Raw genomic sequence first — 53653 nt, 5'->3', positions numbered from 1 at the left:
CGCGAACCAGAAGATCGGCGCGATGACCCCGTCGGACAGGTTCTCGGCCGCGCTTTCGATGGCCGAGCGGGCGACGGCGGGCGCCTCCATCGCGGCGGTGTCGCGGCTGACGATCATCGCCACCGCGCGCCGCCCGTCGCCCACTGACAGCCGTAGCGCATCGGCCACGCGGGCGACGTGATCGACCAGTGACCGTTGGGCGAGAAGGATTGCCGCCGCGATGACCTCGAGAACATGGAAGGGCAGGGCGGCGATGAGCCAGCCCAGCAGGCCCGCGCCCAGTGCAAGGCCCACCATCACCGCCACGCCCTTGGCCCGCCGCCCCTCGCCCGCATTGAACCGCGCATCGGCCCAGCCAACCGCACGGCCCATCAGAACGGCCGGATGCGGCAGACGGTCCCACAGCCAGCGCGGTTCGCCAACGATGGCGTCAAGCAGCATTGCAAAGACCAACGTCACAGCGCGGCCCTCAACTGATCCCAGCGGTCGGGGTGTGGCAGGCCAAGGCGCAGCCAAGTGTGCGAATATGGAAAGATGCGGCTCCAGACATGGCCGCGCGCCAGCCGCGCCTGCCATGCCGCGGCATTGTCGACCGCATAAAGGCGGAACAGAGCAGTGCCCCCAACCAGCGCCGCACCCTTGGCCGTCATCATCTGGTCAAGTCGTGCCGCGTCGTCCGTCAGCCGCGCCCGCGTGGCCGCCGCCCATTCAATATCGGCCAGCGCCGCCGCCCCGATGGCCAGCGCCGGCCCCGAGACGGGCCAAGGCCCCAGCATTTCGGCCAGACTGCCCGTTGGCCCGGTCAACGTGGCAGGCGTGGCAATGGCAAAGCCCAGCCGCAAACCTGCCAGCCCCCAGAACTTGCCGAAGCTTTTCAACACCACGGTGCTGTCCTGCGCCGTGCGCGAAATCAGGCTGGCGCCCGGCATTGTGTCGCAAAAGCTTTCGTCGATGACATGCAGTCGCGCCGCGCTTGTCGTCTCGGGGGCAAGCCGCCCGTCGGGGTTGTTGGGGTGAACATCAACCCGCACCGGCGCGGGGCCGTCCTGCACCACGTTGCCGGCGGCGCGAAAGGCCGCGGCATGTTCGTTATAGGTCGGCCCGGCAATCTGCACCGGAAGGCCCGGCACCAGTGACGGCAAGCGTGCGATCAGGGCCGAGGCCCCGGGCGCCGGCACAATGACCGCCTGTTCAGGCACCTGCCAGAAGGCGCGAGCGGCGGCGATCAACCAGTCGGTCGCGCCCGCGTCCGGCAGGGCCGTCCATGCGTCGGCGGGCAGGGCCGTTAGGGGATATGGGACCGGGTTGATGCCCGTCGACAGGTCCAGCCAGTTGTTGCGTGAGCCGCCATACTGCGCCACGGCCGCATCCAGTCCGCCGCCATGGTCGCGCGGGCCGCTCATTCCGGCAGCGGCACGTGGCGGCTGACGAAGTGGCCTTTCACACCCTGCGGCCACTGCCGGAACGGAACCTGACCGGTCTCGCTGGCGGCATGGGCGGTAGCATAGGCGACGATCGCCTCGGCGGCCTCATCGCTGGGTTCGAACCGTCCCAGTGAATAACCGATCTTGCCCTGCGCCTGCACGATCACGTTGCAGGCCCGCTCGCACCCCATGGTGCAAGAGACCCGGCGCGTGGCCACTGGCGGCGCGGCGCGGGCCTCGATCAGGTCCGCCAGCGCCTCGCCATCGGTGCGGGCCATGTCGCCCATTTCCCAGCCGGGGCGCTTGCAAGTGTCACAGATGGTGATCCAGGTGGTCATTTTGGGCCCTCTTCCGCCCGGTGTTCAAGCCGATTTGCGCCGACAGCACAAGCGATGCCGACGAAGTTCCGCCGCTCACGCCTTGGTGAATGCGCGGTTAAGAACCTGTTAACCCTGCTCGCCCACAAGAAATGGCATACTGCGGTTCATCAGGAGGTGACAGGTCGTGGGCAGTGCAACGCGCGTCTTGGTCGTCGAAAGCAAGGCGGACCTGGCCGAGGGGTGGGTACGTCATCTGCAGAGCTTGGGTGTGTCAGTCCGGTGGGAGGCAGAGGCGGACCTTGCCATTCGCGCGCTCGAACAGGAGAGGTTCCACGTTATCCTGATCGACCTGATGCTTTCGGAAGGCGGGGCGCTGGCCGTCGCCGACTACGCCCGTTTTCGTCATACCGGCACCAACGTGATCTTCGTAACCGATACCACCGTCTTTTCAGACGGGTCGATTTTCGGCCTGATGCCTAACGTACGCGCCTTTCTTGAAAGTCATACGCCGCCAGATGACCTGGCGGCGATGGTGCAGCATTACGCCCGGCCGATCTGACGCAGTTGCGCGCCCACCGCGTCGCGCCCGTGCGGCGCGTCAAGGTCAAGAACGGGGCCGGTCGGGATGATCCGATGCGGATTGATGGTGTCGTGGCTGTAATGGTAGTGCCGCGTGATATGGTCGAGCCGTGTTGTCGCCGCCACGCCCGGCCATTGGTAGAGTTCCCGCGTATAGGCCCAGAGGTTCGGGTAATCGACGATCCGGGCGCGGTTGCACTTGAAATGCCCGTGATAGACCGTGTCGAACCGGATAAGCGTTGTGAAGAGCCGCCAATCGGCTTCGGTGATCTGAGCGCCGGCAAGGTAGCGTTGTTGCGACAGCAGGCCCTCCAGCCAATCCAGCGTGTCGAACAGCGGCCCGACCGCGGCATCATAGGCCTCTTGGGTCGTGGCAAAGCCGGCCTTGTAGACGCCGTTGTTGAAGGTGTCGTAGACGCGCGCGTTGATCGTTTCGATCTCGGGGCGCAGTGCCTCGGGCCAGTAATCGTCGGTGTTGCCGGTGATGGCGTCGAAGGCAGAGTTGAACATCCGGATGATCTCGGCCGATTCGTTCGAAACGATCGTGTTACGCGTCTTGTCCCACAGGACCGGGACCGTCACCCGCCCGGTCATCTGCGGCTGCGCCTTCAGGTAGATATCGCGCAGGAAAGGCAGCCCGAACTGGGTGTCGCCAGTCGCCCCGTCAAAATTCGTGGCGAAAGTCCAGCCATCGTCCAGCATATCGGGATGTACGACTGACAGGCCGATGTGATCTTCGAGGCCTTTCAGCGCGCGAAAGATCAGCGTCCGGTGCGCCCAAGGGCAGGCATAAGAGACGTAGAGGTGATATCGCCCGCTTTCGGCCGCAAATCCCTCTTCGCCGCTGGGCCCGGCGCTGCCGTCGGGGGTAACCCAGTTGCGGAACTTCGCTGCGCTGCGCACGAAGGCGCCGCGGCTGGCCTTGGTATCGTACCACGCTGTGGTCCAGTTGCCGTCAACCAGTTGTCCCATGTCTTTGTCTCCTTCGGTTGGACCCGAGGTATGCCCCCGCCGCCCTTGCGCCAACCCGCCCCGCTCCACAGCGCCCCCCGCATCAGCGCACAAGTCGCAATCCGGGGGCGGCGCGCCGTTTATCCGTTTGCGTGCCGCGCCCCGGCGCGCTAGCACCAATGCTGACGAAGCCATGACTGGCCAGAGCGGTTGGTGGCGCGAATGGGGTCGACCCGCTGGACGGGGACCGCCCGCGCCACGTCGTCGGTGCCCGCGCGACGCGCGGTCTTCCGGTCATGCCAGATGCGAAGGGGAAGGCCATGAAGACCGGCGTGATGATTTGCGGCCACGGCTCGCGCAGCCAATCCGCAGTGGATGAATTCAAGGTGCTGGCCGAAAAGCTGCCCGCGTACCTGCCCGACGACTGGATGGTCGATTACGGCTATCTGGAATTCGCCAACCCGGTGATCCGCGACGGGCTGGACCGCCTGCGCGAGGCCGGGTGCGAGCGTATCCTTGCCGTGCCGGGCATGCTGTTCGCCGCGATGCACGCCAAGAACGACATTCCCACGGTGCTGAACACCTATGCCGCCAAGCACGGGATCGAGGTGCGCTATGGTCGTGAACTGGGTGTCGATCCCAAGATGATCGCCGCCGCCGCCGCCCGCGTGGGCGAGGCGGTGGACGAGGCCAACACGACCCTTGGCGAGGTGCCGCTGCATGAAACCTGTCTTGTCGTCATCGGTCGCGGCGCGTCCGACCCGGACGCCAACGGCAACGTGTCGAAGATCGCGCGGATGCTGCAAGAGGGCATGGGCTTTGGCTGGTGCGAGGTCGGCTATTCCGGCGTCACCTTCCCGCTGGTCGAACCCTGCCTGCAACATGTCGCGCGTCTGCCTTATCGCCGGGTCATCGTGTTTCCCTATTTCCTGTTCTCCGGCATCCTGATCGACCGGATCTACGGCTTTACCGACCAGGTCGCCGCGGAACATCCCGAGATCCAGTTCGTCAAGGCGCCCTACCTCGGCGATCACCCCAAGGTGCTGGAAACCTTTGCCGAGCGGGTGACCGAGCAGGTGGGCGAGGTGCCGCCGCCCAACTGCGCGATGTGCAAGTATCGCACCGCCGTGCTGGGCTTCGAGGCCGAGGTGGGTGCGGTGCAGGAAAGCCACCATCACCACGTCGAGGGGCAGGGGGCCAGCGCGCCGGGATCCAATGTCGAGGATTGCACGCTTTGCGACACGTTCTGCACCGGGCTTTGCCGGTTGCAGGCGCAGGACCAGCCGCACGGCCATGTCAGCCATGTGTCCAAGGGCGACTGGCACGATCACGGCGACGGCCACGTGCATTTCCACGCTCATTCCCACGATCACGATCACGGCCACGACCATGGGCACGACCACGTCCACCCGACCTATCCCCACGCCGACCACCCGCTTGGCCCGCTCAGCGCGCTGAAGACGAAGAAGCCCTGATGCCGCTTTTCGACCTCCACGTGATGGTCGACTGGTCCGCCGCCGGAACGCCCCGGCAGGGGCCGGACAGCATCTGGATTGCCGTGCTGGACGCGGACGGCCTTGCGCTGAACAACCCCGCTACCCGCGCCGGGGCCGAGGCCGCGCTGGACGATCTGCTGGCGCAGGCCACCGCCGCCGGGCGGCGCGCGCTGATCGGGTTCGATTTTCCCTTCGGCTACCCGCGCGGCCTGTCGCAGGCGATCCGCCCCGGCGGCGACTGGCGCGATGTCTGGGTGCTGATCGGGCGCAACGTGGCCGAGGGCGCGGCCAACTCCAACAACCGCTTTCATGCCGCGGCCCGGCTGAACGCGCTGTTTCCCGGGCAGGGGCCGTTCTGGGGCAACGGGCTGAAGGCCGAAATCCCGGGCTTGCCGCGCAAGAAGCCAGATGGCTGGGGCGCGCACCTGCCCGCCAACCGCAGGCTGGCCGAGGATCAGGCCAAGGGCGCGCAGGAGGTGTGGAAGCTGTCCGGCGTTGGTTCGGTCGGCGGACAGGCGTTGACCGGCATCGCCACGCTTGCCCGGCTGAAGGCCCGCCACGCGCTGGCCATCTGGCCGTTCGAGGCCGTGGCGCAGGGCCATGTCGCCGCTGAAATCTACCCCTCGCTCCTGCCGGTCCGTCCCGCGCCGGGGCAGGTCAAGGACGCGGCGCAGGTCGAGGCGGTCGCGCGCGCCTATGCCGCCGCCGACGCGCAGGGACTGCTGGGCCGGATGCTGGCCGCGCCGCTGGCCCCCGCGCAAAGGACCGACGAGGCGACGATCCTTGGCCTGTCGCATGTCGATGCGATGAGGGCCGCGTGATGCGCCCCTACGAAAAAGACCCCGCCGCGATCTACGCCGCCAGCTTTGCCACCGTGCAGGCAGAGGCGCGGCTGGGACGGTTCCCGGCCGAGATGCAGCCGCTGGTCACCCGCCTGATCCATTCCTGCGGCATGGTCGAGATTGCCGACCGCCTTGCCTTCTCGCCCGGTGCCGTGGCCGCGGGCCGCGCCGCGCTGGCCGCCGGCGCGCCGGTTTTCTGCGATTGCCAGATGGTCGCCGCCGGGATCATCCGCCGCCACCTGCCGCGGACCGAGATCGTCGTGACCCTGAACGACCCCGCCACCCCCGCGCTTGCCCGCGACATCGGCAACACCCGCTCGGCCGCGGCGGTGGAGCTGTGGCGCGACAGGCTGGACGGTGCGGTGGTGGCGATCGGCAATGCGCCCACGGCCCTCTTTCACCTGCTGGAACTGATCGACGAGGGGTTTCCGCGCCCGGCGCTGATCCTCGGCTTCCCCGTGGGTTTCGTGGGCGCGGCGGAATCGAAGGCCGAACTGGCCGCCAACCCGCGCGGGGCCGATTTCATCGCGCTGCGCGGGCGCAGGGGCGGTTCGGCCATGGCGGCGGCGGCGGTCAACGCGCTGGCCACCGGCCTCTGGACCGACGCGCCATGACGCCCTGGCTGCACATCGTCGGCATCGGGGCCGAAGGGCTGGCCAGCCTTTCGCCCGCCGCGCGCTCGGCGCTGGAGACCGCCGAGGTGATCATCGGCGGCGCGCGCCACCACGACCTGACCGCCGCGCTATCAGCAGAGCGGATCGCCTGGCCCTCGCCCTTCGATGCGCTCATCGACACCCTGCGCGGGCTGTCGGGCCGCCGCGTGGCCGTCCTCGTCACCGGCGATCCGTTGTGGTTTTCCGCCGGGGCAAAGATTGTCCGCGCGTTTGACCCCGCCCAGATCACCTTTCACCCGCAGTTGTCGGCCTTCCAGCTGGCCGCCGCGCGGCTGGGCTGGAGCCTTGCCGATGTCGAAACCCTGACCGTCCATGGTCGCCCGGTGGAGCAGGTGATCCCCGCCATCGCGCCCGCCCGGCGGCTGCTGATCCTGACCGCGGGCGCGGCAACCCCGCGCGAGGTGGCGCAGCTGCTCGTCGAGCGCGGCTATGGGCCGTCGCGGATGACGGTTCTGTCCGACATGGGCGCCGCGGCCGAGGCGCGTCTTGATGGCACCGCGGACGGCTGGACGCAGGATGCGCCCGCCTTTCACACGCTGGCGGTAGAATGTCTTGCCGGGCCCGGTGCCGTGATCGCTTCGCGCGCGCCGGGGCTGGTGGATGCGCATTTCGCCTCCGACGGCACGATGACGAAACAGGAGGTGCGGGCGGTCACGCTGGCCCGCCTGATGCCGCTGCCGGGGCAAATGCTGTGGGACGTCGGCTGCGGCTGTGGTTCTGTCGCGGTGGAATGGATGCGCGCGGTGCCGGCTGCGCAGGCGGTGGGGATCGAGCCGCGCGCGGACCGCAGGGCGCTGGCCGCGACGAATGCCGCGCGCCTTGGCACGCCCGGCCTGCGGCTGGTCGCGGGCAGCGCGCCCGAAGGGCTGGCGGACCTGCCCGCGCCTGATGCCGTCTTCATCGGCGGCGGGCTGACGCCTGAGACTTTCGCCATTGCCCGCGCCGCGTTGCGCCCGCGCGGCCGGATCGTGGCCAATGCCGTGACGCTGGAGACCGAGGCTCTGCTGATCGACCTGCACCGTCGCCATGGCGGCGAGTTGACCCGCATCGCCGTGTCCCGCGCCGAACCCGTCGGCCGGTTGACCGGCTGGCGCCCGCTGATGCCCGTCACGCAATGGAGCTTTGCGACATGACATTCGGAACGTTGCATGGCGTGGGCCTTGGCCCCGGCGCGCCCGACCTGATCACTCTGCGCGCCGCGCGGCTGATCAAGGGCGCGCGCGTCATTGCCTATCCGGCGCTGGCGGGGGGCGACAGCCTTGCGCGGTCGATCGCCGCGGACCTGATCCCGCAAGAGGCCGGGGAGATCGTCCTCGACGTGCCGATGTCGACCGCGCGCGCACCCGCGCAGGCGGCCTACGATACCGGCGCCGCGCGCATCGCCGCGCACCTGCAGGCGGGCCGGGACGTGGTTTATCTCTGCGAGGGCGACCCGTTCTTCTACGGCTCCTTCATGTATGTCTTTGCACGCCTCGCGCCGCGTTTTGCGGTTGCGGTGGTGCCCGGGGTGACCTCTGTCACCGCCTGCGCCGCGCTGGCCCGCCGCCCGCTGGTCGCGCGCAACGAACGGCTGGAGGTGCTGCCCGGCCCGCTGCCCGACGACCAGCTGGCCGCGCGCATTGCCGGGGCCGACAGCGTGGCGATCATGAAGGTGGGCCGCCACATGGCGCGCATCCGCGCGGTGGTGGCGAACCTCGGCCTGACCGAGCGCGCCGTCTATGTCGAACGCGCGACGCTGGCGGGCGAGGTGGTGCTGCCGCTGGCCGACGCGCCGGACGTCGCGCCGTATTTCTCGATGATCCTGATTACCAAGGGGGCCGATCCATGGCTGTGACACCCGTTGTCGTCGCGCTGACCCGCGCGGGCGAAGAGGTGGCCCATCGCGCCGCCGCCGCGCTGGGGGCCGCCGTGCATGGCCGAGAAGGCCGCGTGAGCCGCGCCGATGCGTTCTTTGCCAACGCGCTGGACCACGTGCGCGACCTTTTCGCGGCGGGCGTGCCTGTGGTGGGCGTCTGTGCCAGCGGCATCCTGATCCGCGCCGTGGCCCCCCTTTTGGCCGACAAGCGGGCCGAACCGCCGGTGGTTTCGGTCAGCGAGGATGGGGCGGTCGTGGTGCCGCTGCTGGGCGGGCATCGCGGCGCGAACCGGCTTGCCGCCGAACTGGCCCGCGCGTTGGGCGCGCAGGCGGCGGTCACGACGGCGGGCGAGGTGGCGCTGGGCCTTGCGCTGGACGAACCCCCGCCGGGCTGGCGGCTGGTGAACCCCGAGGATGCCAAGGGCGCGATGGCGGCACTACTGGCGGGCGGCGGTGCCCGTGTGCTGGGCGAGGTCGCGCCGTGGCTGGCGGGCCTGCCAGAGGGGGACGCGGTGACCATCACCTGCGGGCCGGCGCCCGTGGTGGGCCTTGGCCCCGGCCACCTGCATTTCGCGCCGCAGCGCTTCGTCCTTGGTGTGGGCAGCGCGCGCGCCTGTCCGCCCGGGGAACTGGCCGCGCTGGTGGGCCACGTGCTGTCCGAAGCCGGGATCGCGCCCGAGGCGGTGCAAGCGGTCGCCACGCTGGACCTCAAGGCCGACGAGCCCGCGATGACCGCGCTGGCGCGCGACCTTGACGTGCCGCTGCGCCTGTTCCCCGCGGCAGAGCTCGAGGCGGAAACGCCGCGCCTGTCGGACCCGTCCGAGGTCGTCTTTGCCGAGGTCGGCACGCATGGCGTGGCCGAGGCGGCAGCCCTGGCGCAGGCCGGGCCGGACGCCGCGCTGCGCGTGCGCAAGCGCAAGAGCGCCATGGCCACCGCCGCGCTGGCCGAGGCCCCCGCGCCGATCACCGCCTTGCGCGGCCGGGCGCGCGGGCGGCTGTCGGTCGTGGGCATCGGGCCGGGACACGCGGCCTGGCGGACACCGGAAGTATCCCGCCTTGTCACAGAGGCTGAAGAACTGGTGGGATATGGATTGTATCTTGATCTTCTCGGACCGCTCGCCGCGGGAAAGCCGCGCGCCGATTTCCCGCTGGGCGGTGAGGAAGACCGCTGCCGCTACGCGCTGGAACGCGCGGGCGAGGGGCGCAACGTGGCGCTGGTCTGCTCGGGCGACGCAGGCATCTACGCGATGGGCGCGCTGGTGTTCGAACTCCTGGACCGGGGGCCGGAGGCAAAAGGCGTCAGCGCCGCCGCGGGCCGCATCGAGGTTGTCTGCTCGCCCGGCGTCTCGGCGCTGCAGGGCGCGGCCGCGCGGGCCGGTGCGCCACTGGGGCATGATTTCTGCACCATCTCGCTGTCGGACCTGCTGACGCCGCGCGCCGACATCCTGCGCCGGTTGCAGGCGGCGGCGGCGGGCGATTTCGTCATCGCCTTCTACAACCCCGTCTCGCGCACCCGCCGCACCCTGCTGGCCGAGGCACGCGATATCCTGCTGGCCCATCGCCCGGCCGATACGCCGGTGCTGCTGGCCTCGAACCTTGGTCGCCCCGAGGAAAGCCTGCGCTACCGCCGCCTGGCCGACCTTCAGGTGGACGAGGTGGACATGCTGACGGTCGTGCTGGTGGGCTCTTCCAACACCCGGCTGGCGCAACTGGGCGAAGGGCCGCGAATGTTCACGCCACGCGGCTATGCCCGCAAGATCGACGGGGACCTGGCGCAGGCAGGGGGGCCAGCCCCCCTGACCCCCCGGAGTATTTCCGGCCAGAAGAAGGAGGGCGCGCAATGACCGTCTATTTCATCGGGGCGGGGCCGGGCGACCCGGAACTGCTGACGCTGAAGGCCGCGCGGCTGATCGGGGAATGCCCGGTTTGCCTTTATGCCGGATCGTTGGTGCCGCCGGAGGTGGTGGCCTGTGCGCCGGCGGGCGCGCGTGTTCTCGACACCGCGCCGATGACGCTGGACGAGACCCATGCCGAGATCGTTGCGGCCCATTCAAAGGGGCAGGACGTGGCGCGCGTTCATTCGGGCGACCCGTCGCTTTACGGCGCGATCGCCGAACAGATCCGGCGGCTGAAGGCCGATGGCATTGCCTACCAGGTGATCCCCGGCGTGCCCGCCTATGCAGCAGCTGCCGCCGCGCTTGGCCAGGAACTGACGATTCCGCAGGTGGCGCAGTCGATCATCCTGACGCGCATGTCGATGAAATCGACGGCGATGCCGGCTGGCGAAACGCTGGAGAATTTCGCACGCACCGGGGCGACGCTGGCCATCCACCTTGGCATCCGGGCGCTGCGCGAGATCGAGCGGCAGCTGATCCCGGCCTATGGCGCGGATTGCCCCGTGGCCGTGGCCTATCGCGTGGGTTGGCCCGACCAGCAGCTGATCCGTGGCACGCTGTCGGACATCCGCGAGAAGGTACGGCAGGCCAAGATCACCCGCACCGCGCTGATTCTCGTGGGGCCGGGCCTGTCCGAGGCGCATGGTTTCCCCGATTCGGCCCTTTACGATGCCGCGCGGCCCCATGTCCTGCGCCCGCGGGCCGCCACGGGGGCGGGCGTGCGATAAGAGCGGGGGTGCGATAAGATTCGCACAGACCGGCACGAAGTTGACGTTTTCGTGATGTGTTAACTTGATTTCCAGTCCATCTGCCGCAGTTTTGGCTGCGTGAAATGGAGGGACACGATGTCCGAGTTTCTGCCGGAGGCAGTCCGCAAGGGTCTGGAAGAGGCGCGAAAGGCGGCGCAGCGCCGTTCGTCGCGTCTGTGCGTGCATGACGGCGACAAGGTGCATCGCATCCTGCGGCTTTGGGATGGCGGATTTGCCATGGATGCCAAGGACGCGCCCAAACTGCGCGGTTTCGTCGAGATCTATGATGGCGCGCGCCACCTCTACCAATGCCTTGTGGTCACGTCGCAAGAGGAAGCGGGCGAGCGGATCTACGATTTCAAGTGGCACGCCCCCGTCGCCGACCGGCCCGCGCTGGATTTCGAGCGCGAGCAGGCGGCACCGGTTGCATTGATCACTGGAGGTCGCTGAACGCCTGCTGCAAGCGGCTGACCGCCTCGGTCACGCGGCTGCGCGGCGTGGCGAAATTGAACCGCAGGAACGTGTCGCCACCCTTGCCAAAGGTTTCGCCATGGTTGACGGCGATCTTCGCGGTCTGCTGCACCCGTCCGGTGAATTCCTCGGCACTCATCCCCGTGCCTGCGAAATCGACCCAGGCAAGGTAGGTAGCCTCTAATGGCATCGCGCTGATGCCCGGAATCGCACTGACCCCGTCCTCGAAAATACGGCGGTTGCCGTCAAGGTAGCCGCGCAAGGCATCGACCCATGCCGCGCCGGCCGGCGAATAGGCTGCCGTCGCCATCGCAAGGCCGAAAGAATTGGGCGACAGGCCCAGCGCCGCCATCCGTCCGGCAAAGGCTGCGCGCAGGTCCGGATCAGCGATGATGACGTTACCGGTGTGGCTTCCGGCGATGTTGAAGGTCTTGGTGGTCGACGTCATCATGACCAGCCGGTCTTCGATACCCTCGACCAGCGCCATCGGCGTATGCACCTGGCCGGGCATCGTCAGGTCATGGTGGATCTCGTCCGAGACGATGACAAGATCATGCCGCTTGGCAAAGGCCGCGACAGCCTGCAACTCGGCCCGCGTCCAGACCCGCCCGCCGGGATTGTGCGGCGAACACAGGATCAGCAGCCGTTCCTTCCCGGTCATCTGTGCGTCATAGGCATCGAAATCGAATTCGTAATGCCCGTTGACGTTGGCCAGCGGACATTCAACCACCTCGCGCCCGGCCGCACGGATCACCCGGAAGAAGGCGTGATAGACCGGCGTGAACAGGATCACGCCGTCGCCGGGCCGGGTGAAGGCATCGACGCACAGCGCCGCACCGTTGACCAGCCCGTGGGTGGTCAGAATGCTGGTTGGGTTCACCTCCCAGCCGTGGCGGTTGCGCATCCACCAGCCGATCGCGTCGAGATAGGCACCTTCCTCGCCGAAATAGCCGTAAATCCCAAGATCGCGCATCCCTTGAACGGCGTCCTGAACGCAGTCGGGCGCGGCAAAGTCCATGTCGGCGACCCACATGGCAATGCCGTCCTCCGGGGAGACGCCGTAATATTTCTCCATCATGTCCCATTTCGCGCAATGGGTCCCGCGCCGGTCGATCAGGGTATCAAAGTTCATCCGGGTTCTCCTTTTTCGGCGCGCAGGCTATCTGTCGGCGCGGCCAACGCAAGGCCATGTTGCGCGCCCGCGTCGCATCGCCTAAATGCCTGCGCATGTCACTGCGCCAGATCCTGATCCATCCCGATCCCCGCCTGAAGACCCCGGCCAAGCCGGTGGCCTCGGTCACCGACGAATTGCGCCGGCTGGCGGATGACATGCTGGAAACCATGTATGATGCCCCCGGCATTGGCCTTGCAGCGCCGCAGGTGGGTGTGCTGACCCGCATCCTCGTGATGGATTGCGTCAAGGATCCCGAACTGCCGCCCCGCCCGATGGTGTTGATCAACCCCGAGGTGACTTGGTCATCCGAGGAACTGACGACCTACGAGGAAGGCTGCCTGTCGATCCCCGACCAATATGCCGAGGTGGAACGTCCGGCCGAGGTGAAGGTGCGCTGGATGGACCTGAACGGTGCTTGGCAGGAAGAGCATTTTACCAAGCTCTGGGCGACCTGTGTCCAGCACGAGATCGACCATCTCGATGGCAAGCTCTTCATCGACTACCTCAAGCCGCTCAAGCGCCAGATGATCACCCGCAAGATGGTGAAACTGAAACGCGAACTGGCGCGGGGCTAGGGCCCGGTGCCGCGCCCCTTCGTGATGTGGCCCGACCGGCGGCTGCGCATGGCCGCGGCAGACGTGGCCGCCATCACCGACGAGGTCCGCGCGATCTGGGACGAGATGATCGCGGCGATGGAGGCAATGCCGGGCGTGGGTCTTGCTGCGGTGCAACTGGGTATCCCGCTGCGGCTGGCCGTCGTCGATGCCAGCACCGCGCGCGGGCTGGCCGTGCGGATGGCCAACCCCGAGGTGCTGCACGCCTCGGCCCAGTTCCGCGAACATGACGAGGCCTCGCCCAACCTGCCCGGCGTCAGTGCCATAATCCGCCGCCCACGCGCCGTGACCGTGAGCTTCCTCAACGTCGAGGGTGCGCAGGAAGAGCGCGATTTCGTCGGTCTCTGGGCCACCTCCGTCCAGCACCAGATCGACCACCTCGCCGGGCGCATGTATTTCGACCACCTCTCCAAGACACGGCGCGACATGCTGCTCCGCCGCGCGCAGAAACTGGGACGGTCCTGATGCGGATCGTGTTCATGGGCACGCCCGATTTTGCGGTCCCGGTCCTCGACGCGCTGGTTGCCGCAGGGCACGAGATCGCCTGCGTCTATACCCAGCCGCCCCGCCCGGCGGGCCGCGGCAAGCAACCGCGCTCCGGCCCGGTCATGGCGCGGGCGACCGCGCCAGGCTTGCCTGTCCGTCATCCTGTTTCGCTGAAAGACCCGGCCGAACAGGCCGCTTTTGCCGCCTTGCAGGCCGATGTCGCCGTCGTCGTCGCCTATGGCCTGATCCTGCCGCAGGCCGTGCTGGACGCGCCGCGCGCCGGCTGCCTCAACATCCATGCCTCGCTCCTGCCGCGCTGGCGCGGTGCCGCGCCGATCCACCGCGCGATCATGTCGGGCGACGCCGAAACCGGCGTCTGCATCATGCAGATGGAGGCGGGGCTCGATACCGGCCCTGTGCTGCTGCGCGCCGCCACCGCCATCGGCCCCGAAGAGACCACGGGCGAATTGCACGACAGGCTGGCCGCGCTGGGGGCATCCCTGATCGTACAGGCGCTTGCCCGTCTCGACGGCCTGCGCCCGAAGCCGCAACCGACCGACGGCGTGACCTATGCCGCCAAGATCGACAAGGCCGAGGCGCGCGTCGACTGGACCCGCCCCGCGCCCGAGGTCGACCGCCTGATCCGCGGCCTTTCGCCCTTTCCCGGCGCATGGTGCGAGGTCGCGGGCGAACGCGTCAAGCTGCTGGGCAGCCGCCGCGCCGCGGGCTCAGGCGCGCCCGGAACGGTGCTGACGGGCTTCACCATCGCCTGCGGTACCGGCGCGGTCGAGATCACCCGTGCGCAGCGGGAGGGCAAACGCCCACTGCCAGCCAGCGAAGTGCTCAAGGGCCTCGCCCTGCCGCCGCGCCTCGGCTGACCCTTCTTCTGGCCAGAAATACTCTCTGGGGGAGTCCCGCAGGGACGGGGGGCAGACAGCCCCCCTTCGCCCGCGCGGCTCAGCGTGCCGGCTTGAACGGGGCCATGCCCTCGCGCGCCAGCTCATCCGCGCGCTCGTTCTCCGGATGGCCGTCATGGCCCTTCACCCAGTTCCAGCGCACCTCGTGCCGCGCCGCCGCCGCCTCCAGCCTGCGCCACAGGTCGTCATTCTTGACCGGCTTGTTGGTCGAGGTCTTCCAGCCGCGGCGTTTCCAGCCCGCCAGCCACTCCGTGATGCCGCCCTTCACATAGGCGCTGTCGGTCACCACGGTCAGCCGCGCGGGCCGCTCCAGCGCTTCCAGCGCAGAGATTGCCGCCATCAGCTCCATCCGGTTGTTGGTGGTCAGACCCTCGCCGCCGTTCAGCGTGCGCTCCTTCACCACCCGGTCACCCTCGCGCGCGATCAGCAGCACGCCCCAGCCGCCGGGCCCGGGATTGCCGCTGCAGGCCCCGTCGGTATAGGCGAAAAGCTCGGGCATCAGCGCAGGACCGGCAGCAGGCTCAGCACCACGATGGTGGTCAGCAGCACCCGCAGATGCATCCACCACGGCGGGGCAAGGCCCTGCTTCCAGAACAGCCAGTCCAGCCCCAGCAGCCCTACGAAACCCGCGCCAAGGTTGATCGCCGCCGCCTGCGCGCCGCCACCCGTGGTGAAGAACACCCACAATGCCGGCAGTACCGACAGGGCATAGGCGGTGGCCGCCACCTGCCCCGTCGCTCTTGTGGCAAAGCCCCAAAGGACGCCCGACATGAACGACAGGATCACCGCGCCGTAGAAAAGCTGCACGTAAGGCCCGATGAACCTCCCGCCCAGCATCGGCATGGCACGCGCGCCCAGTTCTGGCCAAACCACCGTGGCCGCTCCCCAGAGAAACGGAATCAGCCCGGCCAGGCCCAGCCAGAGCGCAGCGCGCGGAATGTGCTTCATGCCGGCTCCCGCAGGATGCGCGGCACCTTGAACTCGACGTCTTCCTGCGCCGTGGTGACGGTGGCCAGCGTCACGTCATAGCGCGCGCGCAGCGCCGCGATCACCTCTTCAGTCAGCACCTCGGGGGCCGAGGCGCCGGCGGTCAGCCCAAGGCTCGTCATGCCTTCCAGCGCGCGCCAGTCGATGTCGGTCGCGCGCTGGACCAGTTGCGCATGGGCGCAGCCCGCGCGCCGCGCCACCTCGACCAGCCGGCGAGAGTTGGAGGAATTGGGCGCACCCACGACCAGCAGGGCGTCGCACATCGGGGCCATCGCCTTGACCGCCTCCTGCCGGTTGGTGGTGGCGTAGCAGATGTCTTCCTTGTGCGGCCCGATGATGGCGGGAAAGCGTGCCTGAAGGGCGGCGACGATATCGGCCGTGTCATCGACCGACAACGTCGTCTGCGTGACGAAGGCCAGCCGCGCGGGGTCGCGCACCTGAAGGGTCGCCACGTCTTCGGGGGTTTCCACCAGAAGCACCTCGCCCGGCGGCAGCTGGCCCATCGTGCCCACCGTCTCGGGGTGCCCCGCGTGGCCGATCATCACGATCTGCAGCCCCGCCTCGGCATGGCGGGCGGCCTCGATATGCACCTTGCTGACCAGCGGGCAGGTTGCGTCGACATAGATCATCTCGCGCCGGGCGGCCTCGGCGGGGACCGATTTGGGCACGCCGTGGGCGGAAAAGATCACCGGGCGGTCTGGCGGGCATTCCGCCAGTTCCTCGACGAACACCGCGCCCTTGGCGCGCAAACCGTCCACGACGAAGCGGTTATGCACGATCTCGTGGCGCACGTAGACCGGCGCGCCCCATTTCTCCAGCGCCATCTCGACAATGCGGATCGCGCGGTCGACACCGGCGCAGAATCCGCGCGGAGCGGCAAGGTAGAGGGTGAGGGGCGCAAGAGGCATAGGCGGCTCCGGACGGTCGGGGTCAGGTCCAGAGGTATGCGGCGGGCGCCGCCCCGTCCAGCCCGTTTTCGGACCGAAGCGGCGGCGCCCGGCGCGGTTCAGACGTGATCGACTGTTTCGGCCACGGCCTCGGTGCGCGGCTCGCGCGGCGGGCGGCCCACCACGTCGCGCAGTTCTTCCAGCTCGATGAAGTTATCGGCCTGCCGGCGCAACTCGTCGGCGATCATCGGCGGCTGGCTGCGGATCGTCGAGACGATCGAGACGCGCACGCCCTTGCGCTGGATCGCCTCGACCAACGGGCGAAAATCGCCGTCGCCCGAGAACAGCACGATATGATCGACGAAGCCCGCGATCTCCATCGCGTCGACCGCCAGCTCGATGTCCATGTTGCCCTTTACCTTCCGGCGGCCAAGGCTGTCCGTGTATTCCTTGGCGGGCTTGGTCACCATGGTGAAGCCGTTGTACTGCAGCCAGTCGACCAGAGGCCGGATCGGCGAATAATCCTCGCTCTCCAGAAGAGCGGTATAATAGAAGGCGCGCACCAGCTTGCCCCGCCGCATGAATTCCTGCCGCAGCAGCTTGTAGTCGATGTCGAAGCCGAGGGCCTTGGCCGCGGCATAGAGGTTGGCGCCATCGATGAAGAGCGCCAGACGCTCGTCCCGATAAAACATGATTTGTCCTTCTCGAATGTGGTCCGGCGCTGGATGCATTTCGCGAAACGTGAAATGAAGCGTCCGACATCGCTGATTGTAAGAGCTGCATGACATGCCGCAAGGCCACCAGGGGACACGAAATCGTGCGGTCGCGCTGATCGCGTTGGGGGCCAATGCGGCCTCGGCGGAGGGCGGCCCCGAGGATACGCTGCGCGCGGCAATCGCCGAACTGGCCGAGGCCACGGGCGAGACGCCAACCGTCAGCCACCTTTACCGCACGCCGGCATTTCCGCCCGGTGCCGGGCCTGATTTCGTGAACGCGGCATTGCGGCTGGAGACCACGCTGGCGGCCCCCGACCTGCTGGCGCTGTTGCACCGGATCGAGGCCGCGCACGGACGCGAGCGGAAGGTGCGCTGGGGCCAGCGCAGCCTTGATCTCGACCTGATCGCGCTGGGCGACGCGGTGTTGCCCGATGTCGCGGGCTGGCGCCGTTGGCACGATCTGGATGCCGCGGCGCAGCCGGTTCAGGCGCCAGACCGTCTGATCCTGCCGCATCCGCGCCTGCAGGACCGCGCCTTCGTGCTGGTGCCGCTGGCCGATGTCGCGCCGGACTGGCGCCACCCGGTGCTGGGGCTCAGCGTGGCCCAGATGATGGCGGCGCGGCCCGAAACCGAGCGGGCCGAAGTGGTACCGCTGGACTAAGCGGCGTCAGGCGAGGCGTCCGGGATTCGGCTTGTCAATCCCCCGCGCAGCGACTACATGGGTGGCTTCTTAGGATTTTCGCCAGACAAGGGGGGCGCCCATGGCCCGCGTTACCGTAGAAGATTGTGTCGACAAGGTTCCCAACCGGTTCGAGCTGGTGATGCTGGCGGCCCACCGCGCGCGCGAGGTTGCTTCGGGTGCGCACCCGACGCTGCCGCGCGACAATGACAAGAACCCGGTTCTGGCCCTGCGCGAGATCGCCGAGGAAACCCAGCTTGCCGACGATCTGCGCGAGCGGATGATCGAGGCGCACCAGACCCAGATCGAGGTCGACGAGCCCGAAGAAGACAGCATGTCGCTGCTGATGAGCGCCGAGGCCGACAAGCCCGCGCAGGACGACATGTCCGAAGAGCGCCTGCTGCGCGCGCTGATGGAAGCGCAGGGGCAGGGCTGAGGCAGGCCGCCCACGCCCGGAGCACCGGGCGGCGGGGCCGCCGGCGAGAGGGCGCGATGACCACAGCCGACGACCTGATCGCACTGGTCCGCGCCTACAATCCCCGCACCAACGAAAAGCTGCTGCGCGAGGCTTATGCCTTTGGCGCGGCGATGCATGAAGGGCAAGTCCGCCAGTCGGGCGAGCCCTACTTCAGTCATCCCGTCGCCGTGGCCGGCATCCTTGCCGGTCAGCAGATGGATGACGGCACTCTTGTGACCGCGCTGCTGCACGACACCATCGAGGATACCAAGGCGAGTTTTGCCGAGGTCGAGCGCCGTTTTGGCCATGACATCGCCGAACTGGTGGATGGCGTGACCAAGCTGACCAACCTGCAACTCACCTCCACCGAGACCAAGCAGGCCGAGAATTTTCGCAAGCTGTTCATGGCCACCAGCAAGGACCTGCGCGTCACGCTGGTCAAGCTGGCCGACCGGCTGCACAACATGCGGACCATCAAGTCGATGAGGCCCGACAAGCAGGCCCAGAAGGCCCGCGAGACGATGGAAATCTTCGCGCCGCTGGCCGGCCGCATGGGCATGCAGTGGATGCGCGAAGAGCTTGAGGACCTGTCTTTCAAGGTGCTCAACCCCGAGGCGCGCGCCTCGATCATCCGTCGTTTCATCACGCTGCAGCGCGAGACCGGCGACGTGATGCAGAAGATCACTGCCGACATGCGGATCGAGCTTGAGCGCGCGGGCATCGTCGCCGAGGTGACCGGCCGCGCGAAGAAACCCTACTCGATCTGGCGCAAGATGCAGGAAAAGGACCAGGGCTTTTCCCGGCTGTCCGACATCTACGGTTTCCGCGTCATCACCGCGACCGAGGCCGACTGCTACCGCGTTCTGGGCGCGATCCACCAGCGCTGGCGCGCCGTGCCGGGCCGCTTCAAGGATTATATCAGCCAACCGAAGTCGAACGGTTACCGTTCGCTTCACACCACCGTTTCGGGCCGCGATGGCAAGCGGGTGGAGGTGCAGATCCGCACCCGCGAGATGCACGAAGTGGCCGAAACCGGCGTCGCTGCACATTGGTCCTACCGCAACGGCGAGCGGGTCGAGAACCGCTTCGCCGTCGATCCCGTGCGCTGGATCGCCACGCTGACCGAACGTCTCGACAACGAGCAGGACCACGACGAGTTTCTCGAGGCGGTCAAGCTGGAGATGTACCAGGACCAGGTGTTCTGCTTCTCGCCCAAGGGAGATGTCATCAAGCTGCCGCGCGGGGCCACACCCATCGACTTTGCCTATGCGATCCATACCCGCATCGGGCATGCTTGCGTAGGCGCCAAGGTGGACGGGATGCGGGTGCCGCTCTGGACCCGGCTGAAGAACGGCCAGTCGGTCGAGATCATCACCGCCGAAGGGCAGACGCCGCAGGCGACATGGATCGACATCGCCGTGACAGGCCGCGCCAAGACGGCGATTCGGCGCAGCTTGCGCGAAGAAGACCGCGAGCGGTTCATCAAGCTGGGCGCGGAACTGGCGCGCGTGGCTTTCGAGAATGTCGGCAAGCGCGCCACCGAAAAGGCCTTGCGCACCGCTGCCAAGGCGCTGGCGCTGGATGACACCGACGAGATGCTGGCACGGCTGGGCAGCGCCGAGCTGACCTCGCGCGAACTGGTTGCCGCGATCTATCCCGACCTTGCCGAACGGCGTGGCGAAGAAGTTCCGCCCAGCCACGCGGTGATCGGCCTTAACGATGACCAGTCGTTCCGCCGCGCGCCCTGCTGCCAGCCGGTGCCGGGCGAACGCATCGTCGGCATCACGTTCCGGGGGCAGGGCGTTGTGGTCCATGCCATCGACTGTCAGGCGCTGGCTGCCTACGAGGACCAGCCCGACCGCTGGCTTGACCTGCGTTGGCAGGACGGCACCCATGCTGCGACGAACACGGTTACTCTCGATTTGACAATTACCAATGATGCCGGGGTGCTTGGGCGGATTTGTACGTTGATCGGCGAGCAGAACGCCAATATCTCGGATCTGAACTTCATCGACCGCAAGCCCGATTTCTACCGGCTTCTCGTCGATGTCGATCTCAGGGATGCCGAGCATCTGCACCGGGTGATGACAGCGCTCGACGCCGAAAGCAACGTATCCTCCATCGCCCGGCTGAGAGACCCGAAACGGGCGCAGGTGGGCCAGGACAAGGTTTCGGCCTGAAGGGGTTCCAAGGGGTGGTCTTCAAACGCAGGGACAAGCTACCGGTCTGGACCGCGGTCGGCCGGGCGCTGTGGCCTCGCGGCGGCTGGGTGCGGGCCTTCGAATATGTCAGGCACCGTGTCCGTCGCCTGCCCGACACACCTGAAAAAATCGCGCGCGGTATCTTTGCGGGCGTGGCCACCACGTTCAGCCCGTTCTTCGGGATGCATTTCCTGATTGCCTGGATCATCGCGCGGATCATGCGCGGCAACGTGCTGGCGGCACTCCTGTCGACCTTCTTCGGCAACCCGCTGACTTATGTTCCCATCGCGGCGATCTCGCTGGAAACCGGTCATATCCTGCTGGGCCGACGCCCGCGCCAAGGGGTCGATGCCTCGCTCGGGGCCAAGTTTGCCGGTGCATGGCACGATCTGTGGCACAACTTCGTCTCACTCTTCACCGGCCAGCCGCCCGACTGGCACCGTCTCGCGATCTTTTATCACGAGGTGTTCTTTCCCTTCATGATCGGTGGGATCATCCCCGGCATCATCGCCGGGGCAATTGCCTATTACCTTTCGGTTCCGGTGATCCGCGCCTATCAGAACCGCCGCCGCAAGGCGCTGCGCGGCAAGCTGGGCCAGTTGCGCAAAAAGCCGGCGGCCCCCCCTGACACGGGCCCCTCGGCAAGCTAGATCAGGACATCTGGGGTCTGGGGACAAGCATCATGGCGAAACCGGGAAAACTGCGGCTGGGCGTCAACATCGATCACGTGGCCACCGTGCGCAACGCGCGCGGCAGCGCCTACCCCGAGCCGGTGCGCGCGGCGCTGCTGGCGCAAGAGGCAGGGGCCGATGGCATCACCGCACATCTGCGCGAAGACCGCCGCCACATCTCGGATGCCGATATCGCGGGGCTGATGGCCGCGCTTTCGGTCCCGCTGAATTTCGAGATGGCTGCAACGGCCGAGATGCAGGCCATCGCCCTGCGCCATGTCCCCCACGCCGTCTGCATTGTCCCGGAAAAGCGGGAAGAACGCACGACCGAGGGGGGGCTGGAAGTTGCGCGCGAGGAAAACCGGCTGGCCCATTTCATCGCGCCGCTGCGCGAGGCGGGCTGCAGGGTGTCATTGTTCATCGCTGCCGATCAGCGTCAGGTCGCGGCCGCGCAGCGGATCGGCGCGCAGGTGGTCGAACTGCATACCGGCGCCTATTGCGACCTGCACGCCGAGGGCCGCCTGGCCGAGCGTGACGCCGAACTGACCCGGCTGCGCGAGATGGCCGAGTATGCCGACAGTCTTGGCCTCGAGGTGCATGCAGGCCACGGCCTGACCTACGACACGGTTGGCCCGGTTGCGGCATTTCCAGAGGTGTTGGAGCTGAATATCGGCCACTTCCTGATCGGCGAGGCGATCTTTCGCGGCCTTGGTCCGGCGATTGTCGAAATGCGCCGGTTGATGGAGGCGGCGCGGGGCTGATCCCCGCGCCGCTCCTCCGTCACGGGGTGACGTCGACCGTCGTCCACATCCCCATGATGTAGTGGCCGGGGATGTTGCAGTAGAGAATGTACTTGCCGGGCTTCAGCGTCACGGTCAGCGCGCCCTTCGCGCCCGGATCAAGCTCCGAAACCTCGCCGAGGTGGCCGGCTTCGTCTTCGATCACGGCGTTCATGTTGTCGTCGTAGGGCAGCTTCTGGCCCGCGGCGGGGGCGGGCGACAGGATCATCTCGTGGATGGTCGACTTGGAATCGTTGGTGACCGCAAAGGTCACTTCGCCTGCCGAGATGGTCTTGACGTCGGTCTTGATGCCCATCGTCGCGTTCGACATATCTTCGTTGCCACCGTAGATGATCGGTGCGGCGGTTCCCATGTTGTCCAGCGCGTTGTCGCCCGAATCCCACAGCGACACGTTGATCGTGCCGCCACCGGCAAAGGCTGCGGTGCCAAACGAGGCGACAATAGCTGCGGCGGCAAGGCCCAGCGTGGCGCGTCTGCTAAGTTCCATGGTCGTGTTCCTTCTATTTCAATGGGTTGTTTACCCACCCCCGCGCTAGACCCCCGGCCCTGCATCAGTCATGATCCAGATCAAATCTTTCGGCCTCTGCCCGCGTTTGGCGGTCCTGGGGCGTCACAAGTCCGTGAGGTGCATTCATGATCGAGCATGTCGTGATGGTCCGGCCCGCCCCCGGCCACGACCCCGCCGTCCTGAGAGAGGTTCTGGAGGGTCTGGCCGCGCTGGTGGGCCAGATCGACGGGTTGCTGCGCCTGCGCTTCGGCCCCAACCGCGATTTCGAGGGGCGGAGCCCCGGCTATGCCACCGGCTTCATCGCCAGCTTTACCGATGCGGCGGCGCTTGCCCGCTATGCCGCCGATCCGCGCCACAGGGCGCTTGGCGCCCGGCTGGTCGCCTGTTGCGAGGGCGGCACCGCAGGGCTGATGGTGATCGACCTCGACCTGCCGGACGCCTGACATCATGATCCTCGGCATCGGCACGGACCTGTGCAACATCGAGCGGATCGAGGGTACGCTGGACCGCTTTGGCGAGCGTTTCCTCAACCGTGTTTTCACCGAGCGCGAACAGCGCAAGGCCGCCAGCCGCCCGCGCGCGGTCGCTGCGACATATGCCAAGCGCTGGGCCGCGAAAGAGGCCTGTTCCAAGGCGTTGGGGACCGGCCTGCGCATGGGCATTGCGTGGAAGGACATGGCTGTCAGCAATCTGCGTTCGGGTCAGCCGGTGATGCACGTCACCGGCTGGGCCAAGGACCGGCTGGATCAGATGACGCCGCCGGGCCATAGCGCGATCATCCATGTCACCCTCACGGATGATCACCCGTGGGCGCAGGCCTTCGTGGTGATCGAGGCCCGCCCGCTGGATCCCGGCCTGCATGTTTGACAAGACCCGGGCGTTGGCCCGTTCGAACCCGGGCCTCGGCACGCTTTTGCTGGCGCAATGCCCGGCAGATTTCGCCGACTGGCTGGATTTTGTCGCCATCGGCACGGTGCTGGCGTATCGCTGGCAAGCCCCGCCCGTGGCCTTCGCATGGTTCGCGGTGGCACTGGGGCTGCCCTACCTGACCATTGGCGTGCTGGCCGGTGCGGTTGTCGACCGGATGGACCTGCGCCGTGTCATGATCCTTGGCAACCTTGGCCGGGCGCTGGGCAGCGCGGCGCTGATCCTCGCACCGGACTGGCCTGCATTGGTCATCGTGGTCGCACTGCGCGCCTCGGCCGACAGCTTTTACAGCCCGGCCAAACAGGCGTCGCTGCAGGCGATAGTCGCGGGGCGGGACCTGCTGGCGGCCAACGGGCTGAGCTTTGCGATCAACCAGGGGGCCAAGATCGTGGCTCCGGCGCTGGGTGGCGCCCTGATCGCAGTGCTGGCCCCGCAGGACGTCTTCGCGGTGAACGCGGGCGTCTCGGTTCTGGCTGCGGCCCTGCTGCTGCCGATGCGACCGCTGCCGCGCCGCGCGACGGGTGGCACGTCGCTCTGGCGTGACATCGCTGAAAGCCTTCGCCTCTTGCGGACAACGCCAGTGCTACGCGCGGCCATCGGCATGATGGCGGCGGGCATCTTTGCCATATTCCTCTACGATACGCTCTTTGCCCCCACGCTGCAGGCCCTCGGCGCAAGCCCCATGACATTTGGCCTGTGCATGGCCGCGGTGGGGGCGGGCGGCGTATTGGGCGGCGCCACCGTGGGCAAGGCGCGCGGCACCAGCGGCAGCTTTTCCATGATCGCCGCCGCTGCGGGCCTGTCGGGCCTTGTGACCATCGGCGTGGGCTGCCTGCAGATTACCGGGATGTTCCCGCCTGCGCTGCTGTTGATCGGCCTCTTCGGACTGCTGGGCCTTCTCTCGGCGCGCTCTGTCGTGCCGACGCGGGCCCTCTTGCAGGATCATACGCCGCCCGGGGGCATGGGCCGGGTTGCGGCCCTCAGCGAGGCGGCCAACACGCTGGCCCTGCTGGTCGCACCCTTCCTTGGCGCGGCGCTGGCCGCATCGCTGGGCTATGGCGCAGCCTTCGTGGCCGGAGGGGTGCTGATGCTGGGCGTGGCGCTGATCGCCTCACGGCTCGCCGCGCAATTTTCCGACAACTGATCGTCGCCACACCCGGCCTCAGCTTGACTTGCGCAGATGCGCCGCCCATGAAGCGCGGGTACTTTCGAAAGGGACGGATCATGGCAGCTGAAGGTGGGCTCTGGGGCGGGGTCGTGGAGACGCTCAAGACGGTTGTCTATGCGCTGCTGATCGCGGGCGTGTTCCGGACCCTGTTCTTCCAGCCGTTCTGGATTCCGTCCGGCTCGATGAAGGACACGCTGCTGATCGGCGACTTCCTCTTCGTCAACAAGATGGCCTACGGCTATTCCTATGCCTCCTGCCCCTCGGTGCGCATCCCGGCCCTCGGGATCGACATCGAGGCGTCTGATTTTTGCGGCATGTTCAAGGGATCGAACACGCGGCTTTTCGGCAGCATGCCGAAGCGGGGCGATGTCGTGGTCTTCCGCCACCCTGTCACCGGCAAGGACTTCATCAAACGGCTGATCGGGCTGCCCGGCGACCGGATTCAGGTCAGGGGCGGGCTGCTTTATATTAACGACGTGCCGGTCAAGGTCGAGGATGCAGGCCAGTTCGACGAGGTCATGGCGCCGCAGGGCCCCGAAGGATTGCTGCCGCGCTGCGCCAATGGCGCCGTGGGCCGGGGCGCCATCTGCACCAAGACCCGCCAGATCGAGACGCTGCCCAACGGCGTCAAGCACGACATCCTGAACATCGGGACACAGGCCAGCGACGATACCGGCATCTATACCGTGCCCGAGGGCTATTTCTTCTTCATGGGCGATAACCGCGACAACTCGACCGACAGCCGCTACGCGCAGTCGGCCGGCGGCGTGGGTTTTGTCCCGCTGGAAGATATCGTCGGCCGCGCCGACCGGATCATGTTCTCGTCGGCCGGTCGTTCGATGCTGGCCTTCTGGACATGGCGGGCCGACCGCTTCTTCAAGGCGATCGAGTGAAGCTCTCGGCGGATCTCGCTGCCTTCTCGGCCCGGCTCGGGCATGATTTCGCCCGGCCGGAGCTGCTGGTCCGCGCTGTCACCCATTCCTCGATGGCCTCGGTCCACCGCGACGACAACCAGCGGCTGGAATTTCTTGGCGACCGCGTGCTGGGGCTGGTGATTGCCGAGGCGCTGCTTGCCGCCGATCCTGCCGCTTCCGAAGGGATGCTGGCGCCGCGCTTCAACGCGCTGGTGCGCAAGGAAACCTGTGCCGACGTGGCCCGCGCGCTTGACCTTGGCGCGGTGCTGAAACTGGGCCGGTCGGAAATGCAGTCGGGCGGGCGGCGCAAGGCCGCGCTGCTGGCCGACGCGATGGAGGCGGTGATTGCCGCCGTTTATGAGGATGCCGGCTTCGAGGCAGCCCGCGACGTGGTCCTGCGGCACTGGCGCGCCCGGATCGGCAGCGTCAAGGAAGATGCGCGCGACGCCAAGACGGCGCTGCAGGAATGGGCACAGGCACGGGGCCTGCCGCCGCCCGCCTACGTGGAAACCGCCCGCTCTGGCCCCGATCACGCGCCCGAATTCACCATCGAGGTAAGGCTGGAAACGGGTGCTGCCGCCATCGCCACCGCCAATACCAAGCGTCAGGCCGAACAGGCCGCGGCAAAGTCTCTTTTGAAACAGGTGACCACATGACCGACCAGCCGACACGCGCGGGCTTTGTCGCCCTGATCGGCGAACCCAACGCGGGCAAGTCGACGCTGCTCAACCGGATGGTGGGCGCCAAGGTCAGCATCGTCACCCACAAGGTGCAGACAACGCGCGCGCGCATCCGCGGCGTGGCGATGGCGGGGCAATCGCAGATTGTCTTCGTCGACACGCCCGGCCTCTTTCGCCCGCGCCGCAGGCTGGACCGCGCGATGGTCGCCGCGGCCTGGGGCGGCGTGGCCGATGCCGACGTGGTGGTCCTGATGATCGAGGCGCATCGCGGCATCACCGAGGGCGTGCGCGCCATCCTCGACCGGCTGGGCGAGGTGGCACAGGGCCGCACCGTGGCGCTGGCCATCAACAAGATCGACCGGGTCAAGGCCGAAAGCCTGCTGGCGCTGACGCAGGAGATGAACGCGGCCTTCCCCTTTGCCGAGACCTTCATGATCTCCGCCGAAAAGGGCTATGGCTGCGATACCCTGCGCGACTGGCTGGCCAGCCGGATGCCCGAGGGACCGTGGCTTTACCCCGAGGACCAGATCGCCGACCTGCCACTGCGAATGATCGCGGCCGAGATCACCCGCGAGAAGTTGACGCTGCGCCTGCACCAGGAACTGCCCTACGAGCTGACGGTCGAGACCGAGGCCTGGGAGGAACGCCCCGATGGCTCGGCCCGGATCGACCAGATCGTTTACGTCGCCCGCGACGGGCACAAGGGCATCGTGCTGGGCAAGGGCGGCGAGACGACCAAGGCCGTGGGCAAGGCCGCGCGCGAAGAGCTGGAGGAATTCCTCGGCCGCCGGGTGCACCTGTTCCTGCAGGTCAAGGTGCGGCCCAACTGGCTGGAAGAGGCCGAGCGCTATTCGGAAATGGGCCTCGACTTCAAGGATGGCAACGCGTGACGGGGCGATGCGCCTGACCGCCGACATCTGGGTCTCTGCCTACCTCGCCCGGCTGCGCCAGCAGGGCATCCCCGCCTTCGTGGTGGCGCGCGGCGACGCCACCGCCGGGGCGGTGCTGGTGAAGCTCAACACGCTGGACGGGCAGGCCGCCTGTTACCAGCGCAGCTTCGACCTGATGACCGGCGAACGCCGCTGGACCGTCCTGACCCAGGGCGCCGAAGCCACCGTCGACGCCTCCATCACCAAACAACGCAGCTTCGACCCCGACCTCTGGGTGATCGAGGTGGAAGACAAGACCGGCCGGCACCTGCTGGATGAGGAGGGGTTGGGGTAGGGGGCGAGACCGGGAGGAGGATGTCGGGGTTGATCGGTTGGTTGAGTGGCTGCTAGCGGTCTGAAGGTGCCGTTTGTGCCATCCGCAGCGAAAGACCGGGCCGATCGCTGAAGTGTTACAGAATCAAGCATTCAGTCGAGAAAGATCCGACCTTCAACGGGACTCTTTGACGTCACCCTTCTGAAACTCGCGCAGTAAGCCCATTAAATCGCTTTTATGTTCTTCGTTTATAAAATCCGCTTCTGAATCAAGGTGCGTTAGTCGCAAGTTCGGGAAGCGCACCCCTTCCGGTGCATCAATTCCTTCGTAATTTAGCCGGTATAGTTGCATCTCCAAGCGACCAAAAAGCGCCTTGCACGCTTTATGGATCTCCTGGCTTACGTACTTCTCCGGTTTTAGGTCTTGCGCGGTTCTTGGGACTGGATAGCGCCCTTGGTACGGTACAACATCAGAAAGCAGTGCGAGCAAGCCTTGCTCTTCGGTGTTCAGTCGGAGTGTTTTCAACCGGTTTGCCAATTTGACCAAGTCGTGACCAAGCAGATGCTTGCTCAGTTTTCCACCATTTAGTAGCGTTGGATCTTCTGAAATCAGCAACGCCTTTATCAAATTTTCAAAGGACAGGCCGTACATCAGCAGGACAGGGCGAGACACTAACGGGCGGCTGTAGGATTGTTTCGAGCCATCAGCGTGATTGATTGCGTAGCCAATCCATTGATCTTTTGACATATCATAGATTGTGTCAGCGGTATCCGCGAGTTCATGTGCATAACTGTACCAATATTCTGGTGCCGCCTGTTCAATGAATTGCTTTTCCGACGTCGTCATGTTCGTAATGTGGGACTGAAACGAGCGCAGGACAAGCATGGACTTTTGGATTGTCCACATTTAGCGGTTGTATAAGCAGAACTCTGTACCCGACGACCGTTAGTCGGTAGAAAACGGTTCTAGGTCACGTATGGCGTCAAAGTCGGCTCTCCGCCCAAACAAATGTTTCCTGCCTAGCTCCGGTCAATCACCGCCCCGCCATCATCCACCCTCAACGAAACGCCGCCGCACCCCCCCCCATCCCCTCTTGCGCCCCGCCCGTTCCGCCCAATACTGCCCGCATGATCGAATGGCGCGATGAAGGGGCGGTGCTGGCTGTCCGGACGCATGGCGAGACCGCGGCGATTGTCGAGGTCTTTACCCCGTCGCACGGCCGTCATGCGGGCGTGGTGCGGGGCGGGGCGGGGCGGCGGCTGGGGCCGTTATTGCAGCCCGGCGCGCAGCTGGACCTGCGCTGGGCCGCGCGGCTGGACGACCATCTTGGCGCCTACACGATAGAGCCCCTGCGCAGCCGTGCCGCCCTCGTGATGGGCGACCGGCTGGCGCTGGCGGGGCTGGCGGCGGTCTGTGCGCTGCTCGCCCACGTCCTGCCCGAGCGCGAACCGCATCCCACCCTTTACGCCCGCACCATGGCGCTGCTGGACCTGCTGGGACAGGCCGAGGTCTGGCCGCTGGCCTACCTGCAATGGGAGGTCGCACTACTGGACGAGTTGGGCTTCGGCCTCGACCTGTCGGCCTGCGCGGTCAGCGGCACCAACGAGGACCTGTGCTACGTCTCGCCGCGCTCTGGCCGGGCGGTCAGCCGGCAATCGGCGGGCGCGTGGGCCGACCGCCTGCTGCCGCTGCCGCCGGTGCTGGCCGGGCAGGGCGAGGCGACGGGGGCCGAGATTGCCCGCGCGCTGGGCACGACCGGCTGGTTCATCGAACACCGGCTGGTCAAGGGCCTGGGCGACCGCCCGCTGCCCGCCGCCCGCGCGCGGCTGGTCGAGGCGATTGCGCGGCAGGCCTAGGGCAGGTTCGGGCCGGGTTACTGCCCGTTCTCGATCAGGAAGGCCGCGCTGGCGCGCACGGCCTCGGCCGGGTCGATGAATTCCATCCCCATCCCGCTCCGCGCGCGGGCGTTCGACACGGCCGACATCTCGCCAAGGTTGGGCAGGATCGTGCGGATCGACGGGTCGACCAGCGCCAGCGCCCGGATCAGCAGGTTGGGCGCCTCGCGCGTGACGACCCGGCGGGCCGGCCACTGCGCCTTGATCGCGCGGGCGAGGTCGGAAAACCACATCTCGCCCGCTGAGGCGATGAAGCGTTGGCCCGCCGTCTCGGGCCGCTGCAGCGCGCGCAGGTGCATTTCGGCTACGTCGCGCACGTCGACCACGGAAAAGCCGATCCTGGGCAGCATCGGGTCCTTGCCGCGCAGGATACGTTCGATGATCCCCACCGAGGTGCCGTAATGCCGGTCCAGCGGCGGGCCCAGCACCAGAACCGGGTTGATCGTGGTCAGCGCAATGCCCTTGCCGTCGCCGCCGACATAGTCCCATGCCGCACGTTCGGCCATCGTCTTGGACTTGGCATAGGCGGTGGCGCGCGGATCGTTCAGGTCGGTCCAGTCCTCCTCGTCATGCGCCTGCATCCCTGGCCGCATCGGCCCGTTCTGCACCGCCACGACGGACGAGGTCAGCACCACCCGGCCGATGCCTGCGCGATGGGCCGCCTTCAGCGCCCGCAGCGCGCCGTCCACCGCCGGGCGGATCAGCGCGTTCTCGTCCTTCGGCTGGACCAGCGGAAACGGCGAGGCGGTGTGCAGCACCGCGTCCACCCCTTCCATCGCCTCGTCCCAGCCCGCGTCGCCCGTCAGGTCAAGCGCGACGAAGCGCAGCCGTTCCTCCAACCCGCTCGCGTCTGTCAGGTGTGGGCGCACGGCCTCGGTCACCTCGTTCCCGCGAGACAGATCGCGCACGGTGCCGCGCACGGCATAGCCCGCGTTCAGCAGTTTCAGCGCGACATGCTTGGCGATAAAGCCGCTGGCGCCGGTCAGAAGGACGGTCTGGGTCATGGGGCCTCCGCAAGGGTCTGAAGGGGATACGCCCCCGGGGCTTCAGCGGATCATGCCACGCATGGCGGCGCAAGCCCGCGCGCGGCGGCGGTCGGGCGACGACCGCCCAATGTCGCGGATGGTGCAGACGCTGCCTATGGGCGCGCGTCATATCGGGCCTCAAATCCCGACGGCCCCAGATGTTTACCCCCCGCACCCCAATTTATCTCAGCCACGCGCCCACGCCGCGCGTCGAGGATTTCGCGCTGCTCGCCGCGCTCGAGGCGGGGATTCGCGGCATCCTGCTGTCGGTGATGCCGCTGGTGATCTACCGCAGCTTCGGCGATGCCGAGACGGTCAGCCACATCTACTTCGCGGTGGGCATCGCCTCGCTCTGCTGCGGGCTGATGGTGCCCTGGGCCACCCGGTTCATCCCGCGCCGCTGGATGCTGACGCTGGCGGGGGTCCTCTATTTCTGCGGCATGATGCTGGCGATCTTCGGCACGCCGCACATGAAGGCGCTGGCGCTGCTGACCAATGCGGTGGGCACGGTGACCTTCACCGTCTGCCTCAATGCCTACGTGCTGGATTACATCTCGCGGCTGGACCTCGGGCGCAACGAGATGACGCGGATGGTCTATAGCGGCGCGTCATGGGCGCTGGGGCCAGTGCTGGGCGTGTGGCTGCTGAACTGGTGGATGCCTGCGCCCTTCATCGTGGCGGCCGGTTTCGCCGTGGTACTGATCGTGGTGTTCTGGCGGCTGCGGCTGGGCAATGGCAAGCAGATTGCCCGCGCCCGCGGCCCCGCGCCCAACCCGCTGGCTTACCTCGCGCGCTTCTTCGCGCAGCCGCGGCTGATCGCGGGCTGGCTTTTCGCCGTCATCCGCTCCTGCGGCTGGTGGGTCTATGTCGTCTACCTGCCGATCTACTGCATCGAAAGCGGGCTGGGCGACCAGGTGGGCGCGGTCGCGCTGTCGCTGTCGAACGGGCTGTTGTTCATCACGCCGCTGATGCTGCGCGTCGTGCGGCGGGTGGGCGTGCGCCTGTCGGTGCGTGCGGCCTTCGCGGCCTGTGGCGGCTTGTTCGCGATCGGCTGGGCGGTGTCGGCCATGCCCTGGGCGGCCTATGGCAGCCTGATGGCCGCCTCGATCTTCCTCGTGATGCTTGATGTCTGCGGCGGGTTGCCCTTCCTGATGGCGGTCAAGCCGTCGGAGCGGACGGAGATGGCCGCGGTCTATTCCAGCTTCCGCGATGTCTCGGGCATTCTCACGCCCGGCGCGGCGGCGCTGGTGCTGCTGGTCTCGCCGGTGTCGGGCATCTTCGCGGCCGTGGCGGGCGGTATGTTCTTGGCCTTCGGCATTGCCGGGCGGCTGCACCCCCGGCTGGGCGCGCCCAGGCCCTTCGCGCCTGCCGCCGTGCAGGCCGCCCCGGCAGAGTAGCTTAGTCCTCGATCTGGTCCATCCAGACCTGGAACCCGGTCATCACGTTCGGCCCGAAGGTGTGGGTCAACGGCACGTCGGCGGCATCGCGCCCCCGCGCAATCAGGACGCGGCCGATGCGGGGTTCGTTGTTGCGCGGATCGAACACCCACCACGCATTGTCGAGGTAAACCTCCATCCAGGCCGCGAAATCGCCCGGCGCCCAGGGCTGGGGCGTGCCCACGTCGCTGATGTAGCCGGTGCAGTAGCGCGCGGGAATGTTCATGCAGCGGCAGAAGGCGATGGCAAGGTGCGTATAATCGCGGCAGACGCCGCGCGCCTCGGCCAGCGCCTCGGACGCGGTGCGGGTGCTGCGGGCGAATTCATAGCCGAAGGCGATGTGATTGTGGACGTAGTCGCAGATCGCCTGCACGCGGGGCCAGCCCGGCGCCGTCCCCTCGAAGAGCTGCCAGGCCCGGTCCGACAGCACGTCGGTATCGCAATATCGGCTGCCCAGCAGGCATGACAAGGTTTCCGCCGGCAAGTCCTCGACAGCATGCTGGCGGGCCTCGGGGCGGACCGGATCGGGCGCGCCATCGTCGCGGATCACGCCCGAGGTCGTCAGCACCATTGGCCCCGCGGGCGCGACCAGCCGCGAACACCAGTTGCCGAAACCGTCGCGGTAGCTCTGGATCGTCACCGCCGGATCGGTGGTCAGGTGGTCGGGCTGTTCAAGGTCGGCGAAGCGCGAGTAATGCACGTTCAGCATCGCGATCATCGGCGTCGGTTGCGGAAATTCGTAGCCAAGGCGGCAGCCGATCCGGAATCGCATGAAGATGTCTTTCATAATGAGGGCGGGAAGCGGGGTGCGGCTGGCAAAGTGCCTGCCACGCGGATGATCGCTCTTGTCTATCAGGTTTCTGCGCCGCAGCACAGGACTGCTTGAACGGCGTCACCGATGGCTGGCTTGCAGCTTGCCGCCGATGGGCGCCCGCTGCTAGCGTCCCGCCACGGCGCGCCACAATCCGCGTCGGACAACCCCGGAGACGTACATGCGGTCTGAAATCGACGAAACACGCCTTGGTCGCATCGCTGCATGGATGGACCGGCAGGTGGACACCGGCCGCCTTGCCGGGCTGGCCGTGCAGATCGCCCATCGCGGAGATATCTGTTTTTCAGAACGTCGTGGCCAGCGCGACATCGGGGCAAACCTGCCGGTGACCGACGACACGCTCTGGCGGCTTTACTCGATGACCAAGCCCGTCACCTGCCTTGCCGCGCTGATGCTTTACGAAGAGGGCGCCTTCCGGCTGGAGCAACCAGTGGCCGATTTCCTGCCGGGCTTCGGCCAGGCCGGCGTCTGGGCCGGGGGCGATGCACCGCCCGAACAGGCCGTCCCGCTGGCCCGGCCCGTGACCATGCATGATCTTTTCACCCACCAGTCCGGCCTTGGCTACCCCAATGCCGAGGGGCGGCCGATCGACCGGTTGTGGGCCAGTGCCGCGCCGTTCCGCACCGCGCCGGGATGGACGATGGCCGATGCCGTGGCCGAGATGGCGCGCCTGCCGCTCTGGTACCAGCCGGGCCAGCACTGGTACTACGGTTATTCCCATGACGTGCTGGGCCGCGTGATCGAGGTGATCACCGGCCAGACGCTGGGCGCCGTGATGCAGGACCGCATCTTCGCGCCGCTGGGCATGACGGAGACGGCGTTTTCCTTCACGCCTGCGCAGGCGCCACGGATGGCAGCATGTTATGGCCACGGGGCCGAGGGACTGCATCAGGTCGCGCCGGCCGATGACCCGGCCTATCGCGCGCCCGTCACGCTGGAAAAAGGTGGCGCGGGTCTAGTCTCGACCATGGGCGATTACCAGCGCTTCGCCAGCATGATGGCCGCTGGCGGCGTGCATGAGGGCCAGCGCCTGATCGGGCGCAAGACCCACGAGATGATGGTGATGAACCAGATCGGTGGCGATTTTGCCAGCCGGGGTCCCGCCCATGTGGGCGACCGGCCCGGCACCGGTTATGGCCTGGGCGTGGGTGTGCTGGTCGACCCGGCCGCCGCCCAGTCGCCGGCCAGCCCCGGCCGTTATGGCTGGAGTGGCTACGCCTCGACCGATTTCTGGGTTGACCCGGTCGAGGAGATCACCGTCCTGCTGATGACGCAAATGGTGCCCTCGGGCACTTTCCCGCTTTGGCGCGAGCTGGAGGTTGCCGTCTCCCAGGCGCTGGCCTGAGCCGTCAGTCCAGCAGTCGCCGCGCGATCACCTGCGCCTGAATCTCGGCCGCGCCCTCGAAAATGTTGAGGATACGCGCGTCGCAAAGGATCCGGCTGATCTTGTATTCCAGCGCGAAACCGTTGCCGCCGTGGATCTGCAACCCGTTATCGGCGGCGGCCCAGGCCACCCGGGCGCCCAGCAGCTTCGCCATCCCCGCCTCGAGGTCGCAACGGCGGCCTGCATCCTTTTCGCGGGCGCTGAAATAGGTCAGTTGCCGCGCGACCATGATTTCCACCGCCATCATCGCCAGCTTGCCCGAGACACGGGGGAAGGCGATCAGCGGCTTGCCGAATTGCTTGCGGTCCTGTGCATAGCCCATCGCCACGTCGAGGGCCGATTGCGCCACGCCAACCGCGCGTGCGGCGGTCTGGATGCGCGCGCTTTCGAACGTCTGCATCAGCTGGCGAAAGCCTTGCCCCTCGACCCCGCCCAGCAGGTTCTCGCCCTTCACGGCGAAGCCGTCAAAGGCCAGCTCGTATTCCTTCATGCCGCGGTAACCCAGCACCTCGATCTCGCCGCCGGTCATGCCGGGGGTGGGGAAGGGGGCCTCGTCTGTGCCGGGCGTCTTTTCCGCCAGGAACATCGACAGGCCCTTGTGATCGGTGCTGGCCGGATCGGTGCGCGCCAGCAGCGTCATCACATGGGTGCGCGCGGCATGGGTGATCCATGTCTTGTTGCCGGTGATGCGGTAGGTGTCGTCCTCCTTGACCGCGCGGGTGCGCAGGCTGCCAAGATCGGACCCTGTGTTGGGCTCGGTGAACACGGCCGTCGGCAGCACCTCGCCCGAGGCAAGGCCGGGCAGCCATTTGGCTTTTTGCGCTTCGGTGCCACCACCAAGGATCAGTTCGGCCGCGATCTCGGACCGGGTGCCAAGACTGCCAACGCCGATATAGCCGCGCGAAAGCTCTTCCGAGACGACGCACATCGACGCCTTCGACAGGCCCAGCCCGCCATATTCCTCGGGGATCGTCAGGCCGAACACGCCCATCTCGCCCAGCTCGGCGATGATTTCCAGCGGGATCAGCTCGTCATTGAGATGCCAGTCATGCGCCAGCGGTTCGACCCGTTCCACGGAAAAACGGCGGAACTGGTCGCGGATCATCTCCAGCTCGTCTTCCAGTCCCGTTGCCCCCACGGTGGCATGGGCGGTGTTGTCCTGCATCAGCGCCACCAGCCGGGTCCGCGCGGCCTGGCTGTTGGCGTCTTGGCGTAGCCGCGCCACCTGCGGCAAATCCAGTCCAAGCGCATCGGCCGGTGTCAGGCCAATATCGGCAAGGCGCACGATTTCGCCCTGACTCATCGGGATGCCACCCGCGATCTGGTTCAGGTATTCACCAAACGCGATCTGGTGGATCAGCGCTTCGATCTCGCCAAACTTTCCCTCGGCCTGCAGCCGCTCGGCCCATTTCTGCATCTGTCGCAGAGCCTGCGCATAGGTCGCAAGCCATGCCAGCCCGTGCGCGGCGGTCTGTTGCGCCTCGATCAGCGCGGGCCGCACCCGGCCGCCATCGGTGACGCGGGCCTGCAGGCGGCTGCGTGCGGCGGTCACCAAGGCATCAACCGGGGCAATTGCGGCGCCTGTCAGCGCCAGCAGATCGGGCAAAAGGGCGCGTTCGCTCATCGGCAGGTCCTGTCCATCATGCGGCATCGCGGGCTCCTTCGTGCTGATGCAGCAGACCTAGGGCCTTCGCAGTTGCAGCGCAACTTCATTTCAATAATGTTAGCGCAAAAGACCGGAAATGTCGCAGCCGATTCCGGGTGCAGCCCCCGGCGCGCCGGGTTAAAGGGGCGGCATGGACCTCAGTTTCGGACTTTCATCGCCGGCGCTTCTGCTGGCCGCCATTGCCGTGACGCTGCTTGCCGGCTTCGTCAAGGGGGCGGTGGGCTTTGCCATGCCGATGATCATGATCTCGGGCCTGTCCACGTTCCTGCCTCCAGAACTCGCATTGGCTGCGTTGATCCTGCCAACGTTGGTGACCAACGGCGTGCAGGCGCTGCGGCAGGGACATGCGGCCGCCTGGGCCTCGGTCCGGCGATTCCGCATCTACCTTATCGCCGGTTTCGTGGCGCTGCTGATCAGCGCCCAACTGGTGCGCGTGCTGCCGCAGGGGGTGCTGTTCGGCCTGATTGGCGGGCCGATCGCGGCTTTCACGGGTATGCAACTGTTGGGCTGGCGGCCACACCTCGCGCGGCCGATCCCGGCGGTCGAGGCGGCCGTGGGCGCGCTTTCGGGTTTCATCGGCGGGCTGTCAGGGGTCTGGGGGCCGCCGACTGTGGCCTATCTCACCGCCATCGACACGCCCAAGGCGGACCATGTCCGCATTCAGGGGGTGATTTATGGCCTTGGTGCGGTGGCCCTGCTGGGCGCGCATGTCGGCTCGGGCGTGATGCGGGCGGCCACGCTGCCGCTGTCGCTCTTGATGATCCTTCCGGCGATGGCGGGAATGGCGGTGGGCCTGCGCCTGCATGACCGGTTGGAGCAGGCCACGTTCCGGCGTGTCACGCTGCTGGTCCTGTTCGTTGCCGCACTCAACCTTGTGCGCCGCGCAGTTTTCTGAGGCGCGGCCCCTCAGGACAGCAAACCCTCATAGTGGCAAACCTGCGCCAGTTCCGGCACTTCGCGCGGGGGCACCACGGTGAATTCGGCATGGAAAAGCTGTTTGCCGCTTTCGCTGGCCGAAATCGTCCATGGGCCTGTCACCAGTTCATAATCCGTGTCGAACTGGAAAAGCGTGATCGACAGGCCCGGCGTGCCGTCTTCGCCCTTGATCGCGGTGGTATAGGTCTCAACTGTCACGCCGTTTGCGCCCATCGGCGGATGGGTGACTGTCACCAGCACGTTGTCGTATCCCGGCGGCCGCCGCGCGCGCGACTTCACGCCAAAACCGATGCCCAGCACCGCCGGCACCCGGCGCGCGGGGCTGACGAAGTCGGGCTCGGTGGTGATGATGTTGGTAAATCCTGCGATCGTTCCCGGCGCGGGCGAGGTTTCGGTCGTGTCCTGCGCGCAGACGATTCCGGCCTGAAAGACCGACAACAGCGGACTGACATCGTCGCCCGGCGCCAGCGCCCCGATACCAGCCGACTGGGCCAGAACCGGGGCGGCGGAAAGGCCAATGGCAAGAAGCAGCGGGGCGAGGGCGGAGCGTGTCATGCCGCCATGCTGCCCGCCGCGCCGCCACTGTCAACGCCCTTTGGCGTGTTTCCCGCTCAGCCGATGGCGGCGGCGCGCACGTCCTCGTCGATGAAGGCCACGTATTTGGCGAAGTTGTCGGCAAACATCTGCACCAGCTTGGCCGCCTGATGGTCATAGGCGGCACCGTCGGCCCATGTATCGCGCGGGGTCAGCAACCGCGTCTCCACCCCCTCGACCGCCACCGGCACGTCGAAGCCGAAGTTCGGATCCTTGCGGAACGCTCCCTCGACAAGGCTGCCGTCCAGCGCGGCGGCGAGCAGCGCGCGCGTGGCACGGATCGGCATCCGCTTGCCGGTGCCATAGGCGCCGCCGGTCCAGCCGGTATTGACCAGCCAGCAGGTGGCGCCGTGGCTGGCGATCTTGGCCTGCAACAGCTTGCCATAAACCTCGGGCCGGCGCGGCATGAAGGGCGCGCCAAAGCAGGTGCTGAAAGTCGGCTCCGGCTCGGTCACGCCGCGCTCGGTCCCTGCGACCTTGGAGGTGAAGCCGGACAGGAAGTGGTACATCGCCTGCGCCGGGGTCAGCCGCGCGATGGGCGGCAGCACGCCAAAGGCATCGCAGGTCAGCATGATGATGTTCTTGGGATGGCCGCCCAGCCCCGTGGCCGACGCGTTGGAGATCGCGTCAAGCGGGTAGGCGCAGCGCATGTTGGCGGTCAGGCTGTCGTCTCCGAAATCCAGCGCCTTGGTCTCGGGGTCGTAGACCATGTTCTCGATGACGGTCGCAAAGCGCGTGGTCGTGCCGTGGATCTGCGGCTCGGCCTCGGCCGAGAGGTGAATGGTCTTGGCATAGCAGCCCCCTTCGAAGTTGAAGGTGCCGCTGTCGGACCAGCCATGTTCGTCATCGCCGATCAGCGTGCGTGCGGGATCGGCCGACAGCGTGGTCTTGCCGGTGCCCGACAGGCCGAAGAACACCGCCGCATCCACCGGGTTACCCAGCGCGTGGTTGGCCGAGCAGTGCATCGGCATCACGCCCTTTTCGGGCAGCAGGTAGTTGAGCAGGGTGAAGACGGCCTTCTTGTTTTCGCCCGCGTATTCGGTGCCGCCGATCAGCACCAGCCGGCTCTGGAAATCAATCGCGATGACGGTTTCGCTGCGGCAGCCGTGGCGCGCCGGGTCGGCCTTGAAGCTGGGGCAGTTGATGACGGTGAATTCGGGGACGAATGTTTCCAGCTCGTCCCGCGTGGGCCGGCGCAGCAGGTGCCGGATGAACAGCCCGTGCCAGGCCAGCTCGGTGATCATCCGCACGTCCAGCCGCATCGTCGGGTCGGCCCCGGCGAACAGGTCCTGCACATGCACGTCGCGGCCCTTCAGGTGCGCCACCATGTCTTCGCGCAATGCGTCGAAGGCGTCGGGCGCCATCGGCGCATTGTTCTCCCACCAGATGGTGTGTTCGGTCATCGGGCGGCGGACGACGAACTTGTCCTTGGGGCTGCGCCCGGTGTGCTTGCCCGTTGTCACTAGCAGCGTGCCACCCTGTCCCAGCACACCTTCACCGGCCAGCAGGGCATGCTGCATCAGATCGGGCTCAAGGGCGTTGTAATAGATATGGCCCAAGCCCGTGATCCCCTGATCGTTCAGTCGAAAACCGGGATTGACCCGCCCGTGATCCATGGCAACGCTCCTTCGCAGCGGCCCGGGAATGGGCCCGTACCCCCTCTTAGCACTATGATTTCTTTGGCGAACAGGCCCGTTTCCTGCCGTTAGCGCAACCAGACCCGTGTTAGCGCAACCAAATGCGCGGGCCTCCGCCGGGTGAGGCATTTTAGCCATTGGTTATGACTTTTGGTCACACTTGAAGCGCCGCCTGCAGGGTGATTCGCAGTTAGGGATTGATTGTTGGAGGCAGAACATGGACATATTCTTGCCAAAAAGCAGGCAAAAAAAGTAACGAGCAGCAAAAGGGACTATCCCCATGTCGAAGATCGCGTTGGTGGACGACGACAGGAATATCCTGACGTCGGTTGCAATGACTCTCGAAGCCGAAGGTTTCGAGGTAGATACCTACAACGATGGGCAGACCGCATTGGACGCTTTCAACAAGCGGATGCCGGATATGGCCGTGTTGGACATCAAGATGCCGCGCATGGACGGGATGGACCTGTTGCAGCGGCTTCGCCAGAAATCGTCGATGCCGGTGATCTTCCTCACCTCCAAGGATGACGAGATTGACGAAGTGCTGGGCCTTCGCATGGGCGCGGACGATTACGTCAAGAAACCCTTCTCGCAGCGTCTTCTGGTCGAACGCATCCGCGCGCTTCTGCGCCGGCAGGATGCGATCTCGGGCGAGGCGATTCCCGACGCCGAGGAAAACAAGGTGATGGTCCGTGGCGACCTTGTGATGGACCCGCTGCGCCATGCGGTGAAGTGGAAGGGCAACGACGTATCGCTGACGGTGACAGAATTCCTTCTGCTGCAGGCCCTCGCCCAGCGCCCCGGTTTCGTCAAAAGCCGCGACCAGTTGATGGACGTGGCCTATGACGATCAGGTCTATGTCGACGATCGCACCATCGACAGCCATATCAAGCGGCTGCGCAAGAAGATGCGGCAGGCCGACGAGGAATTCTCGGCGATCGAAACGCTCTATGGTATTGGCTATCGCTACAACGAACAGTAACGGATGACGTCTTCGCCCATGATTGACATCCACGACCTGCGCTCGGTCCGCGACGCGGCGACGCGGGCGTCGGATGTTACCATTGGCGATGACTGGGTGTCAGCCGAGGCGACGGGCGACCGCGAGATGCAGCGCCGTCGCCGCAGCCGCGGCATTATCACGCTCAACCGTTCGCCGCTGGCGCGCAAGATCATCACATTCAACCTGCTGGCCATCATCGTGCTGGTGGCAGGTGTGCTTTACCTCAACCCTTCACGCGACAATCTGGCGTTTCAGCGGGCCAGCGGCCTTGTCAACGAGGCCGAGCTGATTGCCGGCGTGTTCGAGGCCAAACTGCCCGACGGCCCGGTCCCCGATCCCGCCTTGGTGCCCGGCCCCGCGGCGACAGCGACGCTTGACGCGCTCAAGCTGCGTGGTGGGATCAAGGTGTTTGTCTTCGATCCGGCCAAGACGCTGGTGACCCATGCCGTCGCCAGCACCCGTGTCGGCGATGTCGACGGTCTGTCGCTTGAAGGTGGCGGCACGCTGATCACCGATGCGCTGAACTGGATCTGGGACGCGGCCGTTGGCCTTTTCGGCTCGTCCACGGTGCCGCATGCCGCCGGCGACATGCTGGATCAGGCCCGCGCCACCGTGCCCGCCGCGCTGTCGGGGACCCATGTCGAGACGTTGCAGGACGCGCAGGGCAAGGCGATTTTCGTTGTCAGCGCGCCGATCCGCCATGCCGGCCAGTCGGTCGGCGTTGTCTCCATCGTCAGCGCCGCGGGCGAGCTTGATGCGCTGGTCCGGCGCGAACGCGAGATGGTGCTGCAGATGTTCGTGATCGGCATCGTCGTCTCGATCGGCCTCAGCCTGATCCTTGCCTCGACGATCGCCAACCCACTGTCTGACCTTGCTGCGGCGGCCGAACTGGGCCGCGACCGCAATGCGCGCAAGATGTCACCCGATCGTATCCGCATCCCCGACCTGACCGCACGTCCCGATGAAATCGGGCGGCTGTCGGCCGCCCTGCGTGGCATGGTCGCGGCGCTTTACGAACGGATTGAGGGCAACGAACAGTTCGCCGCCGACGTGGCCCATGAAATCAAGAACCCGCTCGCCTCGCTGCGGTCCGCGGTGGGTACCATGCGCGTCGCCAAGCGCGACGATCAGCGCGAAAAGCTGCTCGAGGTGATCGAGCATGACGTGCGCCGCCTCGACCGGCTGGTCAGCGACATCTCCAACGCCTCGCGGCTGGACAGCGAACTGGTCAAGGAAGCCGAAGAGCCTTTCGATCTGATCAAGATGCTGGGCAACATCAACGACTATCTGGGCGATCAGGCGCGCGGCAAGGGCATCGACTACATCACCGACATGCCGCCCCAACCGATCGAGATTTATGGCCTCGAAGGACGGTTGGCGCAGGTCTTCGTCAACATCATCACCAATGCGATCTCGTTCTGCGAAGACGGCGATGCGATCCGGGTCTGGGCCCGCCGCCGCGAGAATCGCGTCCTTGTCGTTGTCGAGGATACGGGCCCGGGCATTCCCGATCAGGCGCTGTCGAAAATCTTCAAGCGGTTCTATTCCGAACGCCCGTCGGGCCAGTTTGGCAATAATTCGGGCCTCGGCCTTGCGATCTCCAAACAGATCGTCGAGGCGCATGGGGGCGTGATCTGGGCCGAGAACATCCGCCCGACCGAGGCAGACCTGACATCGGAACCGCTGGGCGCGCGCTTTGTCGTGGGCCTGCCCGTCTGAGCGCAGGGGGCGCGGCCGGCCATGCCGCCCGAAGACATCCCGCACATCATGCATGCCACCACCGTCGCACTGGGTGAGGCGGGCCTGCTCATTTTGGGTCGCGCGGGGGCGGGCAAGTCGGGGCTGGCTCTGCAACTGATGGCGTTCGGCTGCGCGCTGGTCGCGGATGATCGCACCGCGATCAGCCGCAAGGGCGATGCCCTGATCGCGCACTGTCCGCCGGCAATCACCGGCCTGATCGAGGCACGCGGCATTGGCCTCTTGCGCGCCGACACGCAGGCATCCTGCCGCCTTCGTCTTGCCGTCGATCTTGACCAAACGGAAACCGAGCGTCTGCCGCCCGAGCGGTACTTGCGCCTTCTGGACTGTGACTTGCCGCTCGTTCACAACAGCGCCAGCGGCCATTTTGCTGCTGCGTTGCTGCAATATCTCAAGGCCATGAGCCTGCCACCGAACCCGGAGACCATGTCATGACCCCGGCCGAGACCAGTGCCGCCACCGCGCCGACCCGGATCGTGCTGGTGACCGGGCCATCGGGTAGCGGCCGTGCCACAGCGATTCATTTTCTCGAAGACCTCGGCTTTGAGGCGATCGACAATTTGCCGCTGTCGCTGCTGGGGGCGGTGACCGGCGCCACCCGCCGCCCGCTTGCCCTTGGCCTTGACGTCCGCAACCGCGACTTCTCGGTGCATGCGCTGCTGGCGGCGGTTGCGGAGTTGAGCGACAATCCGCAGCTGGCGGTGGATCTCGTCTATCTAGATTGCGCCGAAGAGGTGCTCGCGCGGCGTTATTCCGAAACCCGGCGGCGCCACCCGCTTGCCCCCGAAACGCCGCCTCTTGACGGTATCCGCGCCGAATGTGCGCTGCTGGGCCCTGTGCGCACACAGGCCGACATCCTGATCGATACGACAACGCTGACGCCGCATGACCTGCGGGCAGCCCTGCAACGTTGGTTCGGCCACTCCGGCGACAAGGCGATGTCGGTTCTGCTGCAATCCTTTTCTTACAAGCGTGGGCTGCCGCATGACCTCGACATGGTTCTGGACTGTCGTTTCCTGCGCAATCCGCACTGGGATGCGGGCCTGCGTCCGCGCGACGGGCGCGACCCACAAGTCGCGGCCTTCGTCGAGGCCGACCCCGCCTTCGCCCCGTTCCATGACCGAGTTGCCGACCTGCTGGAATCGCTGCTGCCCGCCTACCGCGCCGAGGGCAAGACGCATTTCGGCATCGGCCTTGGCTGTACGGGCGGGCAACACCGCTCGGTCGTGATGGTCGAAACGCTTGCCAAAACCCTTGCAGAGCGCGGATGGCCCGTGTCTAAACGTCATCGGGAAGTGGAGCGGCGCGGCCAGCCGGCAGCGGACGCGGGTGCCGCGGAGTGGAGACCGGAGGCGTGATCGGAATCGTGATCGTGGCGCATGGCGGGTTGGCCCGCGAGTATCTTGCCGCGGTCGAGCATGTCGTGGGCCCCCAAGCCGGGATTCGCACCGTCGCGATCCAGCCTGATGATGATCGCGCTGCCAAACAGACCGAGATCTGCGATGCCGCCGACGCGGTCGATGCCGGAGGCGGTGTGGTGATCGTGACCGACCTTTTCGGCGGCTCACCCTCCAACCTGTCCCTGCGCGCCTGCGGTCCTGACAACCGGCGCATTCTCTACGGAATGAATCTGCCGATGCTGATCAAGCTGACCAAGAGCCGGCGCAAGACCGTGCCTGTTGCGGTCGAGGCGGCGCTTCAGGCCGCCCGCAAGTACATCGACAGCCACGCCGTGGGCAACGGCACGGGGCGCGGCTGATGGCGGTGCGGCGGTTCCAGATCCTTAACGTCAAGGGCCTGCATGCCCGCGCATCCGCCAAGCTGGTCGAAGTGGTCGAGGCCCATGACGCGCAAGCCACCATCTCGCGCGAAGGGCTGAGTGCCAGCGGCGACAGCATCATGGGTCTTTTGATGTTGGCAGCGTCGAAGGGAACATTTATTGATGTCGAGACCAGCGGCCCCGACGCTGACCGTCTGGCAGATGCGATTGCGGCCCTGGTGGCCGACAAGTTCGGAGAAGGCGACTGAACGTCGCAACGGTCTCCGCCACCAGGCCTGCCGAGAGGAACCAACCCGAATTGACCGATTCCGCGCGGGACATCGCTGTTCACCCACCGCAGGGCCCGGGCCCCGCGCCGCGGATCTACGACCGACGCAGTCTGACCTACGCCAATACCTTTGACAGCGCGTTCAAGCGCAGCATCATCCGCGCCATCGAAACGGTGACCGGCAAGATCACCATCCTGAGGCGGATCCGCGAGTTTGAACGGCGCGGCGCGCCTACCGGGCAAGCCTTCTGGCCAGCCACGATGGCGGTGATGGGGATTGACCTGCAGACCCCGCCAGAACAACTCGCCAATATCCCGGCGACCGGTCCGGTCGTGCTGGTGGCCAACCATCCGCACGGCCTTGTCGACGGGATGATCCTTGCCGACCTGATCGGGCGCCGCCGCACCGATTATCGTATCCTGACCCGCTCGCTTCTGACCGGCATCGACGAAAGCGCGGCGAGCTACATGATCCCCGTGCCGTTCCCGCATGAACCCGACGCGCAGGCCAAGATGATCGAGATGCGCACGCTGGCGCGTGATCATCTGGCCCAGGGTGGCCTTGTCGCGCTGTTTCCGTCGGGATCTGTGGCCGTGTCGGACACCATGTTCGGTCCCGCTGTCGAGGGCGAGTGGAACGTTTTCACGGCCAAACTCATCCGCACATCCGGGGCCACCGTGGTGCCGCTACGCTTTCAGGGCCAGAATTCGCGCTGGTATCATATGGCCAACCGTCTCTCGCCCACGCTGCGTCAGGCGCTGCTGCTGCACGAGGTCGTCCATTCCTTCGACCGTCCGCAGGCACCGATCGTGGGCCGGCCTTTCGATCCGGCCGATATCGCGGCACGGATCAATTCGCCGCGCGAGTTCATGGCCTGGCTCAGGGCAGAAACGCTCGCACTGCGGCCCTGACGATACTGCCTTTGACTTGAAACGCTGCGGGGGACCTCGTGCCGCTGCGCCGGTTTTGCATCAGCGCGTCGGCACGGGTTTCTCGCCGCGGTAGTCATAAAAGCCGCGCTGGGTCTTGCGGCCCAGCCAGCCGGCCTCGACATATTTCGTCAGCAGAGGGCAGGGGCGGTATTTCGTGTCGGCCAGACCGTCATGCAGCACGTTCATGATCGCGAGGCAGGTATCGAGACCGATGAAATCGGCCAGTTCCAGCGGCCCCATCGGGTGGTTCGCCCCTAGCCGCAGCGAGGTGTCGATGGAGGCGACCGAGCCCACGCCCTCGTAGAGCGCATAAACCGCCTCGTTGATCATCGGCACCAGGATGCGGTTGACGATGAAGGCCGGGAAATCCTCGGCCGTCGCGCTCGTTTTGCCCAGACGTTCCACCACGCCGTGACAGGCCTTGAAGGTCGGCTCGTCGGTGGCGATGCCGCGGATCAGCTCGACCAGTTGCATGATCGGCACCGGGTTCATGAAGTGGAACCCCATGAACTTTTCCGGCCGGTCGGTGCGGCTGGCCAAGCGGGTGATCGAGATCGAGGAGGTGTTCGAGGTCAGGATCGTCTCGGGCTTGAGGTGCGGCACGAGGTCTTCGAAGATCGCGGTCTTGACCGTCTCGCGCTCGGTCGCGGCTTCGATGATCAGGTCGGTCTGGCCAAGATCCGTCAGCTTGGGGGTGGTCACGATCCGCGCCAGCGCCGCTGCCTTGTCCTCCGGCGCGATCAGGTTGCGCGAAATCTGGCGGTCCAGATTGCGCCCGATCAGCGCAATGGCCGCATCCATCGCATCCTGGCTGATATCGGTCATCAGCACCTGGTAGCCGGCCAGCGCCAGCACATGGGCAATGCCGTTGCCCATCTGGCCCGCGCCCACAACCCCTACCTGTTCGATCGCCATGCGGCCCGTCCTCTTTGCTGAAATTGCGCGCACCATAGGCCCGCCTGCCGGTCGCTCGCAAGGCGGCGGGATGGGTAAAAGTCGCAGCGAATTGGCGATTTCACGCTTTGGCAAGGGAATCGGGGCAGGCTTGCCAGCGGTGAGTGAAAATATGCAACGGTGGGAACCATGCTACATGAAACGATCGGGGCCGGGGGCCTCGGCTATGCGCCATGCCGCTATGGCCTGTCGCGCATCTTCTTTCGCGGTCCGCGTCGGGCGCTGGAAGCGCCCTATGCCGCCTTCATCGGTGGAACCGAAACCTACGGCAAGTTCATCGAACACCCGTTTCCCGCGTTATGCGAACCGGGGCTGGGCCTGCCTTGCGTCAACCTCGGAATCGTCAATGCCGGTATAGATGTCTATGTGGGCGAGCCCACGGTCACGACGATCTGCCGCGATGCTGCGGTCACGGTGTTGCAGCTGACTGGTGCGCACAACCTGTCGAACCGGTTTTACAAGGTGCATCCGCGCCGCAATGACCGCTTCCTCAGCGCGTCGACCGTGCTCAAGGCGATCTATCAGGAGGTCGATTTCTCGGAATTCACCTTCACCCGGCACATGCTGGGCACGCTGTTCGAGATTTCTCCAGACCGGTTCGAGATTGTTTTGAACGAGTTGCGCAACGCTTGGGCGGCGCGCATGCGTCTGCTGCTGGAACACCTAGGCTCGCACGTTGTGTTGTTGTGGTTTTCCGAACATCCACTGACTGACGAGCCGTGGAACAAGTCACTGCATCCGTTCCGCGCCGACCCGCTATTCGTCACCCGCGAAATGGTCGAGGGGTTGCGCCCGCGGGTTCTTGATGTTGTCGAGGTCGATCCCTCGCCAGCCGCAAGGCGGCAGCGGTCGGAGGGCATGTTCTATTCGCTGACGCAGGCCGGCGCCGCGGCCGAATTGCCCAGCGTCCTTGCCCACGAGGAGGCCGCAGCGCGCCTGTTGCCAGTGCTGCGCAATCACCTGCACCGCTGAGGCCAAGAAAAAACGGCCCGTCACAAGCGGCGGGCCGTTCCAGTCTTTTATCGGCGCAGCTCAGAGCTTTTCAGTCAGTTCCGGCACGGCGGTGAAGAGGTCCGCGACCAGCCCGAAATCGGCAACCTGAAAGATCGGCGCCTCTTCGTCCTTGTTGATCGCGACGATGATCTTGCTGTCCTTCATGCCCGCAAGGTGCTGGATCGCGCCGGAAATGCCGACGGCGACATAAAGGTCGGGCGCCACCACCTTGCCGGTCTGGCCGACCTGCCAGTCGTTGGGCGCATAGCCCGAATCGACCGCCGCGCGGGACGCGCCGACGGCAGCGCCCAGCTTGTCGGCCAACTTCTCGATAATCGCGAAGTCGTCCTTGGACCCCACGCCACGGCCACCCGACACGACGATGCCCGCGCTGGTCAGTTCGGGACGGTCGCTGGCCGCCACGCGGTCTTCGACCCATTCCGACAGCGCCGGGTTGTCCTTGGCGGCGATGTTTTCCACCGGCGCGGCACCACCCGTCGCCGCGGCATCGAACCCGGCGGTGCGGATCGTCATCACCTTGGTGGCGTCGGAAGATTTCACCGTCTGGATCGCGTTTCCGGCATAGATCGGCCGTTCGAACGTGTCGGCATCGACCACGGCCGTGACCTCGGAAATCATCATCACGTCCAGCAGCGCGGCAACCCGCGGCATCACGTTCTTGGCGTCGGTGGTGCCCGGCGCTGCGATGTGGCTGAAGCCTTCGGCCAGCGCCACGATCAGCGCAGCAGTGGGCTCGGCCAGGCGGTGGCCGTAAACCGCGTCCTCGGCGCAGAGCACCTTTGCCACACCCGCAATCGTCGCGGCCTCGGCGGCGGCCGCACTTGCACTGGCCCCGGCGCACAGCACCGTCACATCGCCTAGCCCCGCCACCGCGCTGACGGCCTTGGCGGTCTGGTCCATCGCCAGCTGGCCGTCGGTCACTTCGCCAATCAGAAGAACAGCCATCACACAGCCCCCGCTTCTTTGAGTTTCGCGATCAGGTCATCGACCGTCTTGACGACGATGCCCGCCTTGCGCGCCGCCGGCTCGGTCGTCTTGACCACGCTGAGGCGCGGCGTGACGTCGACGCCGTAATCGGCGGGCGTCTTTTCATCGAGCGGCTTCTTCTTCGCCTTCATGATGTTGGGCAGCGAGGCATAGCGCGGCTCGTTCAGGCGCAGGTCGACCGTCACAACGGTCGGCATCTTCACCTTGATCGACTGAAGGCCACCATCGACCTCGCGCGTCACGGTCGCGCTGTCGCCATCCACGCTCAGTTCCGAGGCAAAGGTCGCCTGGCTCCAGCCCAGCAGAGCGGCCAGCATCTGCCCAGTCGCGTTCATGTCGTTGTCGATCGCCTGCTTGCCGCACAGGACAAGGCCCGGCTCTTCTTCCTTGACGATCCCGGCCAGGATCTTGGCCACGGCCAGCGGCTCGATATCCTGATGCACGTCCTCGGTGGCTACCACCAGGATCGCGCGGTCCGCGCCCATCGCCAATGCCGTGCGCAGCGTTTCCTGCGCCTGTTTCACGCCGATCGATACTGCGACCACCTCGGTCGCCGTGCCGGCCTCCTTCAGGCGGATGGCCTGTTCGACGGCAATCTCGTCGAACGGGTTCATCGACATCTTGACGTTGGCAAGATCGACGCCCGATCCGTCCGCCTTCACGCGGACCTTCACGTTGTAGTCGATCACGCGCTTGACGGGCACAAGGACCTTCATCGGCGTAACTCTCCCCTGGAAATGGCTTGTTCAGTGCTGGCCCCTGTTAACGCGGGGCCGACGGGGAAAACAGGCAAAAAACGACGCAGGCCATACTGGGGACGCCACGTCTTGACGTGTGCGTCAAGGCAGGCAAGGCTGAAATAACGGCCGCACATCCGGCGTGGCCCGCCCAAAAGGACGCGCAATGGCCGCCCCTGTCGTGCAACTTCCGCCCCGCATGGTCCGCTGTGGCCCGCGGCATTTCGTCGGCATCAACGGGCGCTTCGACCGGGCCACGATGGGCGAAATCCCGGCGCTTTGGGCACGCTTCAATGCCGCTGACCCCGCGATCGCCAACAGCTTGGGCGAGGCGGCCTATGGCGTGGTCCACAATTTCGTAGGGACCGGTTGGGATTATGCCTGCGCCTACGAGGTTTCCGGTCCTGTCGCCGCACCGCCCGATGGATTCGTGGCGATTTCCTTCCCCGACCGCGACTTTGCCGTTTTCGCTGCGCCGGGCGACTTGTCGACCATCGGGCAGGTGATGGAGGAGGCGATGGACTGGATCGCCGCCTCTGACATGGACTTTGCCAATGGCCCAACGCTGGAACGCTATGGTGCCGATTTCGATCCCGCCACGGGCACCGGCGGGTTTGAAGTATGGGTTGCCGTCACGCCACGCGCGGCCTGACGCACACGAACCGCAAACCTTTGCAGGTTCGAAACCAATGGCTTGGCGACCGTCCCCGGGGAGGGCGCCCGCTCAGCGGTTCTTGCCAGGCACCCAAAGCACGTCGGTATGGCCATTGTCATTGGCAATCCGCGCAGCTTGAAAGAACCAATCTGACAGCCGGTTGAGGTATTTCAGCGCTGCCGGGTTCACGTCCTCGGCCACGGCGAGTTCCACCACCAGCCGCTCCGCCCGCCGCGCCACTGTCCGGCACAGGTGCAGGTGCGCGGCCAACGCCGAGCCGCCGGGCAGGATGAAGCTTTTCAGCGCGCTCAGCCCCGCCGTCATCGCGTCGATCTCGCTTTCCAGCCGGTCGACCTGGCTGTCTTGCATCCGCAGCACCGGATAGGACGCTTCGGCGTCTGTGGCCATGTCCGGGCGGCAAAGGTCGGCCCCCAGATCGAACAGGTCGTTCTGGATCATCGCCAACTGGTCGTCGAACCTGCCCGCCGCGTGGATGCGCGCCATCCCAAGCGTCGCGTTCAATTCGTCCACCGTGCCGTAGGCCGAGACGCGGGCCGAGAACTTGGCCACCCGCGCGCCGTTGCCCAGCGCGGTTTCCCCGTCATCGCCGGTCTTGGTGTAAATCTTGTTCAACACGACCATCATGAACCTCCCGAGCGGCGCAACCAGACGAAAAGCAGAATCAGCAGGACGGCCACGAACTGCGCCCCGATCCGCCAACGCATGATGCGGTTCGCGTTGCGCTTGTTGAATTCGCCACCGCGGCCGAAACTGCCGATCCCGAGGATGAGGATGGCAGCCACCGCGAGGCAGGCCAGCGCGACGATGATAAATAGCGGATCTCTTAGCATAGGCCCTCCCGGTCTTGGCCCCGACATAGCAGGATGCGTGGCGAAGGGAAGGCCGGGCACCCCGCCCGTCTGCGACCTTCGGGCGCGGGATCAGGGGCTGAGTGGCGACAGAAGCGGTGCCGCGATCCATCCGATCGTTCCTGTCGCGTTGATGCGCACCTGCACCCAACCCGCCGCCACATCGTCAAAGACGACCGCCGCGCTATCGCCGGGGCCAACCTTCTCCACCACGTTGAAATCGGTACCCGGCCCGGCCCGGACATTGACACCCGTCGCGTTGACCCGCCGGAACTCCAGCGGTGGGGCGGGGAGCAGCACTGGCGCGTCGGGCACCACGGCGGCATCGGCACTGGCCAGCAGGGTGGTGCCAAGGTCTGGCACCGGCTCTGCCACGGGCGCGTCGGAATCGGCCGGAGGCGATGCCTCGGGCGTATCGTCGGCAGGTGCGATGGCTTCGGTCGGTTCGGGGGTTGGCGGCGTCGTGACCGGATCAGGCGTGGCGTCGGCGATGGCTGCGGCCTGTCGCGGCCGGAAATCGGCGCCACCCGACATTTCGTAGAACACGATGCCAAGAAACAGGAATGTCAGAACGATGAAGCGGGCCAAGATGTCCTGCCGGGGATTCGTCGCGGTTCGGGGGACCATCCTATCCGCTTCGTCCGGTGAATGCACCTTGCGGCGGGGATGGACCGGGGCCGCGGGCCGGGCTAAAGCAGGCCCATGACCGACACGCCCGACGATCCCGACGCGCTGGACCCCGCGCTTTCCGCGCTGACCACAGAGCCGCTCAGCCGCGCCATCGGCGAGCGTTACCTGACCTATGCGCTGTCAACGATCATGAACCGCGCGCTGCCCGACGCGCGCGACGGGCTGAAGCCGGTGCATCGCCGCATCCTTTACGCCATGCGCGAGCTGAAACTGTCGGCGACCAGCGCGTTCCGCAAGTCGGCCAAGATTTCCGGCGACGTGATGGGCAATTACCACCCCCACGGCGACGCCGCGATCTATGACGCGATGGCGCGGCTCGCGCAGGATTTCAACGTCCGCTACCCGCTGGTGGACGGGCAGGGCAACTTTGGCAACATCGACGGCGACAACCCCGCCGCCAGCCGCTACACCGAGGCCCGCCTGACCGCCGCCGCCGAGGCGCTGATGGAAGGGCTGGCCGAGAACGCCGTCGATTTCCGCGCCAATTACGACGGCACGCTGGAAGAGCCGGTCGTGCTGCCGGCGGCCTTCCCCAACCTGCTGGCCAACGGTTCCAGCGGCATCGCGGTGGGCATGGCCACTAACATTCCGCCGCACAATCTGCACGAACTGGTCGGTGCCTGCCTGCACCTGATCAAGACGCCCGACGCCCGCGATGAAACCCTGATGCAATACGTGCCCGGTCCCGATTTTCCGACCGGCGGTGTCATCGTGGAACCGCGCGAGAACCTCGCCGAGGCGTATCGGACCGGGCGCGGCTCGATCCGCCTGCGCGCGCGCTGGGAGGTCGAGGATCTGGGCCGCGGCCAGTGGCAGATCATCGTGACCGAGATCCCCTACCAGGTGCAGAAGTCCAAGCTGATCGAGAAGCTGGCCGAGATCATCCAGACCCGGAAGATCCCGCTTCTGGCCGATGTGCGCGACGAAAGCGCCGACGACATCCGCATCGTGCTGGAGCCGCGCGCGCGCACGGTCGAGCCCGAGATGATGATGGGCATGCTGTTTCGCGCCTCCGACCTCGAGGTGCGCTTTGGCCTGAACATGAACGTCCTGATCGACGGGCTGACGCCCAAGGTCTGCTCGCTCAAGGAGGTACTGCGCGCCTTCCTCGACCACCGGCGCGACGTCCTGTTGCGCCGCTCGCAGCACCGGTTGGAAAAGATCGACCACCGGCTCGACGTGCTGGAAGGCTTCATCATCGCCTTCCTCAACCTCGACCGGGTGATCGACATCATCCGCTACGACGACAACCCCAAGGCCGCGCTGATGGCCGAGGATTGGGGCAAGGATCACGTTCGCGCCACGTCGGAGCGCGACTATGTGCCGCCTGCCCCGGTGCCCGAGGGGCAGGAAGGGCCGGGCCTGAACGAGGTGCAGGCCGAAGCAGTGCTGAACATGCGCCTGCGCAGCCTGCGGCGGCTGGAAGAGATGGAGCTGATCGCCGAGCGCGACGCGCTGATGGTCGAGCGGGCCGGGCTGGAGGACCTTCTGGACAGCGAGGCGCTGCAATGGGCCCGGATCGCCGAGGAGCTGCGCGAGGTGCGCAAGACCTTCGGCAAGGACAGCCCCGGCGGGGCCCGGCGCACCGGCTTTGCCGAAGCGGCCGAGATCGAGGAGGTCCCGCCCGAGGCGATGATCGAACGCGAGCCGGTCACCGTCGTCTGCTCGAAGATGGGCTGGGTGCGGGCGATGAAGGGCCATATCGACCTTGGCTCCGAGTTGAAGTTCAAGGATGGCGACGAGGGCCGTTTCCTGTTCCACGCAGAGACCACCGACAAGATCCTTGTCTTTGGCACCAACGGGCGCTTCTACACCGTTCTTGCCGCCAACCTGCCCGGCGGGCGCGGCACGGGAGAGCCGTTGCGGCTGATGATCGACCTGCCCAACGAGGCCGATATTGTCGCGATGCGGGTCTACCGCCCCGGCGAGCGGCTGATCGTGGCCTCGGTCGAGGGTGACGGTTTCGTCGTCGCCGAGGACGAGGTCGTAGCGCAGACGCGGGCGGGCAGGCAGGTGCTGAACCTGCGCGAGGGCGGCGCGGCAGCGGTTTGCGTGCCGGTGGCGGGCGACCACGTCGCCGTGGCAAGCCGGAATGGCAAGCTTCTGGTCTTTGCGCTGGCCGACCTGCCGGAGATGGGCCGTGGCAAGGGCGTGCGATTGCAGAAATACAACCAGGCGCGCGGACGGCAGGGCACGCTGGAACTTGACGGCGGATTGGCCGATGTCACCACCTTCGCATGGGAGGCGGGGCTGAGTTGGCCCATGGGCGGCGGCAAGACCCGGACCGAGCGCGACATGACAGAGTGGAAGGCCGCGCGCGGCAGCGTCGGCAAGCGCCCGCCGCACGGCTTTCCGCGCGACAACCGCTTCGCCTGAGGCTTGCGCCCATTCCTGCCCTCCCCTAGCGTGAGGCGACACCTGCCAGAAGGACTGCCGCCCATGCGCCTGTTCGCCCGCCTTGCCGCACCGCTTGCCGCCCTCCTGATGCTGACGGCCTGTGGCGGCTTTCGCGATGACCTGACCAAGCCGCCGACGCCGATCGGGCACTTCCTGCTGGGTTACAACATCGTGGTGGCCGAAGATCCGCAGAAGGGCCCGTTCTCGCGCGATGCCACGCCGGACGAATGGATCAAGGCGGTGCATGATGCCATCGACACCCGTTTCAAGCGCTTCGACGGCGATCAATATTACCACATCGCCGTGGCGGTGCAGGGCTACGTGCTGGCACAGCCGGGTATTCCGCTGATTTATTCGCCGAAATCGGTGCTGATCTTCTCGGTCACGTTCTACGAGGACGCGACGCAGCGGAAGATCAACGAAGAGCCGATCCAGCTGACCGTGTTCGAGCCGTGCTGCGGCGTTCCCTTCCTTGGTTCCGGCAACACCAAGTCCGCGCAGGAACAGATGGAAGGGCTGGCCTTCAATGCCGCCAAGGCGATCGAGCGGCTGATGCGCAAGCATGCCGACTGGTTCGGCGGCACACCCGAGGATGTGGGCAACGACCGCACGATCGTCGAGGGCAATGTGCTGGTCGACAATCCGGGTGCAGTCGTGCCGCGCGGCGCACTTAATCAGGTGCAGCAGCAGGCGCAGCAACAACAGGGCCAACAGCCTGCCAACTGACGCTTGCGTTTCGGTCGCTTTGCCCCTAAATCGCCCGCGATGTTGAACCGGGTTGCCCGCGCAACCCCCCAATTACGCAAAGGCGTCGTGGCATGGGCAAGGCAAAGTTTGAACGCAACAAACCGCACGTGAACATCGGGACGATTGGTCACGTTGACCACGGCAAGACGACGCTGACGGCGGCGATCACGAAGTATTTTGGTGATTTCCAGGCCTACGACCAGATTGACGC

Annotated in this window: 62 protein-coding genes (1 of these 62 cut by a window edge); 40 read left to right on the top strand and 22 right to left on the bottom strand. The window is 66.5% G+C overall.

Annotated features, from left to right (window positions below; all coding sequences use genetic code 11):
• The 3 genes in view from cbiB to GC146_RS15900 are tightly spaced (at most 14 nt apart) and all read right to left on the bottom strand, a layout consistent with a single transcriptional unit that may run on beyond the window.
• Nucleotides 1-441 carry the start of an adenosylcobinamide-phosphate synthase CbiB gene (gene cbiB, locus GC146_RS15910; protein WP_291840935.1) on the bottom strand. It extends 441 nt beyond the left edge of the window, so the window shows 441 of its 882 coding nt (coding positions 1-441); the start codon lies at nt 439-441; its stop codon lies beyond the left edge, outside the window.
• Between the two features lie 14 nt (nt 442-455).
• Nucleotides 456-1403 (bottom strand): threonine-phosphate decarboxylase, encoded by a 948-nt coding sequence (locus GC146_RS15905; protein ID WP_291840933.1) that lies wholly within the window; start codon nt 1401-1403, stop codon nt 456-458.
• On the bottom strand, nt 1400-1762 hold the full coding sequence (locus GC146_RS15900; protein ID WP_291840931.1) for a DUF1636 domain-containing protein: 363 nt from the start codon (nt 1760-1762) through the stop codon (nt 1400-1402). Before GC146_RS15900 ends, GC146_RS15905 begins: the two co-directional genes overlap by 4 nt.
• Nucleotides 1763-1928: 166 nt before the next feature.
• Here GC146_RS15900 and GC146_RS15895 point away from each other — a divergent pair, with 166 nt between their 5' ends.
• Nucleotides 1929-2303, top strand: a complete 375-nt coding sequence (locus GC146_RS15895; RefSeq protein WP_291840929.1) for a response regulator — start codon at nt 1929-1931, stop codon at nt 2301-2303.
• Here GC146_RS15895 and GC146_RS15890 read toward each other — a convergent pair.
• On the bottom strand, nt 2285-3295 hold the full coding sequence (locus GC146_RS15890) for a glutathione S-transferase family protein (protein WP_291840927.1): 1011 nt from the start codon (nt 3293-3295) through the stop codon (nt 2285-2287). The genes GC146_RS15895 and GC146_RS15890 overlap by 19 nt on opposite strands.
• Before the next feature lie 299 nt (nt 3296-3594).
• Here GC146_RS15890 and GC146_RS15885 point away from each other — a divergent pair, with 299 nt between their 5' ends.
• The 8 genes from GC146_RS15885 to GC146_RS15850 all read left to right on the top strand — a co-directional run bounded on the left by GC146_RS15885 (nt 3595) and on the right by GC146_RS15850 (nt 11235).
• Entirely contained in the window at nt 3595-4749 is a 1155-nt protein-coding gene (locus GC146_RS15885) for a sirohydrochlorin chelatase (RefSeq protein WP_291840925.1), read from the top strand.
• Nucleotides 4749-5591: a molybdopterin guanine dinucleotide synthesis gene (locus GC146_RS15880; protein WP_291840923.1), complete on the top strand. Its 843-nt coding sequence runs from the start codon at nt 4749-4751 to the stop codon at nt 5589-5591. Before GC146_RS15885 ends, GC146_RS15880 begins: the two co-directional genes overlap by 1 nt.
• On the top strand, nt 5591-6226 hold the full coding sequence (locus GC146_RS15875) for a precorrin-8X methylmutase (RefSeq protein ID WP_291840921.1): 636 nt from the start codon (nt 5591-5593) through the stop codon (nt 6224-6226). Before GC146_RS15880 ends, GC146_RS15875 begins: the two co-directional genes overlap by 1 nt.
• A complete protein-coding gene (gene cbiE / locus GC146_RS15870; protein ID WP_291840919.1) occupies nt 6223-7419 on the top strand; it encodes a precorrin-6y C5,15-methyltransferase (decarboxylating) subunit CbiE in 1197 nt (398 codons plus the stop codon). Before GC146_RS15875 ends, cbiE begins: the two co-directional genes overlap by 4 nt.
• A complete protein-coding gene (gene cobI / locus GC146_RS15865; protein WP_291840918.1) occupies nt 7416-8120 on the top strand; it encodes a precorrin-2 C(20)-methyltransferase in 705 nt (234 codons plus the stop codon). The genes cbiE and cobI overlap by 4 nt, the downstream gene beginning before the upstream one ends.
• On the top strand, nt 8111-9985 hold the full coding sequence (gene cobJ, locus GC146_RS15860) for a precorrin-3B C(17)-methyltransferase (RefSeq protein ID WP_291840916.1): 1875 nt from the start codon (nt 8111-8113) through the stop codon (nt 9983-9985). Before cobI ends, cobJ begins: the two co-directional genes overlap by 10 nt.
• On the top strand, nt 9982-10764 hold the full coding sequence (gene cobM / locus GC146_RS15855; RefSeq protein WP_291840914.1) for a precorrin-4 C(11)-methyltransferase: 783 nt from the start codon (nt 9982-9984) through the stop codon (nt 10762-10764). Before cobJ ends, cobM begins: the two co-directional genes overlap by 4 nt.
• A 117-nt stretch (nt 10765-10881) precedes the next feature.
• Nucleotides 10882-11235: a hypothetical protein gene (locus tag GC146_RS15850; protein ID WP_291840912.1), complete on the top strand. Its 354-nt coding sequence runs from the start codon at nt 10882-10884 to the stop codon at nt 11233-11235.
• Here GC146_RS15850 and GC146_RS15845 read toward each other — a convergent pair.
• Entirely contained in the window at nt 11219-12388 is a 1170-nt protein-coding gene (locus GC146_RS15845; RefSeq protein ID WP_291840910.1) for a MalY/PatB family protein, read from the bottom strand. The two genes, GC146_RS15850 and GC146_RS15845, sit on opposite strands and share 17 nt — an antisense overlap.
• Before the next feature lie 95 nt (nt 12389-12483).
• Between GC146_RS15845 and def (GC146_RS15840) the strand changes: the two genes are divergently transcribed.
• Genes def (GC146_RS15840) through fmt form a run of 3 tightly spaced genes read left to right on the top strand, consistent with a single transcriptional unit; the run spans nt 12484 to nt 14408 of the window.
• Entirely contained in the window at nt 12484-13005 is a 522-nt protein-coding gene (def, locus tag GC146_RS15840) for a peptide deformylase (RefSeq protein WP_291840908.1), read from the top strand.
• 6 nt (nt 13006-13011) lie between these two features.
• Complete coding sequence (gene def, locus GC146_RS15835) at nt 13012-13509, top strand: peptide deformylase (RefSeq protein ID WP_291840905.1); 498 nt, start codon at nt 13012-13014, stop codon at nt 13507-13509.
• On the top strand, nt 13509-14408 hold the full coding sequence (fmt, locus tag GC146_RS15830) for a methionyl-tRNA formyltransferase (protein ID WP_291840902.1): 900 nt from the start codon (nt 13509-13511) through the stop codon (nt 14406-14408). The genes def (GC146_RS15835) and fmt overlap by 1 nt, the downstream gene beginning before the upstream one ends.
• A 79-nt stretch (nt 14409-14487) precedes the next feature.
• Here fmt and rnhA read toward each other — a convergent pair whose 3' ends face one another.
• From rnhA to GC146_RS15810, 4 genes are all read right to left on the bottom strand, one after another.
• Nucleotides 14488-14946, bottom strand: a complete 459-nt coding sequence (gene rnhA, locus GC146_RS15825; protein WP_291840899.1) for a ribonuclease HI — start codon at nt 14944-14946, stop codon at nt 14488-14490.
• A complete protein-coding gene (locus GC146_RS15820) occupies nt 14946-15395 on the bottom strand; it encodes a DUF3429 domain-containing protein (protein WP_291840896.1) in 450 nt (149 codons plus the stop codon). Before GC146_RS15820 ends, rnhA begins: the two co-directional genes overlap by 1 nt.
• Nucleotides 15392-16342 (bottom strand): 4-hydroxy-3-methylbut-2-enyl diphosphate reductase, encoded by a 951-nt coding sequence (gene ispH, locus GC146_RS15815; protein WP_291840894.1) that lies wholly within the window; start codon nt 16340-16342, stop codon nt 15392-15394. Before ispH ends, GC146_RS15820 begins: the two co-directional genes overlap by 4 nt.
• 98 nt (nt 16343-16440) lie before the next feature.
• Complete coding sequence (locus tag GC146_RS15810) at nt 16441-17013, bottom strand: NYN domain-containing protein (protein WP_291840892.1); 573 nt, start codon at nt 17011-17013, stop codon at nt 16441-16443.
• 94 nt (nt 17014-17107) lie between these two features.
• Here GC146_RS15810 and folK point away from each other — a divergent pair, with 94 nt between their 5' ends.
• From folK to GC146_RS15785, 5 genes are all read left to right on the top strand, one after another.
• On the top strand, nt 17108-17698 hold the full coding sequence (gene folK / locus GC146_RS15805; protein ID WP_291840889.1) for a 2-amino-4-hydroxy-6-hydroxymethyldihydropteridine diphosphokinase: 591 nt from the start codon (nt 17108-17110) through the stop codon (nt 17696-17698).
• Between the two features lie 100 nt (nt 17699-17798).
• A complete protein-coding gene (gene rpoZ, locus GC146_RS15800; protein ID WP_291840886.1) occupies nt 17799-18152 on the top strand; it encodes a DNA-directed RNA polymerase subunit omega in 354 nt (117 codons plus the stop codon).
• A 56-nt stretch (nt 18153-18208) separates the two neighbouring features.
• A complete protein-coding gene (locus GC146_RS15795) occupies nt 18209-20353 on the top strand; it encodes a bifunctional (p)ppGpp synthetase/guanosine-3',5'-bis(diphosphate) 3'-pyrophosphohydrolase (RefSeq protein ID WP_291840882.1) in 2145 nt (714 codons plus the stop codon).
• A gap of 14 nt (nt 20354-20367) precedes the next feature.
• Nucleotides 20368-21024 (top strand): DUF2062 domain-containing protein, encoded by a 657-nt coding sequence (locus tag GC146_RS15790; RefSeq protein WP_291840879.1) that lies wholly within the window; start codon nt 20368-20370, stop codon nt 21022-21024.
• 32 nt (nt 21025-21056) lie between these two features.
• Nucleotides 21057-21806 (top strand): pyridoxine 5'-phosphate synthase, encoded by a 750-nt coding sequence (locus tag GC146_RS15785; RefSeq protein WP_291840876.1) that lies wholly within the window; start codon nt 21057-21059, stop codon nt 21804-21806.
• Between the two features lie 19 nt (nt 21807-21825).
• Here the strand turns inward: GC146_RS15785 and GC146_RS15780 are convergent, their stop codons facing one another.
• Nucleotides 21826-22332, bottom strand: coding sequence for a plastocyanin/azurin family copper-binding protein (locus GC146_RS15780; RefSeq protein ID WP_291840873.1), 507 nt, complete (start codon nt 22330-22332; stop codon nt 21826-21828).
• 146 nt (nt 22333-22478) lie between these two features.
• Here GC146_RS15780 and GC146_RS15775 point away from each other — a divergent pair, with 146 nt between their 5' ends.
• From GC146_RS15775 to GC146_RS15745, 7 genes are all read left to right on the top strand, one after another.
• Nucleotides 22479-22796, top strand: coding sequence for a Dabb family protein (locus tag GC146_RS15775; RefSeq protein WP_291840868.1), 318 nt, complete (start codon nt 22479-22481; stop codon nt 22794-22796).
• 4 nt (nt 22797-22800) lie between these two features.
• Complete coding sequence (gene acpS / locus GC146_RS15770; RefSeq protein ID WP_291840865.1) at nt 22801-23220, top strand: holo-ACP synthase; 420 nt, start codon at nt 22801-22803, stop codon at nt 23218-23220.
• Complete coding sequence (locus GC146_RS15765; protein WP_291840862.1) at nt 23213-24424, top strand: MFS transporter; 1212 nt, start codon at nt 23213-23215, stop codon at nt 24422-24424. Before acpS ends, GC146_RS15765 begins: the two co-directional genes overlap by 8 nt.
• A gap of 80 nt (nt 24425-24504) precedes the next feature.
• Nucleotides 24505-25341, top strand: coding sequence for a signal peptidase I (lepB, locus tag GC146_RS15760; RefSeq protein WP_291840860.1), 837 nt, complete (start codon nt 24505-24507; stop codon nt 25339-25341).
• Nucleotides 25338-26018 (top strand): ribonuclease III, encoded by a 681-nt coding sequence (gene rnc / locus GC146_RS15755; RefSeq protein ID WP_291840857.1) that lies wholly within the window; start codon nt 25338-25340, stop codon nt 26016-26018. Before lepB ends, rnc begins: the two co-directional genes overlap by 4 nt.
• On the top strand, nt 26015-26932 hold the full coding sequence (gene era, locus GC146_RS15750; protein WP_291840854.1) for a GTPase Era: 918 nt from the start codon (nt 26015-26017) through the stop codon (nt 26930-26932). Before rnc ends, era begins: the two co-directional genes overlap by 4 nt.
• A gap of 7 nt (nt 26933-26939) precedes the next feature.
• On the top strand, nt 26940-27266 hold the full coding sequence (locus GC146_RS15745; RefSeq protein WP_291841297.1) for a DUF1491 family protein: 327 nt from the start codon (nt 26940-26942) through the stop codon (nt 27264-27266).
• Nucleotides 27267-27419: 153 nt separating this feature from the next.
• Here GC146_RS15745 and GC146_RS15740 read toward each other — a convergent pair whose 3' ends face one another.
• A complete protein-coding gene (locus GC146_RS15740; protein ID WP_291840851.1) occupies nt 27420-28091 on the bottom strand; it encodes a hypothetical protein in 672 nt (223 codons plus the stop codon).
• A gap of 281 nt (nt 28092-28372) precedes the next feature.
• Between GC146_RS15740 and recO the strand changes: the two genes are divergently transcribed.
• Nucleotides 28373-29101, top strand: coding sequence for a DNA repair protein RecO (gene recO, locus GC146_RS15735; RefSeq protein ID WP_291840848.1), 729 nt, complete (start codon nt 28373-28375; stop codon nt 29099-29101).
• A gap of 17 nt (nt 29102-29118) precedes the next feature.
• Here recO and GC146_RS15730 read toward each other — a convergent pair whose 3' ends face one another.
• Complete coding sequence (locus GC146_RS15730) at nt 29119-30144, bottom strand: aldehyde reductase (protein WP_291840844.1); 1026 nt, start codon at nt 30142-30144, stop codon at nt 29119-29121.
• Nucleotides 30145-30323: 179 nt separating this feature from the next.
• On the opposite strand from GC146_RS15730, the gene GC146_RS15725 reads away from it, so the two are divergent.
• Nucleotides 30324-31562, top strand: coding sequence for an MFS transporter (locus GC146_RS15725; RefSeq protein ID WP_291840841.1), 1239 nt, complete (start codon nt 30324-30326; stop codon nt 31560-31562).
• A 1-nt stretch (nt 31563) separates the two neighbouring features.
• Here GC146_RS15725 and GC146_RS15720 read toward each other — a convergent pair whose 3' ends face one another.
• Nucleotides 31564-32388, bottom strand: coding sequence for a transglutaminase family protein (locus GC146_RS15720; RefSeq protein WP_291840838.1), 825 nt, complete (start codon nt 32386-32388; stop codon nt 31564-31566).
• Between the two features lie 205 nt (nt 32389-32593).
• Here GC146_RS15720 and GC146_RS15715 point away from each other — a divergent pair, with 205 nt between their 5' ends.
• A complete protein-coding gene (locus GC146_RS15715) occupies nt 32594-33778 on the top strand; it encodes a serine hydrolase domain-containing protein (protein ID WP_291840835.1) in 1185 nt (394 codons plus the stop codon).
• 4 nt (nt 33779-33782) lie between these two features.
• Here the strand turns inward: GC146_RS15715 and GC146_RS15710 are convergent, their stop codons facing one another.
• Nucleotides 33783-35468, bottom strand: a complete 1686-nt coding sequence (locus tag GC146_RS15710; RefSeq protein ID WP_291840832.1) for an acyl-CoA dehydrogenase family protein — start codon at nt 35466-35468, stop codon at nt 33783-33785.
• A gap of 145 nt (nt 35469-35613) precedes the next feature.
• Here GC146_RS15710 and GC146_RS15705 point away from each other — a divergent pair, with 145 nt between their 5' ends.
• The gene (locus GC146_RS15705) at nt 35614-36378 is read left to right on the top strand and encodes a sulfite exporter TauE/SafE family protein (protein WP_291840830.1); all 765 of its coding nucleotides are present in this window, start codon (nt 35614-35616) and stop codon (nt 36376-36378) included.
• Nucleotides 36379-36389: 11 nt separating this feature from the next.
• On the opposite strand, the gene GC146_RS15700 is transcribed toward GC146_RS15705, so the two are convergent.
• Both GC146_RS15700 and GC146_RS15695 read right to left on the bottom strand, forming a co-directional pair.
• On the bottom strand, nt 36390-36974 hold the full coding sequence (locus GC146_RS15700) for a DUF3859 domain-containing protein (protein WP_291840828.1): 585 nt from the start codon (nt 36972-36974) through the stop codon (nt 36390-36392).
• A gap of 56 nt (nt 36975-37030) precedes the next feature.
• The gene (locus GC146_RS15695; protein ID WP_291840826.1) at nt 37031-38629 is read right to left on the bottom strand and encodes a phosphoenolpyruvate carboxykinase; all 1599 of its coding nucleotides are present in this window, start codon (nt 38627-38629) and stop codon (nt 37031-37033) included.
• 301 nt (nt 38630-38930) lie between these two features.
• Between GC146_RS15695 and GC146_RS15690 the strand changes: the two genes are divergently transcribed.
• The 7 genes from GC146_RS15690 to GC146_RS15660 all read left to right on the top strand — a co-directional run bounded on the left by GC146_RS15690 (nt 38931) and on the right by GC146_RS15660 (nt 44371).
• Nucleotides 38931-39632 (top strand): response regulator transcription factor, encoded by a 702-nt coding sequence (locus GC146_RS15690; protein ID WP_291840824.1) that lies wholly within the window; start codon nt 38931-38933, stop codon nt 39630-39632.
• A gap of 3 nt (nt 39633-39635) precedes the next feature.
• A complete protein-coding gene (locus tag GC146_RS15685) occupies nt 39636-41372 on the top strand; it encodes a sensor histidine kinase (protein ID WP_291840823.1) in 1737 nt (578 codons plus the stop codon).
• Between the two features lie 21 nt (nt 41373-41393).
• Nucleotides 41394-41846, top strand: a complete 453-nt coding sequence (locus GC146_RS15680) for an HPr kinase/phosphatase C-terminal domain-containing protein (RefSeq protein ID WP_291840820.1) — start codon at nt 41394-41396, stop codon at nt 41844-41846.
• Nucleotides 41843-42769 carry an RNase adapter RapZ gene (rapZ, locus tag GC146_RS15675; protein WP_291840818.1) on the top strand — a complete coding sequence of 309 codons (927 nt, stop codon included), beginning with the start codon at nt 41843-41845 and terminating at the stop codon, nt 42767-42769. Before GC146_RS15680 ends, rapZ begins: the two co-directional genes overlap by 4 nt.
• Entirely contained in the window at nt 42766-43170 is a 405-nt protein-coding gene (locus GC146_RS15670) for a PTS sugar transporter subunit IIA (RefSeq protein WP_291840817.1), read from the top strand. Before rapZ ends, GC146_RS15670 begins: the two co-directional genes overlap by 4 nt.
• Nucleotides 43170-43439, top strand: a complete 270-nt coding sequence (locus GC146_RS15665) for an HPr family phosphocarrier protein (protein WP_291840815.1) — start codon at nt 43170-43172, stop codon at nt 43437-43439. Before GC146_RS15670 ends, GC146_RS15665 begins: the two co-directional genes overlap by 1 nt.
• 71 nt (nt 43440-43510) lie before the next feature.
• On the top strand, nt 43511-44371 hold the full coding sequence (locus tag GC146_RS15660) for a lysophospholipid acyltransferase family protein (protein ID WP_291841296.1): 861 nt from the start codon (nt 43511-43513) through the stop codon (nt 44369-44371).
• Between the two features lie 60 nt (nt 44372-44431).
• Here the strand turns inward: GC146_RS15660 and GC146_RS15655 are convergent, their stop codons facing one another.
• A complete protein-coding gene (locus GC146_RS15655; RefSeq protein ID WP_291840813.1) occupies nt 44432-45307 on the bottom strand; it encodes a 3-hydroxybutyryl-CoA dehydrogenase in 876 nt (291 codons plus the stop codon).
• Between the two features lie 168 nt (nt 45308-45475).
• Here GC146_RS15655 and GC146_RS15650 point away from each other — a divergent pair, with 168 nt between their 5' ends.
• Nucleotides 45476-46318, top strand: coding sequence for a DUF6473 family protein (locus tag GC146_RS15650; RefSeq protein WP_291840811.1), 843 nt, complete (start codon nt 45476-45478; stop codon nt 46316-46318).
• Nucleotides 46319-46378: 60 nt separating this feature from the next.
• Here GC146_RS15650 and GC146_RS15645 read toward each other — a convergent pair whose 3' ends face one another.
• Both GC146_RS15645 and GC146_RS15640 read right to left on the bottom strand, forming a co-directional pair.
• On the bottom strand, nt 46379-47305 hold the full coding sequence (locus GC146_RS15645; RefSeq protein WP_291840809.1) for an FAD-binding protein: 927 nt from the start codon (nt 47303-47305) through the stop codon (nt 46379-46381).
• On the bottom strand, nt 47305-48063 hold the full coding sequence (locus GC146_RS15640) for an electron transfer flavoprotein subunit beta/FixA family protein (RefSeq protein ID WP_291840806.1): 759 nt from the start codon (nt 48061-48063) through the stop codon (nt 47305-47307). The genes GC146_RS15645 and GC146_RS15640 overlap by 1 nt, the downstream gene beginning before the upstream one ends.
• Before the next feature lie 187 nt (nt 48064-48250).
• Here GC146_RS15640 and GC146_RS15635 point away from each other — a divergent pair, with 187 nt between their 5' ends.
• On the top strand, nt 48251-48736 hold the full coding sequence (locus GC146_RS15635; protein WP_291840803.1) for a GyrI-like domain-containing protein: 486 nt from the start codon (nt 48251-48253) through the stop codon (nt 48734-48736).
• A gap of 72 nt (nt 48737-48808) precedes the next feature.
• Here the strand turns inward: GC146_RS15635 and GC146_RS15630 are convergent, their stop codons facing one another.
• The 3 genes from GC146_RS15630 to GC146_RS15620 all read right to left on the bottom strand — a co-directional run bounded on the left by GC146_RS15630 (nt 48809) and on the right by GC146_RS15620 (nt 50235).
• Nucleotides 48809-49381 carry a cob(I)yrinic acid a,c-diamide adenosyltransferase gene (locus GC146_RS15630; protein ID WP_291840800.1) on the bottom strand — a complete coding sequence of 191 codons (573 nt, stop codon included), beginning with the start codon at nt 49379-49381 and terminating at the stop codon, nt 48809-48811.
• On the bottom strand, nt 49381-49590 hold the full coding sequence (locus GC146_RS15625; protein ID WP_291840797.1) for a twin transmembrane helix small protein: 210 nt from the start codon (nt 49588-49590) through the stop codon (nt 49381-49383). The genes GC146_RS15630 and GC146_RS15625 overlap by 1 nt, the downstream gene beginning before the upstream one ends.
• 90 nt (nt 49591-49680) lie before the next feature.
• Complete coding sequence (locus GC146_RS15620; RefSeq protein WP_291840795.1) at nt 49681-50235, bottom strand: SH3 domain-containing protein; 555 nt, start codon at nt 50233-50235, stop codon at nt 49681-49683.
• 75 nt (nt 50236-50310) lie between these two features.
• Here GC146_RS15620 and GC146_RS15615 point away from each other — a divergent pair, with 75 nt between their 5' ends.
• The 3 genes from GC146_RS15615 to GC146_RS15605 form a co-directional block, all read left to right on the top strand.
• On the top strand, nt 50311-52674 hold the full coding sequence (locus GC146_RS15615) for a DNA topoisomerase IV subunit A (protein ID WP_291840792.1): 2364 nt from the start codon (nt 50311-50313) through the stop codon (nt 52672-52674).
• 63 nt (nt 52675-52737) lie between these two features.
• Nucleotides 52738-53421: a hypothetical protein gene (locus GC146_RS15610; RefSeq protein ID WP_291840789.1), complete on the top strand. Its 684-nt coding sequence runs from the start codon at nt 52738-52740 to the stop codon at nt 53419-53421.
• A gap of 92 nt (nt 53422-53513) precedes the next feature.
• Nucleotides 53514-53653 (top strand): GTP-binding protein (locus GC146_RS15605; RefSeq protein WP_291838545.1); only part of this gene is annotated, 140 nt, incomplete at its 3' end.

The organism is Limimaricola sp., from assembly GCF_016125575.1.
Classification (GTDB): Bacteria; Pseudomonadota; Alphaproteobacteria; order Rhodobacterales; family Rhodobacteraceae; genus WGLM01.
Note: the sequence above shows the minus strand (reverse complement) of the source record. Positions and strands in the feature narration are given on the sequence as shown.

Coding starts and splice junctions, on each gene's coding strand:
- GC146_RS15905 (WP_291840933.1), bottom strand. CDS start 1,403: ATGAGCGGCCCGCGCGACCATGGCGGCGGACTGGATGCGGCCGTGGCG.
- GC146_RS15900 (WP_291840931.1), bottom strand. CDS start 1,762: ATGACCACCTGGATCACCATCTGTGACACTTGCAAGCGCCCCGGCTGG.
- GC146_RS15890 (WP_291840927.1), bottom strand. CDS start 3,295: ATGGGACAACTGGTTGACGGCAACTGGACCACAGCGTGGTACGATACC.
- GC146_RS15885 (WP_291840925.1), top strand. CDS start 3,595: ATGAAGACCGGCGTGATGATTTGCGGCCACGGCTCGCGCAGCCAATCC.
- GC146_RS15880 (WP_291840923.1), top strand. CDS start 4,749: ATGCCGCTTTTCGACCTCCACGTGATGGTCGACTGGTCCGCCGCCGGA.
- GC146_RS15875 (WP_291840921.1), top strand. CDS start 5,591: ATGCGCCCCTACGAAAAAGACCCCGCCGCGATCTACGCCGCCAGCTTT.
- cbiE (WP_291840919.1), top strand. CDS start 6,223: ATGACGCCCTGGCTGCACATCGTCGGCATCGGGGCCGAAGGGCTGGCC.
- cobI (WP_291840918.1), top strand. CDS start 7,416: ATGACATTCGGAACGTTGCATGGCGTGGGCCTTGGCCCCGGCGCGCCC.
- cobJ (WP_291840916.1), top strand. CDS start 8,111: ATGGCTGTGACACCCGTTGTCGTCGCGCTGACCCGCGCGGGCGAAGAG.
- cobM (WP_291840914.1), top strand. CDS start 9,982: ATGACCGTCTATTTCATCGGGGCGGGGCCGGGCGACCCGGAACTGCTG.
- GC146_RS15850 (WP_291840912.1), top strand. CDS start 10,882: ATGTCCGAGTTTCTGCCGGAGGCAGTCCGCAAGGGTCTGGAAGAGGCG.
- GC146_RS15845 (WP_291840910.1), bottom strand. CDS start 12,388: ATGAACTTTGATACCCTGATCGACCGGCGCGGGACCCATTGCGCGAAA.
- def (WP_291840908.1), top strand. CDS start 12,484: ATGTCACTGCGCCAGATCCTGATCCATCCCGATCCCCGCCTGAAGACC.
- fmt (WP_291840902.1), top strand. CDS start 13,509: ATGCGGATCGTGTTCATGGGCACGCCCGATTTTGCGGTCCCGGTCCTC.
- rnhA (WP_291840899.1), bottom strand. CDS start 14,946: ATGCCCGAGCTTTTCGCCTATACCGACGGGGCCTGCAGCGGCAATCCC.
- GC146_RS15820 (WP_291840896.1), bottom strand. CDS start 15,395: ATGAAGCACATTCCGCGCGCTGCGCTCTGGCTGGGCCTGGCCGGGCTG.
- ispH (WP_291840894.1), bottom strand. CDS start 16,342: ATGCCTCTTGCGCCCCTCACCCTCTACCTTGCCGCTCCGCGCGGATTC.
- GC146_RS15810 (WP_291840892.1), bottom strand. CDS start 17,013: ATGTTTTATCGGGACGAGCGTCTGGCGCTCTTCATCGATGGCGCCAAC.
- folK (WP_291840889.1), top strand. CDS start 17,108: ATGCCGCAAGGCCACCAGGGGACACGAAATCGTGCGGTCGCGCTGATC.
- rpoZ (WP_291840886.1), top strand. CDS start 17,799: ATGGCCCGCGTTACCGTAGAAGATTGTGTCGACAAGGTTCCCAACCGG.
- GC146_RS15795 (WP_291840882.1), top strand. CDS start 18,209: ATGACCACAGCCGACGACCTGATCGCACTGGTCCGCGCCTACAATCCC.
- GC146_RS15785 (WP_291840876.1), top strand. CDS start 21,057: ATGGCGAAACCGGGAAAACTGCGGCTGGGCGTCAACATCGATCACGTG.
- GC146_RS15780 (WP_291840873.1), bottom strand. CDS start 22,332: ATGGAACTTAGCAGACGCGCCACGCTGGGCCTTGCCGCCGCAGCTATT.
- GC146_RS15775 (WP_291840868.1), top strand. CDS start 22,479: ATGATCGAGCATGTCGTGATGGTCCGGCCCGCCCCCGGCCACGACCCC.
- acpS (WP_291840865.1), top strand. CDS start 22,801: ATGATCCTCGGCATCGGCACGGACCTGTGCAACATCGAGCGGATCGAG.
- GC146_RS15765 (WP_291840862.1), top strand. CDS start 23,213: ATGTTTGACAAGACCCGGGCGTTGGCCCGTTCGAACCCGGGCCTCGGC.
- lepB (WP_291840860.1), top strand. CDS start 24,505: ATGGCAGCTGAAGGTGGGCTCTGGGGCGGGGTCGTGGAGACGCTCAAG.
- era (WP_291840854.1), top strand. CDS start 26,015: ATGACCGACCAGCCGACACGCGCGGGCTTTGTCGCCCTGATCGGCGAA.
- GC146_RS15745 (WP_291841297.1), top strand. CDS start 26,940: ATGCGCCTGACCGCCGACATCTGGGTCTCTGCCTACCTCGCCCGGCTG.
- GC146_RS15740 (WP_291840851.1), bottom strand. CDS start 28,091: ATGACGACGTCGGAAAAGCAATTCATTGAACAGGCGGCACCAGAATAT.
- recO (WP_291840848.1), top strand. CDS start 28,373: ATGATCGAATGGCGCGATGAAGGGGCGGTGCTGGCTGTCCGGACGCAT.
- GC146_RS15730 (WP_291840844.1), bottom strand. CDS start 30,144: ATGACCCAGACCGTCCTTCTGACCGGCGCCAGCGGCTTTATCGCCAAG.
- GC146_RS15725 (WP_291840841.1), top strand. CDS start 30,324: ATGTTTACCCCCCGCACCCCAATTTATCTCAGCCACGCGCCCACGCCG.
- GC146_RS15720 (WP_291840838.1), bottom strand. CDS start 32,388: ATGAAAGACATCTTCATGCGATTCCGGATCGGCTGCCGCCTTGGCTAC.
- GC146_RS15715 (WP_291840835.1), top strand. CDS start 32,594: ATGCGGTCTGAAATCGACGAAACACGCCTTGGTCGCATCGCTGCATGG.
- GC146_RS15710 (WP_291840832.1), bottom strand. CDS start 35,468: ATGCCGCATGATGGACAGGACCTGCCGATGAGCGAACGCGCCCTTTTG.
- GC146_RS15705 (WP_291840830.1), top strand. CDS start 35,614: ATGGACCTCAGTTTCGGACTTTCATCGCCGGCGCTTCTGCTGGCCGCC.
- GC146_RS15700 (WP_291840828.1), bottom strand. CDS start 36,974: ATGACACGCTCCGCCCTCGCCCCGCTGCTTCTTGCCATTGGCCTTTCC.
- GC146_RS15695 (WP_291840826.1), bottom strand. CDS start 38,629: ATGGATCACGGGCGGGTCAATCCCGGTTTTCGACTGAACGATCAGGGG.
- GC146_RS15690 (WP_291840824.1), top strand. CDS start 38,931: ATGTCGAAGATCGCGTTGGTGGACGACGACAGGAATATCCTGACGTCG.
- GC146_RS15685 (WP_291840823.1), top strand. CDS start 39,636: ATGACGTCTTCGCCCATGATTGACATCCACGACCTGCGCTCGGTCCGC.
- GC146_RS15680 (WP_291840820.1), top strand. CDS start 41,394: ATGCCGCCCGAAGACATCCCGCACATCATGCATGCCACCACCGTCGCA.
- rapZ (WP_291840818.1), top strand. CDS start 41,843: ATGACCCCGGCCGAGACCAGTGCCGCCACCGCGCCGACCCGGATCGTG.
- GC146_RS15665 (WP_291840815.1), top strand. CDS start 43,170: ATGGCGGTGCGGCGGTTCCAGATCCTTAACGTCAAGGGCCTGCATGCC.
- GC146_RS15655 (WP_291840813.1), bottom strand. CDS start 45,307: ATGGCGATCGAACAGGTAGGGGTTGTGGGCGCGGGCCAGATGGGCAAC.
- GC146_RS15650 (WP_291840811.1), top strand. CDS start 45,476: ATGCTACATGAAACGATCGGGGCCGGGGGCCTCGGCTATGCGCCATGC.
- GC146_RS15645 (WP_291840809.1), bottom strand. CDS start 47,305: ATGGCTGTTCTTCTGATTGGCGAAGTGACCGACGGCCAGCTGGCGATG.
- GC146_RS15640 (WP_291840806.1), bottom strand. CDS start 48,063: ATGAAGGTCCTTGTGCCCGTCAAGCGCGTGATCGACTACAACGTGAAG.
- GC146_RS15635 (WP_291840803.1), top strand. CDS start 48,251: ATGGCCGCCCCTGTCGTGCAACTTCCGCCCCGCATGGTCCGCTGTGGC.
- GC146_RS15630 (WP_291840800.1), bottom strand. CDS start 49,381: ATGGTCGTGTTGAACAAGATTTACACCAAGACCGGCGATGACGGGGAA.
- GC146_RS15625 (WP_291840797.1), bottom strand. CDS start 49,590: ATGCTAAGAGATCCGCTATTTATCATCGTCGCGCTGGCCTGCCTCGCG.
- GC146_RS15620 (WP_291840795.1), bottom strand. CDS start 50,235: ATGGTCCCCCGAACCGCGACGAATCCCCGGCAGGACATCTTGGCCCGC.
- GC146_RS15615 (WP_291840792.1), top strand. CDS start 50,311: ATGACCGACACGCCCGACGATCCCGACGCGCTGGACCCCGCGCTTTCC.
- GC146_RS15610 (WP_291840789.1), top strand. CDS start 52,738: ATGCGCCTGTTCGCCCGCCTTGCCGCACCGCTTGCCGCCCTCCTGATG.